The 57,671-nt window shown below is 64.8% G+C and carries 47 protein-coding genes (1 of these 47 only partly in view); 13 read left to right on the forward strand and 34 right to left on the reverse strand.

Annotated elements, in window-relative coordinates; genetic code table 11:
• Positions 1-965: the 5' portion of a 3-isopropylmalate dehydrogenase gene (gene leuB, locus G453_RS0115310; RefSeq protein WP_027191754.1), read on the reverse strand. It extends 109 nt beyond the left edge of the window; only the first 965 of its 1,074 coding nucleotides appear in the window; its start codon is at positions 963-965; its stop codon lies off the left edge, out of view.
• A gap of 181 nt (positions 966-1,146) precedes the next feature.
• Positions 1,147-2,343: an EAL and HDOD domain-containing protein gene (locus tag G453_RS0115315; protein ID WP_156920961.1), complete on the reverse strand. Its 1,197-nt coding sequence runs from the start codon at positions 2,341-2,343 to the stop codon at positions 1,147-1,149.
• A 312-nt stretch (positions 2,344-2,655) separates the two neighbouring features.
• On the opposite strand from G453_RS0115315, the gene gpt reads away from it, so the two are divergent.
• Positions 2,656-3,150 (forward strand): xanthine phosphoribosyltransferase, encoded by a 495-nt coding sequence (gene gpt, locus G453_RS0115320; protein ID WP_027191756.1) that lies wholly within the window; start codon positions 2,656-2,658, stop codon positions 3,148-3,150.
• Between the two features lie 78 nt (positions 3,151-3,228).
• On the opposite strand, the gene G453_RS0115325 is transcribed toward gpt, so the two are convergent.
• The gene (locus G453_RS0115325; RefSeq protein ID WP_027191757.1) at positions 3,229-3,834 is read right to left on the reverse strand and encodes a LysE family translocator; all 606 of its coding nucleotides are present in this window, start codon (positions 3,832-3,834) and stop codon (positions 3,229-3,231) included.
• Positions 3,835-3,843: 9 nt separating this feature from the next.
• The gene (locus tag G453_RS0115330; protein ID WP_027191758.1) at positions 3,844-4,671 is read right to left on the reverse strand and encodes an AraC family transcriptional regulator; all 828 of its coding nucleotides are present in this window, start codon (positions 4,669-4,671) and stop codon (positions 3,844-3,846) included.
• 197 nt (positions 4,672-4,868) lie between these two features.
• Here G453_RS0115330 and G453_RS0115335 point away from each other — a divergent pair, with 197 nt between their 5' ends.
• From G453_RS0115335 to G453_RS0115345, 3 genes are all read left to right on the forward strand, one after another.
• Positions 4,869-5,366, forward strand: coding sequence for a DinB family protein (locus G453_RS0115335; protein ID WP_027191759.1), 498 nt, complete (start codon positions 4,869-4,871; stop codon positions 5,364-5,366).
• A 111-nt stretch (positions 5,367-5,477) separates the two neighbouring features.
• A complete protein-coding gene (locus tag G453_RS27350; RefSeq protein ID WP_084502409.1) occupies positions 5,478-5,660 on the forward strand; it encodes a type II toxin-antitoxin system HicA family toxin in 183 nt (60 codons plus the stop codon).
• 9 nt (positions 5,661-5,669) lie between these two features.
• Positions 5,670-6,056, forward strand: a complete 387-nt coding sequence (locus G453_RS0115345) for a type II toxin-antitoxin system HicB family antitoxin (protein WP_027191761.1) — start codon at positions 5,670-5,672, stop codon at positions 6,054-6,056.
• Positions 6,057-6,291: 235 nt separating this feature from the next.
• On the opposite strand, the gene G453_RS0115350 is transcribed toward G453_RS0115345, so the two are convergent.
• The 3 genes from G453_RS0115350 to upp all read right to left on the reverse strand — a co-directional run bounded on the left by G453_RS0115350 (position 6,292) and on the right by upp (position 9,249).
• Positions 6,292-7,056 (reverse strand): DsbA family protein, encoded by a 765-nt coding sequence (locus G453_RS0115350; RefSeq protein ID WP_027191762.1) that lies wholly within the window; start codon positions 7,054-7,056, stop codon positions 6,292-6,294.
• Positions 7,057-7,356: 300 nt separating this feature from the next.
• Positions 7,357-8,610: a uracil-xanthine permease family protein gene (locus G453_RS0115355; RefSeq protein WP_027191763.1), complete on the reverse strand. Its 1,254-nt coding sequence runs from the start codon at positions 8,608-8,610 to the stop codon at positions 7,357-7,359.
• Between the two features lie 12 nt (positions 8,611-8,622).
• Positions 8,623-9,249, reverse strand: a complete 627-nt coding sequence (gene upp / locus G453_RS0115360; RefSeq protein ID WP_027191764.1) for a uracil phosphoribosyltransferase — start codon at positions 9,247-9,249, stop codon at positions 8,623-8,625.
• A 362-nt stretch (positions 9,250-9,611) separates the two neighbouring features.
• Here upp and G453_RS24465 point away from each other — a divergent pair, with 362 nt between their 5' ends.
• Positions 9,612-11,450: a DEAD/DEAH box helicase gene (locus G453_RS24465; RefSeq protein ID WP_156920962.1), complete on the forward strand. Its 1,839-nt coding sequence runs from the start codon at positions 9,612-9,614 to the stop codon at positions 11,448-11,450.
• Positions 11,451-11,622: 172 nt separating this feature from the next.
• Here G453_RS24465 and G453_RS0115370 read toward each other — a convergent pair whose 3' ends face one another.
• The 8 genes from G453_RS0115370 to G453_RS0115405 all read right to left on the reverse strand — a co-directional run bounded on the left by G453_RS0115370 (position 11,623) and on the right by G453_RS0115405 (position 22,253).
• Positions 11,623-12,882, reverse strand: a complete 1,260-nt coding sequence (locus G453_RS0115370; RefSeq protein WP_027191765.1) for a hypothetical protein — start codon at positions 12,880-12,882, stop codon at positions 11,623-11,625.
• A 284-nt stretch (positions 12,883-13,166) separates the two neighbouring features.
• Positions 13,167-14,174, reverse strand: a complete 1,008-nt coding sequence (locus tag G453_RS0115375; protein ID WP_027191766.1) for an ABC transporter ATP-binding protein — start codon at positions 14,172-14,174, stop codon at positions 13,167-13,169.
• Positions 14,171-15,151, reverse strand: a complete 981-nt coding sequence (locus G453_RS0115380) for an ABC transporter ATP-binding protein (RefSeq protein ID WP_027191767.1) — start codon at positions 15,149-15,151, stop codon at positions 14,171-14,173. The genes G453_RS0115375 and G453_RS0115380 overlap by 4 nt, the downstream gene beginning before the upstream one ends.
• Positions 15,152-15,155: 4 nt before the next feature.
• Positions 15,156-16,088, reverse strand: coding sequence for an ABC transporter permease (locus G453_RS0115385; protein WP_027191768.1), 933 nt, complete (start codon positions 16,086-16,088; stop codon positions 15,156-15,158).
• A gap of 1 nt (position 16,089) precedes the next feature.
• Positions 16,090-17,067: an ABC transporter permease gene (locus G453_RS0115390; protein WP_027191769.1), complete on the reverse strand. Its 978-nt coding sequence runs from the start codon at positions 17,065-17,067 to the stop codon at positions 16,090-16,092.
• A 480-nt stretch (positions 17,068-17,547) separates the two neighbouring features.
• The gene (locus G453_RS0115395) at positions 17,548-19,098 is read right to left on the reverse strand and encodes an ABC transporter substrate-binding protein (protein WP_027191770.1); all 1,551 of its coding nucleotides are present in this window, start codon (positions 19,096-19,098) and stop codon (positions 17,548-17,550) included.
• Positions 19,099-19,323: 225 nt separating this feature from the next.
• On the reverse strand, positions 19,324-20,715 hold the full coding sequence (locus G453_RS0115400; RefSeq protein ID WP_027191771.1) for a PLP-dependent cysteine synthase family protein: 1,392 nt from the start codon (positions 20,713-20,715) through the stop codon (positions 19,324-19,326).
• Positions 20,716-20,732: 17 nt separating this feature from the next.
• Positions 20,733-22,253, reverse strand: a complete 1,521-nt coding sequence (locus tag G453_RS0115405; protein WP_027191772.1) for a pyridoxal-phosphate dependent enzyme — start codon at positions 22,251-22,253, stop codon at positions 20,733-20,735.
• Between the two features lie 96 nt (positions 22,254-22,349).
• Here G453_RS0115405 and G453_RS0115410 point away from each other — a divergent pair, with 96 nt between their 5' ends.
• Complete coding sequence (locus tag G453_RS0115410) at positions 22,350-24,155, forward strand: sigma-54-dependent Fis family transcriptional regulator (protein WP_043646017.1); 1,806 nt, start codon at positions 22,350-22,352, stop codon at positions 24,153-24,155.
• Between the two features lie 223 nt (positions 24,156-24,378).
• On the forward strand, positions 24,379-25,470 hold the full coding sequence (locus tag G453_RS0115415; RefSeq protein ID WP_027191774.1) for a DUF362 domain-containing protein: 1,092 nt from the start codon (positions 24,379-24,381) through the stop codon (positions 25,468-25,470).
• Between the two features lie 70 nt (positions 25,471-25,540).
• Here the strand turns inward: G453_RS0115415 and phoU are convergent, their stop codons facing one another.
• Positions 25,541-26,209, reverse strand: coding sequence for a phosphate signaling complex protein PhoU (phoU, locus tag G453_RS0115420; protein ID WP_027191775.1), 669 nt, complete (start codon positions 26,207-26,209; stop codon positions 25,541-25,543).
• A 137-nt stretch (positions 26,210-26,346) separates the two neighbouring features.
• Here phoU and G453_RS0115425 point away from each other — a divergent pair, with 137 nt between their 5' ends.
• On the forward strand, positions 26,347-26,937 hold the full coding sequence (locus G453_RS0115425; protein ID WP_051272491.1) for a nucleotidyltransferase family protein: 591 nt from the start codon (positions 26,347-26,349) through the stop codon (positions 26,935-26,937).
• Here G453_RS0115425 and yqeC read toward each other — a convergent pair.
• The 16 genes from yqeC to G453_RS0115505 form a co-directional block, all read right to left on the reverse strand.
• Positions 26,910-27,581, reverse strand: coding sequence for a selenium cofactor biosynthesis protein YqeC (gene yqeC / locus G453_RS24470; RefSeq protein WP_169725348.1), 672 nt, complete (start codon positions 27,579-27,581; stop codon positions 26,910-26,912). The two genes, G453_RS0115425 and yqeC, sit on opposite strands and share 28 nt — an antisense overlap.
• 34 nt (positions 27,582-27,615) lie before the next feature.
• The gene (locus G453_RS0115435; protein WP_027191777.1) at positions 27,616-28,377 is read right to left on the reverse strand and encodes an ABC transporter permease; all 762 of its coding nucleotides are present in this window, start codon (positions 28,375-28,377) and stop codon (positions 27,616-27,618) included.
• Positions 28,368-29,198: an ABC transporter ATP-binding protein gene (locus G453_RS24475; RefSeq protein ID WP_235731775.1), complete on the reverse strand. Its 831-nt coding sequence runs from the start codon at positions 29,196-29,198 to the stop codon at positions 28,368-28,370. Before G453_RS24475 ends, G453_RS0115435 begins: the two co-directional genes overlap by 10 nt.
• Before the next feature lie 395 nt (positions 29,199-29,593).
• A complete protein-coding gene (locus tag G453_RS0115445; protein ID WP_027191778.1) occupies positions 29,594-30,607 on the reverse strand; it encodes an ABC transporter substrate-binding protein in 1,014 nt (337 codons plus the stop codon).
• A gap of 82 nt (positions 30,608-30,689) precedes the next feature.
• Entirely contained in the window at positions 30,690-31,154 is a 465-nt protein-coding gene (gene xdhC, locus G453_RS0115450) for a xanthine dehydrogenase iron sulfur-binding subunit XdhC (RefSeq protein ID WP_027191779.1), read from the reverse strand.
• Positions 31,151-32,038 (reverse strand): xanthine dehydrogenase subunit XdhB, encoded by an 888-nt coding sequence (gene xdhB / locus G453_RS0115455; protein ID WP_027191780.1) that lies wholly within the window; start codon positions 32,036-32,038, stop codon positions 31,151-31,153. Before xdhB ends, xdhC begins: the two co-directional genes overlap by 4 nt.
• 24 nt (positions 32,039-32,062) lie before the next feature.
• Positions 32,063-34,363 (reverse strand): xanthine dehydrogenase subunit XdhA, encoded by a 2,301-nt coding sequence (gene xdhA, locus G453_RS0115460; protein WP_027191781.1) that lies wholly within the window; start codon positions 34,361-34,363, stop codon positions 32,063-32,065.
• Complete coding sequence (gene yqeB / locus G453_RS24480; protein ID WP_051272494.1) at positions 34,342-35,196, reverse strand: selenium-dependent molybdenum cofactor biosynthesis protein YqeB; 855 nt, start codon at positions 35,194-35,196, stop codon at positions 34,342-34,344. The genes xdhA and yqeB overlap by 22 nt, the downstream gene beginning before the upstream one ends.
• A complete protein-coding gene (locus G453_RS24485; RefSeq protein WP_051272495.1) occupies positions 35,190-37,946 on the reverse strand; it encodes a hypothetical protein in 2,757 nt (918 codons plus the stop codon). Before G453_RS24485 ends, yqeB begins: the two co-directional genes overlap by 7 nt.
• Complete coding sequence (hydA, locus tag G453_RS0115475; protein WP_027191782.1) at positions 37,943-39,310, reverse strand: dihydropyrimidinase; 1,368 nt, start codon at positions 39,308-39,310, stop codon at positions 37,943-37,945. The genes G453_RS24485 and hydA overlap by 4 nt, the downstream gene beginning before the upstream one ends.
• Before the next feature lie 194 nt (positions 39,311-39,504).
• On the reverse strand, positions 39,505-40,773 hold the full coding sequence (locus tag G453_RS0115480; protein WP_027191783.1) for an amidohydrolase family protein: 1,269 nt from the start codon (positions 40,771-40,773) through the stop codon (positions 39,505-39,507).
• Positions 40,770-43,337, reverse strand: coding sequence for a selenium-dependent xanthine dehydrogenase (xdh, locus tag G453_RS0115485; RefSeq protein ID WP_027191784.1), 2,568 nt, complete (start codon positions 43,335-43,337; stop codon positions 40,770-40,772). Before xdh ends, G453_RS0115480 begins: the two co-directional genes overlap by 4 nt.
• A gap of 19 nt (positions 43,338-43,356) precedes the next feature.
• Positions 43,357-44,394: a PIN domain-containing protein gene (locus G453_RS28090; RefSeq protein ID WP_169725349.1), complete on the reverse strand. Its 1,038-nt coding sequence runs from the start codon at positions 44,392-44,394 to the stop codon at positions 43,357-43,359.
• A gap of 81 nt (positions 44,395-44,475) precedes the next feature.
• Entirely contained in the window at positions 44,476-45,672 is a 1,197-nt protein-coding gene (gene ygeW / locus G453_RS0115495) for a knotted carbamoyltransferase YgeW (protein WP_027191786.1), read from the reverse strand.
• 9 nt (positions 45,673-45,681) lie between these two features.
• Positions 45,682-46,632, reverse strand: coding sequence for a carbamate kinase (locus tag G453_RS0115500; RefSeq protein ID WP_027191787.1), 951 nt, complete (start codon positions 46,630-46,632; stop codon positions 45,682-45,684).
• 6 nt (positions 46,633-46,638) lie between these two features.
• Positions 46,639-47,853 (reverse strand): YgeY family selenium metabolism-linked hydrolase, encoded by a 1,215-nt coding sequence (locus tag G453_RS0115505; RefSeq protein ID WP_027191788.1) that lies wholly within the window; start codon positions 47,851-47,853, stop codon positions 46,639-46,641.
• A gap of 348 nt (positions 47,854-48,201) precedes the next feature.
• Between G453_RS0115505 and G453_RS29195 the strand changes: the two genes are divergently transcribed.
• The 3 genes from G453_RS29195 to G453_RS0115520 all read left to right on the forward strand — a co-directional run bounded on the left by G453_RS29195 (position 48,202) and on the right by G453_RS0115520 (position 52,591).
• Positions 48,202-49,686, forward strand: coding sequence for a methyl-accepting chemotaxis protein (locus G453_RS29195; protein ID WP_051272496.1), 1,485 nt, complete (start codon positions 48,202-48,204; stop codon positions 49,684-49,686).
• A gap of 159 nt (positions 49,687-49,845) precedes the next feature.
• Positions 49,846-52,194 (forward strand): ATP-binding protein, encoded by a 2,349-nt coding sequence (locus G453_RS26540; RefSeq protein ID WP_156920965.1) that lies wholly within the window; start codon positions 49,846-49,848, stop codon positions 52,192-52,194.
• On the forward strand, positions 52,187-52,591 hold the full coding sequence (locus G453_RS0115520; protein WP_027191790.1) for a response regulator: 405 nt from the start codon (positions 52,187-52,189) through the stop codon (positions 52,589-52,591). The genes G453_RS26540 and G453_RS0115520 overlap by 8 nt, the downstream gene beginning before the upstream one ends.
• An 86-nt stretch (positions 52,592-52,677) precedes the next feature.
• Here G453_RS0115520 and G453_RS0115525 read toward each other — a convergent pair whose 3' ends face one another.
• Both G453_RS0115525 and G453_RS0115530 read right to left on the reverse strand, forming a co-directional pair.
• Complete coding sequence (locus G453_RS0115525) at positions 52,678-53,175, reverse strand: 4Fe-4S dicluster domain-containing protein (RefSeq protein ID WP_027191791.1); 498 nt, start codon at positions 53,173-53,175, stop codon at positions 52,678-52,680.
• Positions 53,172-54,239 (reverse strand): FAD-dependent oxidoreductase, encoded by a 1,068-nt coding sequence (locus G453_RS0115530; RefSeq protein WP_027191792.1) that lies wholly within the window; start codon positions 54,237-54,239, stop codon positions 53,172-53,174. Before G453_RS0115530 ends, G453_RS0115525 begins: the two co-directional genes overlap by 4 nt.
• Before the next feature lie 228 nt (positions 54,240-54,467).
• On the opposite strand from G453_RS0115530, the gene G453_RS0115535 reads away from it, so the two are divergent.
• Positions 54,468-55,238: an IclR family transcriptional regulator gene (locus tag G453_RS0115535; protein WP_051272497.1), complete on the forward strand. Its 771-nt coding sequence runs from the start codon at positions 54,468-54,470 to the stop codon at positions 55,236-55,238.
• A gap of 60 nt (positions 55,239-55,298) precedes the next feature.
• Positions 55,299-57,470, forward strand: a complete 2,172-nt coding sequence (locus G453_RS0115540; RefSeq protein ID WP_027191794.1) for a malate synthase G — start codon at positions 55,299-55,301, stop codon at positions 57,468-57,470.
• The last annotated feature ends 201 nt before the right edge of the window (positions 57,471-57,671 follow it).

The raw sequence follows: 57,671 nt of genomic DNA on the forward strand, positions 1-57,671 counted from the left end.
GCGTTCTCGATGGCGTCGGCCTCGGCGGACATGGAGAACTGATAGCGCAGCATCATGGCCACGGACAGGATGGTGGCCAGCGGGTTGGCCTTGTCCTGGCCCGCGATGTCCGGGGCGGAGCCGTGGATCGGCTCGTACAGGCCGGGGCCGGACGCGCCGAGCGAGGCCGAAGGCAGCATGCCGATGGACCCGGTGATGACGGCGGCCTCGTCGGAGAGGATGTCGCCGAACAGGTTCTCGGTGACGATGGTGTCGAACTGGGCGGGGTTGCGCACCAACTGCATGGCGGCGTTGTCCACGTACATGTGGGACAGCTCCACGTCGGGGTAATCCTTGGCGACTTCCAGCACCACCTCGCGCCACAGCTGGGACACGTCCAGCACGTTGGCCTTGTCCACGGAGCAGAGCTTCTTGCCGCGCTTGCGGGCGGTCTCGAAGCCGACCTTGGCGATGCGGCGGATCTCGGATTCGGAATAGATCATGTTGTTGTAGGCCACGCGTTCGCCGTCGCGGACTTCCTGGCCCTTGGGCGTGCCGAAGTACGCGCCGCCGGTCAGCTCGCGGATGACCATGACGTCCAGGCCCTGGCCGATGATGTCGGCGCGCAGGCAGCAGGCGCTTTTGAGCTCCTCGAACAGCTTGGCGGGGCGCAGGTTGGCGAACAGGCCCAGTTCCTTGCGGATGCCGAGCAGCCCGCGCTCGGGGCGGATGGACTTCTCGATGTTGTCCCACTTGGGGCCGCCCACCGCGCCGAGCAGGATTGCGTCGGCGGCCTTGCAGGCGTCGATGGTCTTCTGGGGAAGGGGATTGTTCTCGGCGTCGATGGCCGCGCCGCCGATCAGCTCGTAGCTGATCTTGAATTCGTGCCCGAATTTTTCGCCGATCTTCTTCAGGGTCTTCTCGGCCTGGGTCATGATCTCGGGACCGATGCCGTCTCCGGGCAGAATGACTATATTCTTGATCATCTCCGTAATAGCTCCTTCACATCGCGGGGTGGTTGTTTTTCTCGAAATTTTCAGCCCGGCCAGGGATGGCGAGGTCTCGTGCGTCGTTCTCAAAACAGGTTCACGCAGTTCATGAACCTGAACAAAGAGAACCATTTATTTTGATATTGAAAAACATGGTCATGTTTTTCAATAACGCGGCCTAGTCCGCGACCGCCTGAACGACGCCTTCCTTGCCCGCCTTGAAACAGACCCTGGCCCAGCGCGAGGCGGCCAGATAATCCCTGGCGGCGGCGAAGTGGCTGATCTTCTTGCCGGAGAGCAGCACACCCACGTCGCACCAGCGGTTCTGGTCCATGCAACTCAGGAGCTCCAGCCACGGGCTCAGGGCGTTCTTGTCGCCGCACAGGGCCGCCTTGATGCGCGGGTCCATGGGCATGGTGGGCGTGAGCTCGCTCATGGGCTGGCCCATCATGGCGTCGAGCAGTGAAAACAGGCCCAAGAGGAACATGGACTTGGGCGGCAGCGGGGAGGAAGGGGTGCGCTGCGAAAGCTTCTCCAGGAAGCTGCCGCGCTGAAGCGAAAGATAGGCCAGCTCCTCGCCCTTGGGGCTGGCGTCCAGGCTGGCCACCAGGGCCATCATGGCCCAGCGCTTGAAGGCCGTGTCGCCCATGATGGCCACGGCGTGCTCGATGGAGTCCACCGTGCGCCCAAGGCCCATGCCCGGCGCGTTCACATAGCGCAGCAGCCGGTAGCTGAGCAGCACGTCCTTGGCCAGGGTGGCGGCCATGTCCTTGTAGGTGGTCTCTTCTTCCAGGAGCTTGCCCATGAGCTCCACGCGCGTGAGCTGGTTGGCTTCGAGCTTGCGCCCCTTAACGATCTCCGGGCGGCCGAAAAAGCTGCCCTGGAAGGCGTCGAACCCGAGCGCGCGGCATCCGGCGAAAGCCTCCCAGGAGTTCACGTTGTCCACCATGCAGGAGACGTTCAAATTTTTCAGGAACTTGCGATCCTTGGCCAACTCCATGGGCTTTAAGCGCTCCAAGTCCAGGATGACCGTATCGGCGAAGCGCATCAGGGGGGCGTAGCCCTGGCAGGACTCGTCAAACCGCAGGGCGATGCGGTAGCCGAACTCGTTCAGAAAAGAGAGGACCTCCTCCAGGTTTTCGCGTTCGGTCTGCTCCGGGCTCACCACCAGATGGCAGAAGTCCATGGGGAGCAGGTGCACCTCGGGCGCGTCCAGCATGACGTCCGGCACACTGATCAGGAGCCGGTCGGACTCCTCCAGCAATATCTGGAGTTCCGAGGCTCCGTCGCTGACCATCCAGGAGAAAGCGTCCACATCCACATGGGCGGAGTTCGATGACGTCAGGCAGGAACGGGCCGCAACTTCGTACGCCACCACCTTTTTGGATTTGTCAAAAACGGGATGGCGAGACAGAAAACAGGAAGAGGATTCATCAGAAGCGGAACCGTTAATTTCCACGTTTCATTTCTCGCACTTGGAGTGTTACGCCTTGGCTGGACAGGAAAATCTGCAGTATTATCAACTAATTGTTACTCTACATTTTTTTGTGCGCGATGGCAAGCCTGAAGCTTCGCAGCCCGCATGAATACAGGGCCGCCACCTCTCGGGGCAGCCGCCGGGGCTTGCCCGGCGCGAAGAAATACCCTACTGAGCCAAGCACTTTCCACCCCACACAGGAGCCTTAGCATGTCCGACTCCGAACGTTATCACCGCATGTATCCCGTCAGCTGGGATCATCTGCACCGCGACTGCAAAGCCCTCTCCTGGCGGCTGATGGAGCTCGGCCCCTGGAAGGGAATCTACGCCATCACCAAGGGCGGGCTCATCCCGGCGGCCATCCTTGCGCGCGAACTGGACGTGCGGGTCATCGACACCATCTGCGTGGCCAGCTACGACTGGCAGAGCCAGGGCGACAAGGTAACCGTCCTCAAGGGCGTGGTGGGGGACGGCGAAGGCTGGCTGCTGGTGGACGACCTGGTGGACACCGGCAAGACCGCCAAGGCCGTGCGCGAGATGGTCCCCAAGGCCTACTTCGCCACCGTGTACGCCAAGCCCGAGGGGCGTCCCCTGGTGGACGCCTACATCACCGAAGTGAGCCAGGACACCTGGATCCTCTTCCCCTGGGACTCCGAGCCGCAGTTCATCCAGCCTATCGCCAAGAGCGCCAAGACCGGCGAGTAGACGACTCTCCCCGAATACGGCGAACAGACGAACGCCCGGCCCCGCAATGCGGAGCCGGGCGTTCGTCTGTTCGCCGGACTACCTGCCGAGCGGGAGAACGACGTGGTGGTAGGCGATGTCGAAGGCCACGAACACCAGCAAAAGGCCCATGAGCAGGTTGAACATCCTGAAGACGGCGGGCCGTGCGACCCTCCGCCCCACGGCCATGCCCGCCACGGCGTAGGCCATGGGCGCGCCGAAGCCCAGCAGGGAGAGCAGCGCCGACCACACCGCGATCTGAACGCCCGTGATGTCCGCCGCCGGGAACTGCACCGTGGCCACCGGCAGCACCACCATGAAGGATTTGGGGTTCAGAAGCTGCATGAGCAGGCCGTCCCTGTAGGTCAGGCTGGCGGACGGCCTGTCCGGGCCGTCCAGGTTCACGCGGGAGGTGAACACCTTCCAGGCCAGATACAGGATGAATCCGCACCCGAGCACACCCAGGTACGGCTGCATGGCCTGGTCCGCCAGGGAGCTCCCGGCGTAGCCCACCAGGATGAACCACGCGCACAGGGCGCTGGACACCCCCAGCGAGAACGGAATCTGCGCGGTCAGCCTGCTGCGCAACCCGCTGTTGAAGCTGAGCAGGTTCACCGGCCCCGGCGTGTACATGATCCCTATCGAGAACATGATAATGTTGAGCATGGCATTCTCCTAACGCAGCAGCTGGACCTGGTACTGTTTCGGGGTGACGCCATAGGCCCGCTTGAAGCGCCTGTTCAGGTGGCTCACGTCGGAAAATCCAAGCAGCTGCGCCGTTTGCGTGGGCGAAGTCCCTTCCGAGAGGACGGCCTTGGCCCTGTTGATCCGGCAGTTGAGCACGTACTGGTGCGGCGTGCTCCCGAAGTGGCCGTGGAACATGCGGATGAAGTGGTACTTGGAGAGGTTGGCCACCGCGCTCAGTTCTTCGATGGAGATGTCGCGCTCCAGATTGGCGTGGATGTAGTCGCGCGCCTGGACCATCCTGGCCTCCTTCCTGTGCGGCCAGTCGCCGGGGGCGGGCGCGCCGGACTTGCGGGAAAGTATCCTGGCGATCTCGTACAGTCGCATCTCCTGCTCCAGCACGGAGCCGCGCCGGGACGTCACCAGGCTGGAGAGCGCGAGCACGTGCGAGCCGAGCGCGCGGTCACGGCAGACCGTCACCGGGACCCGCAAGGATGCGTCCCCGTGGCGTTGCGTGTCTCGCGCAAGCTCGGCGATCCGGTCCGGGCGGATGTAGAGCATGGTGTACCTGAGCGTGGACCCGTCGCCGGGGTGGCCGTCGTGGACGTCGCCAGGATTGAACAGGATGACGTTGCCGGGCATGCTCCTGTAGCCGACGCCCCCGCAGGAGAAGTCCTGGCGGCCCTCGAGGGTGACGCCCACGGCGATCTCCTCGTGCGCGTGCTTCTCATAGGAGAAGTCGCACATCACGGCGTCGAGCACCGTGACCCCAGGCAGGCGCCTGCTGTGCGTGAAGTTGAATTGGTTGTCCCTGTTCATGGCTGATCCCCGGCCTCGTTGTCGTGGGTCGAGTTCTACACTTTCGCCCGGCGGGCGACTTGAACAAAATTGCTCATTTCATCAATACGGCGAGAAAGACGGATGTGGCCGCTCACGCGAATATTGCCTTATTCGCCGGGAGTGGAGTATTTTGACTTAAATTGGAACCCGCGTGCGGGTTTACGGAGGTATCAAACATGGCTGACATGACTGGAGCGCAACTGGCGCAGGTGGTCCGGGAAAAGATGTCGGAGCTCGCCACGGCCTGCCAGGGCGTGGACGAGGCCGACGCATCCCGGTCTCCCGAGGGCCGCTGGTCGCCCAAGGAAATCCTCTCGCACCTGATCGGGCCGGGCAAGGACGCCCACGTCAAGGTGATGCGCCGGTTCCTGGAAGAAAACACCCCCACCCTTGATCTAATCCCCGAAAACACCCACTTCAGCCCTGAGCGGGCCGGAACGCCCTTTGCCAAGCTCTGCCGCGAAGCCCTGGAGGAATACGGACGGATTGCCGATTTCGCCGCGTCGCTCACACAGGAGCAGCTTTCGCGCAAGGCGCGCATCCCCATGCTCAAGGAATCGCCGCTGGGTGAATACCCGACATTGGGGAAACTGATCTTCGGGCTGGGGGATTTCCACGTGCAGTTCCACATCAAGCACATGCAGGAGGTGCTCAAGGAGCTTTCGGGTTCGTAAAGACGCCGCCCACCCTCAACGAGATTCGTACACTGACAAGAAATGGCTCCGGAACCGGAGCCTTTTCTTTGCCCCCTCGACAATACACATCACAGTGTGTATCGTCATCGCATGAACAGCGCGGAACTCGCCAAGATTCTTGTCCAAGCCGGTTTCAAGCTGGTGAGTATCCGAGGCAGCCATCACAAATACCGCCACCCCGACGGTCGAGTCGCAATCGTCCCGCATCCCAGGAAAGATCTCGGCGTGGGGCTGGTCAACAAAATCCTGCGCAAGGATGCCAGGATCGAATAGGAGGGGAAAATGTTCTTTCCCGCCGCGATTTTCATTGAAGAAGGCAAGGCGTACGGCGTGACGCTTCCCGACATACCGGGGTGCAACACGGCTGGAGACACCCTGGAAGAGGCGCTGGGAAACGTCCAGGAGGCCGTCGAACTCCTGCTGGAGGACGCCTCCCGGAAGCCCGCGTCGGCTGGCCTGGAAGCCTACAAAGACGACCCGCTCTACAAGGACGCGGTGTGGGCCATGGTCAATGTGGACCTCGGCTTTCTGGACGAACGCACGGTCCGCGTGAACGTGTCCTTTCCTGCCGGAACACTCGAAGAGATCGACAAGGCGGCCAAGGGGCGCGGACTGACCCGCTCCGCATTCCTCACGCGCGCCGCGCGCCACGAAATGGCCTCGATGTAGCCCCGGCTGCCCCGCCCCCCCCAAACACGCCCGCGCACGATGCGAAGCAAATCGCCGGGTCCAGGGGAGGCTTTTCCCCTGGCGGGTGCAGGGCAGCGCCCTGCCGGGTCTGGGCGGAGCCCAGCTCGTGTTGCGTCCTCAAAATCCGTCCATACGGATTATCAAGGCAACCAGCCAAAACCACTTATTTACAGCTTGAATAACATATTCATGTCTCTCAAACTCCGACACCAGGCTACTTCTTCCCGGCAGTCAGACTGATGACCTCCTCGAACTCCGCCAGCGGCTGCGCGCCCCGGATGGACACGCCGTTGACCACGTAGGCGGGCGTGCCCTGAATCTCGTACTGGCGGGACTCCTTGTCGTCCGCGTTCAGCCGCGCCATGAGCTCCTTGCCGTTCACGTCGGCGGCCAAGCGCGACATGTCGGCCTTGACCTCTTTGGCGAACTTTTTCAGCGTGTCTTCCTTGCCCTTGATGACCTCTTCCTGCGCCGCGAAGACCAGATCATGGAACTTTTTGGCCTTGGCCCGGTCCTGGAGCAGGATGGCCTCGTAGTACAGAGCCGCCTTCATGGACGTATCCTCGCCGGGCATGTGCTTGAACACCACGCGGATCGTGTCCGGATGCGCGACCACGAGCGCGTCCAGGGTCTTGGCCCCCTTGGCGCAGTAGGAGCACAGGAAATCCGAATATTCCACGATGGTCACGGGGGCGTCAGGGTTTCCCACGACCACGCGGGCCGCATCCACCACCGGAGCCAGGGGCTTGGCCAGCTCGGCGTCGCGGCGCTTCTTCACGTCGGCGGCGCGCTTGGCCTTGACGCCCGAGTCCACTATTTCAAACAACTCGATGTTGTGTTCGCGCAAAACATCCAGAAGGACATCCGGATTCTCCTTCAGGGCTTTGCGCAAGTCTTCCTTGGTGACGGCGGAGAAGGCGGTCATGGACACGCCCAGACTCAGGGCGATAACAATTGCGATGAGAGCAAATTTACGCATGAGTGGTCCTTTGCGATTCGGGTTACGGCCAGAGTCTGGCCGACGCTGGCGCTCAGTATGACGCGTTCAGGTCGGCAAATCCAGCAGAAACAAAAATAGAATCAATCGGGTATCGAAATACCGCACGCAACTCCCCAAAAAAAGCCGGACCAGGATCGATCAATCCTGGTCCGGTCGTGCGCACATTACGCGAAGCCAACTGAGGGTCCAGGGGGATCATCCCCCTGGCGGATGCAGGGCAGCGCCCTGCCGGGTCTGGGCGGAGCCCAGCAGGACTCGGCCACAGCCCGAAATTCCTGCTTAACTCTCCGTCTCGACTCTGTCGCGCGGCAGAAGCGCGTTCAGCAACACGCCCGCCACACCGGCCAGTCCGATGCCTTCCAGGTGGATGCCCCAGAAGGAGAAGCTCATCTTGCCCATGCCGAGCACCACGATGAGCGCCACGATGACCATGTTGCGCGGCTTCATCAGGTCCTGCCCGTCCTGCACCAGGGAGTTGAGCCCCACCACCATGATGGCGCCGAACAGCAGCAGCATGATGCCGCCCATGACGGGCGCGGGGATGGTCTGGAGCAGCGCGCCCAGCTTGCCGATGAAGGCAAGGCCGATGGCGGTGATGGAGGCCCAGGTCATGAGCGCCGGGTTGTAGATCTTGATGAGCGAGACAGCGCCGGTGACTTCGGCGTAGGTGGTCAGGGGCGGTCCGCCCAGGCAACCGGCCAGGGTGGTGGCCACGCCGTCGCCCATGAGGGAGCGGTGCACGCCGGGCTTGTCGATGTAGTTCTTGCCGGTGACCGAGCCGATGGCCAGGATGGAGCCGATGTGCTCGATGATGGGGGCGATGGCCACGGGCATGATGATGAGAATGGCCTCGAGGCTGAAGGTGGGGGTGACGAAGTTCGGCAGCTTGAACCAGGGGGCGGCGGCCACGGGGGCGAAGTCCACGATGCCCATGGCGAGGCTCACGGCGTAGCCCGCGATGATGCCGCACAGGATGGGGATGAGCTTCAGGATGCCCTTGCCCTTGATGGCCACCAGCACGGTGACGGCCAGGGAGATCATGGAGATGATCATGGCCTGGTTCTCGGGATAGAGCACCTTGGCGCCGTCGCCGGTCTTGCCCATGGCCATGTACACGCCGACAGGGGCGAGGATCAGGCCGATGACCATGATCACCGGGCCAGTGACGATGTGGGGCAGGTAGCGCTTCAGGAACGCGGTGCCCTTGGCTTTGATGATGAAGGCGAACAGCATGTACATGACGCCCACGGAAGCGAGCCCGCCCAGGGTGGCCGCCATGCCGTAGCGCTGCATGCTGAGCATCACCGGGGCGATGAATGCGAAGGAGGAGCCCAGGAAGATGGGGATCTGGAACTTGGTGAGCACCTGATAGATGAGCGTGCCGACGCCTGCGGTGAAGAGCGCCACGTTGGGGTCCAGGCCCGTGAGCAGGGGCACCAGCACCAGCGCGCCGAAGGCAACGAAGAGCATCTGCGCGCCGACGGGGAAGTCGCGGGCACGCAGCTTGTAATCAGTGGGAAGTGACTGCGCCATGTGACGGACTCCTTATTTGGTGCCGAAGATTTTGTCGCCCGCGTCGCCAAGGCCGGGGATGATGTAGCCCACGTCGTTCAGGCGCTCATCGATGGCGGCCACGTAGACGTGCACGTCGGGGTGGGCGGCCTCCAGCCTGGCCAGGCCTTCGGGGGCGGCCACCAGGAACAGGCCCTTGATCTTCTTGCATCCGGCCTCCTTGAGGAGGTCGATGGTGGCGATGAGCGTTCCGCCGGTGGCCAGCATGGGGTCGAGGATCAGCGCGGTGCGCTTCTCGATGGCCTTGGCCAGCTTCACGTAGTAGCGCACCGGCTCCAGGGTCTCTTCGTTGCGGTACATGCCCACCACGCTGACCTTCGCGCCGGGGATCATGTCCAGCACGCCGTCCATCATGCCCAGGCCCGCGCGCAACACCGGCACCACGGTGATCTTCTTGCCCTTGATCTGCTCCACTTCCACGTCGCCCGCCCAGCCCTTGATGACCTTCTTCTCGGTCTTCAGGTCCTTGGTGGCCTCGTAGGTAAGAAGCCTGGCCACTTCGTTGGCCAGATCGCGGAAGTTGTTGGTGCTCACGCCGTTTTCGCGCAAAATGCCCAGCTTATGTCTGACCAGCGGATGATCGACCACGGTTACCGGCATGCCCCGCTCCTTGTTGTCTTATGGTTGACGAAAAATCGGAAAAACCTCCGGTTTTTTGCAGAAGAGCAGGCCTGGGTCAAGGCCGTTTCATCCGGTTCAAACCCGGAAGTGAAATAATACGAATACGGTCGTGAAAGAAGTTGACACCATCCAGGAAAGGCTTAGAAGGAGTGCTTGGCGGTTATCCGCCCCGGCATGCCTGCCTGCGAGGCGAGGACCAGCTGCAAGTCCCGCCCCATCCCAATCAGACTGTATTTGCCGCACCGGCATTTTCCCCGATGAAGCCTCCTTGACCGTGTTTGCAGCTAAAAAGCGTGTCATATCTGCGTCATCGCTCTGCAACACGAACCCAAGGATCTCCTTTGCAATTCGCAGACTTCGATTTTCATTCCGCTATTTCCACCAACATCAAGGCTCTCGGCTACGAAACCCCCACCCCCATTCAGGCTGAGGCCATGCCTCATGTCGTTGCGGGGCGTGACGTCATGGGTCTGGCCCAGACCGGCACCGGCAAGACCGCCGCGTTCCTGCTGCCCATAATCGACAGGTTCCTGAAGAATCCCAAGCCGCTTCGCGGCTCGTGCCGTTGCCTGATCATCGCCCCCACCCGCGAGCTGGCCGAACAGATTCACGAGAGCGCCCGCGAATACACCAAGGGACTGCGCTTCCGCACCGTCACCGTGTACGGCGGCGTGGGCCTCGGCCCCCAGGCCAACAACCTGCGTCGCGGCGCGGACATCGTGGTTGCCTGCCCCGGCCGCCTGCTGGACCACCTGAACCAGGGCAACGCCAACCTCTCCGGCGTTGACGTGCTGGTCCTGGACGAAGCCGACCACATGTTCGACATGGGCTTTCTGCCCGACATCAAGAAAATCCTGTCCAGGCTGCCCGCCGAGCGCCAGACCCTGCTCTTCTCGGCCACCATGCCCGATTCCATTCGCGGCCTGGCCAACGAGACCCTGAAGGACCCGGCCCTGGTGCGCATCGGCCGCACGGCCCCGGCCTGCACCATCGAGCAGTGCCTGTACCCCGTGCCCCAGCACCTGAAGACCAAGCTTCTGCTTACCCTGCTGGACGACAACAAGGAAGGCTCCGTGCTGGTGTTCACCCGCACCAAGCACCGCGCCAAGCGCCTGGCCGAGCAGCTGGACCGCAGCGGCTATTCCAGCTCCTGCCTCCAGGGCAACCTGAGCCAGGCCCAGCGCCAGAAGGCCATGGAAGGCTTCCGGGCGGGACGCTTCCGCATCCTGGTGGCCACCGACATCGCCGCGCGCGGCATCGACGTGTCCCGCGTGTCCCACGTGGTCAACTATGACCTGCCCGACACCCCCGAGACCTACACGCACCGCGTGGGCCGCACCGGCCGCGCCGAGCGCGAGGGTCAGGCCCACTCGCTGGTGACCAGCGATGACGTGTCCATGGTCAGGGCCATCGAGCGCCTGCTGGGCAAGGCCATCGACCGCCGCAAGCTGCCCGGCTTCGACTACGCGGCCACCAACACCGAACGCAACACCGAGTTCGACCGTCCGCCCCTTCGCAACGAGCGCTCCGGCCACGGCCAGCGCGGCCAGTACGGCCGCTCCGGCTCCGCCTACAGCGCAGCCAATGGCGGCGCAGGCGATTCCAGCAGGTCCGCCTACGGCGACCGTGGCCACGGGCATCACGCTTCGGGCGCTCCTTCCAGGGGCAACGCCGGTTCCTACGGTTCCGACCAGCCCCGCAGCAACGCCCCCGACCGTGAAGGCAACTCCTGGCAGGCCCCGCGCGGCCAGTACCAGGGCCGCCCCGCACGCGCCGAAGGCCAGGGCGGTTACGCCCGCACCGGCTCCCAGGCCCCCGCTGGCCGCTACGCCGATAACGGCGGCAGGCCTGCCGCTCCCCGCACCGACCGTCAGGACGGCGGCAACTGGCGCGGCCAGGACAACCGCCGCACCGAAGGCTATCAGGGCCAGCCCCGCCGCCAGGAAGGCGAACGCACCGACACCCGCCGCACCTACGGCGAGCCGGGCCAGAGCCGTCCTTATGCCGGAGCCGGACGCGAGGACACCCCCCGCGCCGCCCGCCCCTACAACAACCGTGGCGGCAACCAGGGCTTCTACGGTCGTCCCACTGAAGGCGACGCCTCCGGCAACCGCGAGACCACCCGCCGCGAGCAGGACGAACGTCCCGCCGCCAAGCGCGAGGATGGACAGGCCGCCTAAGCGCCTGACCTAGCTGATACATCAAGGGGGCCTCACGGCCCCCTTTTTATTTCCTGCGCAACACGGTCCGCTTCCAGCTTTTCATCCCCCAGGCGGCCTGCATCCCCTGGCCGCGACACTCCTTCCGCCATCCGGGCACGTTTCCGGCCACGCTCCAATGCCCCGCCCCGCGTCACATGGTCTCGCCCATCAGCTCCTTGCCCGCTTTCTCCCGGATGGTCCACTTGCGGGCGGTCAGCGCCTTTCTGGCCGCAGGGCTGACCGTGCCGGTCAGCCACAGCTCCACGCCGGTTACGTTGTGCCGCTCCAACGCGGCCTCCACGCTTTTGGTCAGGTCGGACAGGTTTTTGGTCCAGCACAGGTGGTCCAGCGGGAAGCACAGCACCAGCCTGCGGTCACTACTCACCGCGCCCGGCAGCGCCCCAACGGGCGTGAACCCGCGCAGCGCAGACACGACGCGATGATATCCGGCGTACATCCTGGCCATGCGCACGGTGAAGTTGGCCTGATCCTGATCGGCCACTTTTGCGGCCAGACGCAAGAATTCCGACTTGCTCCCGGCGCGGCGCATGTCGTTTAAGTACTTCACCAGAAGAGTCTGCTGGGTGGGCGTGAACTCAGCGTTGTCCATGAAGGCAGTGAGGGACTTTTCCTGGATTCCCATGGACTGGAGCAGCTGACGGTTCTGCATGCGCAGCTCCGCAGGAGGCAGGGCCAGATCGACTTCCTTGAGCCAGCTCACGCCGCCAACGGACGAGACCGCGATGCCCACCCCGCCGGGGATCAGCACCTTGAGGCCGGTGGCGGTGAGCCCCCCGGCGTAGCCAGCCCCGGCCACAGAGCGCAGGCGCTCCTGCATGGGCTGGTTGGCGGAGTACGGGTCCACGCCGTAGGCTACGGCGTATTCCCGGCGTGATGATGCGAACCCGGTAAGCTTGGCCCCGGTGGAATCCTCGTATTTGCTGGCAGGGCTGCCGTTCATGGACTCGTCGGCGCGCGAAAAGAGCTTGCCCACGCCGGAAGCCGCGTCGCCAAGAGTCTTCACCGGTTCCGTGACCAGGTTCTTGACGCCCATCACCACGCTCACGCCGCCGTCCCATACGCCCTTGCCGAACTCCTGCGCGCCGCTGGCCTTGTCCATGGCGGCCATGGCCGCGAACTCGTCCACGCGCTGAGCCAGCAGCGCGGTTGAGGTGACCTTGTACTGCCCGTAGCGGGAGCGAACGGTGTAGAAGTTCATGTAGCCGTCGTTCTGCACAGCTTCTTCCACGCGGTGATGCGGCCCTGAAAGCAGGGCCGGGGGAAGGATGCGCGAGGCGACCAGATTGTAGGGGTGCTCGAAGGGCTCAGGCTTGGGCGAAACGAACGGCAGGGCCTGGACGCTGCCGGGAACGGCAAACAGCGCGAGAAAGAGGCAGGCGGCTAACGCCATGAACGCGCACGGTCTGGGCAATCGCGGGACGTCCTGGGCTTGGATTGGATTCCGTCAGGAAACGCACGTACTTGGTAAGGCACGCGAAGAAGACAGTGCCCGCTTCCGCCAGGGTTCGCAAGCCCCGAGCGCCGAGCAGCTCCGTCCAGGCTCGCAAAAGCACGACAGGCCCCATAAGGGATTCCACAAGGGCGGAGCCCTTTGGCCGCCGGAGGCTTTCCCCCGCGACCATCTCCCCGCTCCAGCCAGCCGATCTCTCCCCTACCCGCTTAACCTTGGCGAGACTAAATACGCCCCTCCTGCACGCCGTGGCAGGCGACCATGTGCCCCGGCTCGGCCTCGAAGACCACGGGAACCTCCACGCGGCAGCGTTCCTCTGCGTGCTTGCAGCGGCCGTGGAACACGCAGCCGGGCGGCAGGTTGATGGGCGAGGGGATCTCGCCGATCAGGCGCACGCGCTTGGCCGGGTCCGCGCCCAGCCTGGGAATGGCCGAGAGCAGCGCCTGGGTGTAGGGGTGCAGCGGCCTGTCGAACAGGGTGTCCGCGTCGGTCAGCTCGCACAGGGAGCCCAGGTACATGACCGCCACGCGGGTGGAGATGTGGCGCACCACGCCCAGGTCGTGGCTGATGAACAGATAGGTCAGGCCGCGCTGCTCCTGGGCGTCCATGAGCAGGTTCAGGATCTGGGCCTGGATGGATACGTCCAGCGCGGAGATGGGCTCGTCGGCCACGATGAACTCCGGGTCCACGGTGAGCGCGCGGGCGATGGACACACGCTGGCGCTGGCCGCCGGAGAACTCGTGCGGGTAGTTGCCGGCCCAGGCCGGGTCCAGGCCCACCTGGCACATAACCTCGGCCACGCGCTCCGTGACCTGCGCCGGGGAAAGCTCCGGGAAGTGCATGCGCACCGGCTCCTCCAGGATGGAACGCACGGTCAGGCGCGGGTTCAGCGAGGCGTACGGGTCCTGGAAGACCATCTGCATGCGCTTGCGGAAGGGGCGCATATCCTTGGGGGAGAGGTTGTCGGTGCGCTGGCCGTCGAACCAGACCTCGCCCGCCGTGGGGGCGTGCAGGCCGATGACCGCGCGGGCCAGGGTGGACTTGCCGCACCCGGACTCGCCCACTACGGCCAGGGTCTCGCCCTGGGCGATGGACAGGGTCACGCCGTTGACCGCGTTGACCACGGTGCGGCGGCGCACGAGGCGACCGGACTCCAGCTTCAGCTGATCCAGGAAGCCCCCGGAAATGTCGAAGCGTTTCTCGACGTTCTTGATCTCGACCAGGGCGCTCATGAGCGGGCCTCCTGCGTGACGGCGTGGCAGGCCACGCGAACGGCCCCGTGGTCGCACAGGGCGGGAATTTTTTCGGAACACACGGGCATCACGTACTGGCAGCGCGGATGGAACGGACAGCCAGGCGGGATGCTGGTGAGGCCGGGCATCACCCCGGGAATCTGATTCAACCGGCCCCGGCGCTTCTGAAGGCCCGGCAACGCGGCCAGGAGCCCCTGGGTGTAGGGGTGGCTCGGGTTGGTGATGATCTCGGCCGTGGGGCCGACCTCCACGATGTAGCCCGCGTACATGATGGCCATGCGCTGGGTGACCTGGCTGACCACGCCCAGGTCGTGGCTGATGAGGATGAGCCCCATGCGCTCGGACTCGCACAGCTCAAGCAGAAGCTCCATGATCTCGGCCTGGATGGTCACGTCCAGGGCGGTGGAGGGCTCGTCGGCGATGATGAGGGCCGGATCGGACAAGAGCGAGATGGCGATGACGATGCGCTGGCGCATGCCGCCGGAGAATTCGTGCGGGTACTGCTTCAGGCGGCGCTCGGGCGAGGAGATGTGCACCTTGGCCAGCTTGTCCATGGCGATGGCGCGGGCCTCGTCCTCGCTGACGTTGCGGTGGGCGCGCACGGTCTCGAGCATCTGCTGGCCGATGGTGAGCACCGGGTTCAGCGTCATCATGGGGTCCTGGAAGATCATGGCCACGCGGTCGCCCCGGATGGAGCGCATTTCCTCGGGGGAGAGCTTGCTCAGGTCGCGGCCCTCGAAGAGCACCTGCCCGCCGCTGATGTAGCCGGGCTGGCTGATGAGGTTGATGATGGAGAACCCGGTGATGGACTTGCCCGCACCGGATTCGCCCACAAGGCCCAGGCGCTCGCCCTTGGCCACGTCGAAGGTGACGCCCTTGACGGCCTGGTATTTCCCGGAACGAAGCGCGAAAGTGACCTCCAGGTCTTTCACCTGGAGAAGGGTTTCTGGCGTCATGGGGCTACCCCTTCTTGTAGAGCTTGGGGTTCAGGAAATCGCGCAGCCAGTCGCCCAGCAGGTTGATCACCAGGATGAGCACAACCAGCGTGATGCCCGGAAAGGCCGTGATCCACCACGCGCCGCTGAAGATGTACTCGAAGCCGGTCTTGATGAGAGACCCCAGCGACGGGCGCGTGACGGGCATGCCAAGGCCGAGAAACGACAGGGCGGCCTCGCTCATGATGGCTCCGGCCACCTGCACCGTGGCGATGACCAGCACCGGGGAGAGGGTGTTGGGCATGATGTGCTTGAACATGATGCGTAACGGCGGCAGGCCGATGACCCGGGCCGCCTCCACGTATTCCTTCTTCTTCTCGCCCAACACCGAGGCGCGCACCGTGCGCGCCACCTGCGGCCACTCGGCCAAGCCGATGACCAGCACCAGGATGGGCACGGCCATCTGTTCGCGTAGCGCCAGGGCGTGCCTGCCCAGCAGTACGTCCACCAGCACGCTTATGATGATGGCCACCATCAGCGTGGAAAAGGAGAGCTGCACGTCGGCCATGCGCATCAGGAAGGCGTCGGTCTTGCCCCCGGCGTAGCCCGCCGTGAGCCCCAGCACCACGCCGATCAGGCATTGGAGGATGGTGGCTCCCAGGCCGATGATGATGGAGGTGCGCATGCCGTAGAGCATGGCGGAGAGGAGGTCGCGCCCCTGCTGGTCCGTACCCAGGATGAAGTTGGACGAGCCGCCCTCCAGCCACATGGGCGCGGTGCGCGCGTCCAGGATGTCGGTGTTGGAGGCGTCGTACACGTCATGAGGCGCGATGACCGGCGCGAGGAAGGCCGCCGCGACCATCACGAAGAGGACCACGGTGCAGGAGACGGCCACGGGGTCGCGCAGGAAGCGGTACAGGAACCAGGAATCCTTGAAGGCAGTCCATTTGGCAAGCACGTTATTTCCTCCCCGTAACCCGGACCATGGGGTTCACCAGCCCGTAGACAAGGTCCACGACGGTGTTCACGCCCACGAAGATGAGACCGACGACCACCAGATAGGCCACCAGGAGCGAGGTGTCGGCGCGCTCCACGGCCTGCAGGAAGATGAAACCCATGCCCTGCCACTGGAACACCGTCTCGGTGAGGATGGTGAAGGCCAGCATGGTGCCGATGCGCACGCCGCCCACGGTGATCACCGGCAGGAGCGTGTTCTTGAAGGCGTGCACCAGATAGATGCGCCACAGGGGCAGGCCCTTGGCATAGGCGAACTTCACGAACTCGCTCTGGAGCACCTCCATCATCTCGGAGCGGATCAGGCGCACGAACAGCGGCAGCGTGAGCGAGGCCAGCGAGATGGAGGGCAGGATCATGTGGCGGATGCCGTCCCAGGTGGCAAGGCCGGTGGTCCAGCCGCCGGGCAGCACGATGGTGTCGCCGCGACCGAAGGAGGGCAGCCAGCCCAGGTACACCGAGAATATCCAGATGAGGATGATGGCTATGAGGAACACCGGGATGGACACGCCCACGATGGATACGCCCATGATGATGCGCGACAGGACGGACTTGGGCCGTATGGCCGCATAGATGCCCATGGGCAGAGACAGCACCAGCACCCAGATGACCGCGCAGAACACCAGCTCCGCCGTGGCCGGAAACTTCTGGAGGATGACGTCCAGGGCGGGCTTGCCGAACATGTAGGAGATGCCCAGGTCGCCGCGCGCGGCGTTGGTGACGAAGCGGATGTACTGCTTGGGCAGCGGATCGGCCAGGCCCAGCTTCTCGCGCAGGAGCTGTCGCTCCGCCTCGGAGACGGACTCGCCCGCCAGATCGCGGATGGGGTCGCCGATCTTGTGCTGCACGGCGAAGCAGACCAGGCTGATGACGACCATGACCAGCGCGGCCTGGCCTGCCCGTCTGATGAAAAAGGCGAACATTGGTTGACCTCCCTACCGGTGGGGCGTGCCCCGTAATCCCTCCTAGCCGCATGATGGCCGCATGGCGTGAAGCGCCCCGCGCGGGAGAATCGGCGAAAAGCCGAAGCGCAAGGCGTGCCGTGCGGGTCTGAATACGCCCGGAGTCAGAAATAACTGCCTCGCATAGCCGATTTAGGGCCGTTGGTCCAGAGCACGCGGACTTGCGCGGTCCCGGGCACGCTGCCGCCCTGGGGAAACCAACCCGTGGAAATGACGGCTGTTTCGCAAGCATACCGGGCAAGAAAACCGGAACTGTTTTGGTTCGTTTTGTTTCAGGGTGTCGGCTTGCTCCGACGCGCTCCCCCGCAAACGCAAAAAGCCGGAGGGGCATGGCCCCTCCGGCTTGTTCAATCAGTGCGCAGCGTTTTCGCACCGGCTCGCATCGCAAGCGTTTCACCGCCTGCTGGCTCTGGTCCGCCGGCCTGCGCGTTCAGGCGTTTGCTACTCGATGACCAGATCGCCCAGGTACAGGAAGTTCTGCTGGTTGATGCAGGTTTCGAGCTTCACGTTCTTCTTGGCGGCCCAGGACAGGGGCTCGTAGTGCAGGGGGATGAAGGCGGCTTCGTCGTAAGCCATCTTCTCGGCGTTCTGAAGAATCTTGTCGCGCTTCTTCAGGTCGGTCTCGGTGTTGGCGGACTTGACCAGTTCGTCCAGCTTGGGATCGCAGAAACCGGAGCTGTACGCGCCGAATCCCTTGTCCTTGTCGACGCAGAAGACCAGGAATTCGAACAGGTTGGCGGAGTCCTCGGTGTCGGGGTGCCAACCGACCATCTGGAGGCTGGCCTGGCGCTTCTGGAACTCGGGCCAGTACTGGGCGATGGGCATGGTCTTCAGGTCGACCTTGATGTTGATCTTGGCCAGCATGCCTGCAACAGCCTCGGCGATCTTCTCGTCGTTGGTGTAGCGGTTGTTGGGGGCGATCATGGTGATGGTGAAGCCCTTCTCGTAACCGGCTTCCTTCATGAGCTTCTTGGCCTTCTCCACGTCGAAGCGGCCCTTCAGGGTGTCATTGTAGCCGGACATGCCCTTGGCCGAGAACTGGTTGGCGGGCACGGTCAGCTTGTTCATGATCTTGTCAACGATGCCCGCGTTGTTCACGGCGGCGATGACGGCCTGGCGAACGCGCAGGTCCTTGAACTCGGGCTGCACGGCGGGGTTGAAGCCGAAGGTGATCACGCGCCCGGAGGGCATGTTCACCAGGGACAGGCCCTTCTCTTTCTTGATGAGGTCCTGGTCCTGGGGGTTGACGGGGTTGATGAAGTCCACGTCGCCGGACAGCAGGGCCGCGGTGCGGGTGCCGGGGTTCTTGATGGGGGTCAGCACGATCTGGGTGACGTTACCCTTGGACTTCTTGTCCCAGTAGGCGGGGAAGCGGTCCAGCATCATCTTCACCTGGGGCTCGTAGGAGGTGACCTTGAAGGGTCCGGTGCCCGAGGCGTTGGAGTTGGCGAACACGGGGTCGGTCTTGGAGACCAGGTCCTTGTCCTTGCCCGCAGCGTCCTTGCCCGAATAGAACTTGGAGTCCATGGGGAAGATGTAGGTCATCAGGTTGAGCGTCAGGGGCTCGGGGCGGTTGAAGACGAAGTCCACGGTGTGGTCGTCCACGATCACCACGTCCTTGAAAGCGTCGTACAGGGCCTTCCAGTCGGGGGCCTTGCGGATGCGGTCGAAGGTCCACTTCACGTCGGCGGCGGTGAAGGGGTTGCCGGAGTGGAAGGTGACGCCCTTCTTCAGGTAGACGCGCATGGTCAGGGGGTCTTTCTGTTCCCACTTCTCGGCCAGGCGCGCTTCGATCTTCATGTCCTTGGTCCAGCGGACCAGGGGGTCGAAGACCCACTCGGCGTAGGACAGCAGGTTGCCCGACAGCTGGCTCATGTAGTCCAGGCGCGGGGGGTCGGCGTCGAGCGCGAGTTTCAGGGTCTTGGCCTGGGCGTTCACCGCCAGGACCGCCGCCAAGGCCAGCGCGGCCACGACTGCAAGGGGTTTCTTCATACCGTTCTCTCCTGTCTGCGTTGTAGGTCCCTGCGGCAGGATGCCGCCCATTGAGCGCTTGTGTTACAATTCCGACACATTAGCCTGAAAAAAACCTCTTGTGAAGAGCCCGCCGGACGGGCGGCAGTCCCTTCCCAGGCACAGGGTCCGGCAAATGCTTGGCCGGACAGGGAAAAGACTCCGCCCTCCCCTGCCCGGCCCGGAAAACATGTTTTCGACAGGCTGCTAGCCCTTCCGATACTCCTCGATCAGCCGGTCGGTCTCGCGCACGTACTCGCGCTCCCTGGCCCAGAACTCCTGGGATTTCAGCGCGTCAAGCTCGGCCACGCTCTTGCCCTGCTGCTCCACCCAGGTGAAATACTTCAGGTTGTGCCAGCGTCTGCGCACCTCCTGGGTGCCCTCCTGAATCCAATCCGTCTTCTGGCCGTGGAAGATGCCCTCCAGGCGGTGGTCGGCCTCGGAGCGGTCCATGACACCGTGGGACTCAGTGAGGTTCTTCATCACCGAGTGATAACGGGCTATGTTGTCCGTGCACACGGTCACCACCACGTCGTCCTTGCCGAAGCCGTAGTGGCGCGCGGTCTTGATGGCTCCCAGGATGTTGCACACCCCGGAGATGCCCACGATGGAGGCCAGCTTCTGCACCGCGTCGGAGCTGACGCCCGCAGCCATCAGGGCCTCATGTCCGGGAGCTTCCACCAGCATCTGCAGGCCCAGCTTGCACTCCATGTCATCGATGCACATCATGGCGTCCATGTTCATGACGTTGTGGATCCAGGTGACGTGCTTGTCGCCGATGCCCTGGATGTCGTGCCCGCCGTAGCCGTTCATGTACAGCGTGGGGCACTGGATGGGCTCCAGGCCCACGATTTTGTGGTCCGGCCAGAGGAGCTTCAGGGCGTCGCCCGCGCCGATCGTCCCCGAGGAGCCCATGGCGGACACGAAGGCCGAGGCCTTGCCCTTGCCCACGCCCTTCTCGCCAAGCTCCTTCACCAATGCGGCCACGCTGGGGCCGGTGACGGTGGAATGGAAGCGGTAGTTCCCGAAGCGCTCGAACTGGTTCATGATGCGCACGGTCTCGGGGCCAGCGCCGGAGAGCTCGTGGCACTTGTCGTAGATCTCCTTCACGTTGGACTCGCAGCCCGGCGTGGCGATGATGCTCGACCCGAAGGATTTGATCATCTCGAAGCGCTCGGCGCTCATCTCCTCGGGCAGCACCACCACGGAATCAAAGCCCATGCGCCCGCCCACCCAGGCTCCGCCGATGCCGTAGTTGCCCGTGGAGGGCCACACCACCGTGTGTTTGCCCGCCTCCACCTGTCCGCGCACCAGCTGCTCGATCAGCACCGAGTAGGTGGCCCCAACCTTGTGGCTGCCGGTGGGGAACTCCTTGCCGTAGATCACCACGATCTCGGCGTCCACGCCGGTCAGCTCCTTGGGCAGCACCATGTGGGTCACCTGCCCCTGGGCGTCGCGCCAGGTGATGTTGAACAGGTTGATGGGGTCCAGGGGGTCGGAGGATTTCGCAGCCAGGGCCTTGCGGCGGATTTCGGGAGCGATGCGCGAGGGATCGAGCATCTCGGCGAACGTGGGGACGGCTATGGGAGTGCGGGGCATGGGATGTCCTTGCGTGATTAGCGGTTTAATCCGGTGAAAAAGAGGCCCACGCGGGCGTTATCAGGCACGATGCCCGCCTGCCGCAGGGCCAGAAGTCCTGCCAGACCGGCGCTGCCCGTGGCGGAGACGCTCACGGGGGTGTGCGCGAGGGCCAGATCGTGGGCCTGTGCAACCAGCGCCTCGGGCGTGACAACGGCCTGGCCTCCGGTGCGCAGGAGCGCCTGGGCCAGGAAATACCAGTCGTAGGTTTCATCATCCAGGATGCCATGGGCCAGACTGTGCGGGGGAGCGCCGTCCCAGGCCCACATGAAGCTGTCGGGGCTCGCGGCTGCTGCGCGCAGCGCGCCCTGCACCGGAGAGGACCGGAACGCGGTGCGGGTGAATTGCACCACGGTGGCGATGGCGTCCTGCTCTTCGCTCAGCACCTGCCGCACTCCCGCGAGCGTCGCGTACCCGGAAGCAGGCGGAAAGGCACACCCGGCGTTGCGGGCGATCTCAGCCAGCAGCAGAAGCCAGGCGCGGGCGAAGGGGAAGGCTCCCTCGGTCTGGCAGGCGTGGATGCGCGGCAGTTCCCGCACCACGCCAAGAGCCTCGAGATTGCTCCAGGCCCCGGCCACGGACCGGGCCAGGGCGCCGCCGCCGATCTGGAGCACGATGTGCCCTGGAGTCTGGGCCAAAGCCTGCCACTGCAAGGCAGCCTCGTACCCAAGGCTCTGCCCGCCCTCGATGTTGGACCAGTTGTCGCGCCCGGAGCAGCAGAATGGCACGGCTCCGCGCCGCACAGCGTCGCGGAAGGCCAGGTAGCAGGGGTCGCCGCCTCCTGTGGACAGGCGCGCCACCACCTCCGGGTTCACGCCGCGCTCGCGCAAGAGGCGCAGAACATCCGGGTGCACGTCCTCGGGAACGAAGGCCGTGAGCGAATACCCGGCGGCGCGGGCCACGCAGGCGGCGGCCAGGGCCGCGTTGCCGCAGCTGGATATGGCCAGGGGCCGCCTGGGGCCGCCTGCGCGCAGGGCTTCAAGGTAGAGCATGGTCCCGGCCAGATGGCGCACCTTGTGCGATCCGCCCGGCTGGCCGGTCTCGTCCTTCACGGCCAGCGTGCCGGTCATGCCCAGAGCCTTGGCCAGCTTGGGCGTCTGCACCAGCGGCGTCACGCCAAGAGGTGCGCCCTCCAGACGGTCCAGGCCTTCCTGCAAACGTCCGGCTGCGTCGCGGAACGCGGGTCTGCCCGCCACACCCTGGGCAGCGCCCAGACAGGCGAAGGCGCGCAGCGGGTCATGAGGATGCTCGCGCCAGGACTCCGTGAATTCCTCGGCCAGTTCCGCCGAAGCCTCGATGCGTGCATCCAGGATGTGTTCGCGTCCGTCGCCCGCTTTGGGACAGGCGAAGTGTCCGTCGGCGGGGTCGTATTCGCTCTGGCAGGCCGGGCAGAAGAGTGTGGTTCTGGTCATGAAGCCGTCGGCAGCAAGGCCCGTGCCGCGCTTCGCACCAACCTGGGCAACGACTCTTTCAGGGCCTTTGTCCGCGCTGATAGTCATGGACAAACGCTCCCCGGTTTCTTATTTTGAGAAGCAAGGAACGATGCGGGCGGCGCGTCTTTCTTATTCTGAAAAAAATCTCAATCTGAGAACATCATGCTGGCCCAGATCAAGGACGCCCTCACCCGCCACGCCCAGGTCATCGCCACAGTCACCGGCATCGACGTGGAGATCGTGGACGTCGGCTTCATCCGCATCGCCGGGACCGGGCATTACGCCCAGGGCGTCGGCAAGAGCATCATCGAGGAGGGCGAGGTCTACCGCCATGTGCTGCGCACCCGCCAGACCACACTCCTTGAAAACCCGCGCGAGCATCCCCTCTGCCGCCGCTGCCGCAAGCGCGAACAGTGCCGCGAGACGCTCTCCCTGTGCACCCCCATCGTGGACGGCGAGGACGTCGTCGGGGTCATCGGCCTGGTCTGCTTCACCCAGGCCGAGCGCGAGCGCGTGCTGCTCAACCGCGACACCTACCTGGACTTCGTGGCCCAGATGGCCGAAGCCATCGGCCAGAAGCTCTCAGAGCATCGGCGCATGACCAAGGCCTCGGAATTTCTCGACTTAATGCTCCAGATCGTGGACGCTGACAACCGGGGCGTGATCGTCTTCAACGCCAAGGGCGGGGCCAGCTACGCCAACGCCCTGGCCCGGCGCGAGCTGGGCCTTGCCGTGGACGCCCCCCTTACCGGCATCGAGGTGCGCCGCACCCGCGACGGCCTCTCCGATCTGGACGCCTTCGAGCTTACCCTGGAAGGGCGCAGGCTCTCCCTGGTGGGGCACATGGCCGCCCTCGGCGGGCGCGATCCGCACTTCGCCAAAGTGCTGGTGTTCGAATCCCTGCCAAAGGTCACCCAGCGCATGTCCTCCCTGGCCGGAACCGGAAAGACCTTCGGCCTGGACGCCATCATGGGCCGCTCCCCGCGCATAAAACGGCTCAAGGAGCAGATTTCCCAGGTGGCCCAGTCCACCTCCACGGTTCTCATCACCGGCGAATCCGGCACCGGCAAGGAACTCGTGGCCCGCGCCATCCACCAGCTCTCGCCGCGCCAGGCCAAGCCCTTCATCGCCATCAACTGCGGGGCCATCCCCGACACCCTGCTGGAGAGCGAGCTGTTCGGGTACACCGGCGGGGCCTTCACCGGGGCCAGCTCCAAGGGCCGCATGGGCAAGTTCGAGCTGGCCAACACGGGAGTTCTCTTCCTGGACGAGATCGGCGCGCTGCCGCTGTATCTTCAGGTGAAGATGCTGCGCGTGCTCCAGGAGCGCACCTTCACCCGCCTGGGCTCCAACCGCCTGCTGGAGCTGGACATCCGGGTGATCGCCGCCACCAACGAGGACCTGCCCACGCTCATCTCCCAGGGCCGCTTCCGCGAGGATCTCTTCTACCGGCTGAACGTCGTTCCCCTGGAGACGCCTCCCCTGCGCGACCGCCCCGAGGACATCGAGGTGCTGGCGCGCCACTTCCTGGCCAGATACGCCGCCCTCTTCAACAAGCCCGTGCCCGAGCCCGACGCCGGGTTCCTGGCCTCGCTCAAGGCCTACTCCTGGCCCGGAAACGTCCGGGAGTTCGAGAACGCCATGGAGTTCCTGGTGAACATGCTCACGCCCGGAGCCGCCCCGCATGAGGGCCTGCTGCCGCCCAAGCCCAGAGAGGCGCTGGCTTCCGGTTCCGGGGACGGGCTTTCCCGGTCGGACGGCCCGGGCGGTCTTGAGTTTTCCGGCCCTGAGGGGGCACAGGCCCATCTGCCGCTGCTGCCCCTGGCCGAACTGGAGCGCCGCGCCATCGAAACCGGTCTCGCCCGCTTCGGCAACGGTCTGAAAGGCAAGCGCGCCACCGCCGAGGCCTTGGGCATCAGTCTGGCCACGCTGTACCGCAAGGTGAAGGAGTTCGGGCTGGAAGGTTAGTCTCGCAATTTTGAAAACATGAAAATGATTTCAAAATTAAAACAAATGGTTTTATCTTGTTACGCATTGCATCAGTATCAACGAATATCGCGGACGCAACACAGGGTGAAGAGAGAAGAGTACGATGCCTCCGGCGGCCAGGGGGAGAAGCCTCCCCCTGGACCCGGCTTTCCGCTTCGCGTCGGCTTCAGGCGCGCGTGGTCATGGATGAGAAGGAGAGCGTATGCATACAGTCATGATTCTGCCCGCCGACTATCAGGATTGCCTGGACGCGGTAGAGAAGATTTTCCAGGCGTTTGCGTTGGAGATAGAGGGGAAGAAAGTACTCATAAAGCCAAACGTGCTGCGTCCTGCCCGCCCCGAAGAGGCCGTCACCACCCATCCGGCCATTCTTGAGGCCGTGGTGCGATGCGTCGAGGCCCGGAACCCAGCCAGCATCGTGGTGGGCGACAACCCCGGCCTCATGGGCTACGGGGCCAACGAGCAGAGCTTCGAGCGCTGCGGCCTGCTTAACGCCTCGCGCGGGCATTACCGCAACATCGGCCTGGACGCGCGCGAAGTCCCCTTCGATCCGGCCTACGGCGGCTCCTTAAGCGTCTCCACCGACGTGCTGGACGCGGACGTGGTCATCTCCGTGCCCAAGTTCAAGACCCACGGCCTCACCGGCATCACCGGGGCCATAAAAAACAGCTACGGCATCCTGCCCGGCGCGCAGAAAGCCACCTTGCACAAGCTCTCCGGCGGGCAGGCCCGCTTCCACGACGTGGTGGTGGACGTTTTCCGCCTGCGCGTGCCGGACCTCTTCATCATGGACGCCGTGCTCGGCATGCAGGGCAACGGCCCGGCCTCCACCGAGCTTCGCTGGATAGGCCGGGTGCTGGCCGCCGACAACGCCGTGGCCATGGACTCGGTCATGGCTCGCATGATGGGCGCAGACCCGGAAAAACTTCGGTTCCTGACCCGCGCCGCGCAACTCGGCCTGGGGAGCCACGCCCTTAAAGACCTGGACATCCAGGGCGAACTCATCCCCATCCCGGACTTCAAGGTTCCGCCCCTGGGCGAGGACGCCCTGAAGCACCTCTCCCACATCCAAAAACTCCTGGAGGACCGCTCCGCCAGCCGCCCAGTGGTGGACCCGGCCCGCTGCACCGGCTGCGGAACCTGCGTGGAGCAATGCCCGGCAGACGCCCTGACCCTGGACGCCAACCTCCCCGTGGTGGACCCCGCCGCCTGTATCGCCTGCTTCTGTTGTCAGGAAATGTGCCCGGAAAAGGCCATCAGCCTGAAGCAGCCCTGCTGCCCAGGCAGCGCATAACGCTAGCACAAAATACGCGCCTGCCATCGCATTGCGACGGCAGGCGCGTGAAATCCGGCGGCCGGGCTGCTTATTCGCCGGTGCGGCAGCTCCGGTGCTTCACATCCAGCCCTTTGACGATGAAGATGACGCTCTCGGCGATGTTGAAGCTGCGTTCGCAGATGCGCTTCAGGCTGTAGGCCACGAAGGACAGCTGCACGGCTCGATCCACGGTGCGGGCTTCGCGGATCATGATCTCGGTCAGGTCGCGGAAGGCCTTCATGTGCTTGATCGCGGTCTGCTCGTGGGCGTTCAGCACGGCCTGGGCCTGGTCGAAGGAGTTGTCCGCGAAGGCGCGCGCGGACTTGTCGAAGAGTTCCAGGCACAACTCGCCCAGGCTCCACACCGAGGGAACGTCCTGGAACTCGCCGCTCTCGAGCATCAGCAGGTTGCGCCCGACGATGTTCACCGCCTCGTCGCCGATGCGCTCCAGGTTGGAGGCTATGCGCATGCTGCCCATGATGGTGCGCAGATCGCGCGCCACGGGCTGTTTCAGGGCCAGGAGGCGCAGCCCCAGATGCTCGGTCAGGCATTCCATGGCGTCGACGGCCTCATCGCCGTCCATGACTTCCTGGGAAAGGGCGCTGTCACGCAGGCGGGTGGCCCGCACGGCCTTGTCCACTGCCTCCCTCACCATGTAGAACATACGCAGGGAGTCAATGCGCAGCCGGTCGAGTTCCTGGTCGAATTCGTGGGTCATGTTTTATCCTTGATGCTCGGACGCGCCGCAATGCTTCGCGCTTCTATTCGGAAGTGAGGATATTACGGCCAATTGTCAACAGTACAGCAGCCCTGGAGCGTTGTTGACAACAAAACGTAACAAACGGACGCCCATCCATGCACGCAATCGTAACAAACAGCCACATCGCAGCCGTGGTCCTGGCTGCCGGGCGCTCGACCCGCATGGGCGCGGACAAGCTCATTCTGCCCTGGCGCGGGCGCACGATTCTGGAATGGGCGCTGGACGCAGCCTGCGCGCTCCGGCACGTGATTCTTGTGGGTGGTCCTCCGGGCCTTGACGCACTTCCTGCACAGGTGACGCGCGTATCATGCCCTTTCCAAAAGCGTCTGCCCGGTCAGGCAGACTCCCTCAAGGCGGGCATACGCGCCCTGCCCCCAGGCCTGGACGGAGCCATGATCCTTCTGGGCGACATGCCGCTCATAACGTCGGAGCTGGTGGGGAAACTGGCGAGCGCCTTCAGGCCGGGGCGATTTCTGGTGCCGCGCAGTGATGGACGGCGCGGCAATCCGGTGATCATCCCCTCTGACTGGTTCGCGCGCGTGCTGGAGCTGGAAGGCGACACCGGGGCGCGGCCCCTGCTAGCCAGCCCGAACGCTCCCGTGGATTACCTTGATGTGGACGACCCGGCCATCCTGACCGACGTGGACACCCCGGACGACTACGCCAGGCTCAAGAACCAGCCCTGACGCGCCGAGCCGAACACCCGCCCGGCCACCTCGCCCAGGTCCGCCTTGTTGTGGAAGGCCACCCGCCGCGCGGACTCCGGGGCTCCCTTGAACAAGCCTTCCTGGTGAGCGGCCAGTGCTGCCAGCGCTTTTGGCCCGATCAGCTCCCCCTCGCTCAAGCCGGTAACGCGCAGAAACGCCTCCAGCCTGTGCACAGTCGTGGCGTCCGCCGGTTTTCCCAGCGCGTCCAGCCCGATCACGCCCACCACCAGGTCAGAGCACTCCGGAATCACCGGCTCATGCGCTTCCGGGGCTTTTATGGGCCGCCCGGCTGCGCCGTCGGCCTCCACCAGCACGTAATCCGCCCGGAAACGCTCCCGCAGGCCGGGGATTTCATCAGGTCCAACGCCCAGGAGCTTGCCCGTTTCCGGGTCCAGGGCGCGGCCCACGGTCAGGTGTTTGTAATGGGGAGTGCGCGAGCCGGGAGTGAGCAGCATGAAGTTGCGCGCCGGAGGCATCATCTTCGTGGTGGTGGTCACCAGCACCCGCTGCCCCCATCCGGAGAGCTGGCGGGCCAGGGAGTAGATCAGGCTGGTCTTGCCGCCAGCGCCCACGAAGGCCACGACCCGCTCGTCAGGCAGAAGCATCTCGCGAACCGGGTTCACGACGCGGACCTTCCAGAACCCCTGCGCACCGCGATCATCCCCGGTGCGCCCAGGCCGTGAAACGCCGCTCCAGCATGGCGAAGAACTCGTACATGCCAACGCCCATGGCGGCGATGACCATGAGCCCGGCGAACACCAGGGGCACATTGAACTTGGAGCTGGCCGACATCATCAGGTAGCCGATGCCCGAGTTGGAGGCCACGGTCTCGGAGATGACCGAGCCCACAAAAGCCAGCGTGACGGCAATCTTCAGCGAGGCGAAAAAGAACGGCAGCGAGCGCGGGATGCCCACCTTCATGAGCACGTCCACCTTGGTCGCGCCGAGCACCCGCAGCACATCCTCAAGCTCCGGCTCCAGCGTGGCAAGGCCCGTGGCCACGTTCACCACCACCGGGAAGAACGAGATGAGAAACGCCGTGATGATGGCCGGGACCGAGCCGATGCCGAACCAGATCACCAGGATGGGCACCAGGGCCACCTTGGGCACCGAGTTGAAGCCCACCAGCACGGGATAGAGCGCCTTGTAGACCACCTTGGACGACCCGACCAGCACCCCAAGCAGCATCCCGAACACCACGGCCAGGGCGAAGCCCGCCGAGGTGGTGTACAGGGTCTGCAGGGCGTGCTGCATGATGGGGCCTTTGTACTCCCAGCCCTCGATGATGGACTGGCTGGGCGTGGGCAGGATGTAGCTGGGGATCTTGCCCACGCGGGCGATCAGCTCCCACAGGATGAACAGGCCGAGCGTCACCAGCCAGGGGGACAGGGCCTCCATTTGTTTGCGGCTTAACGGCACAGCTGTTCCTCCTGGAGATCGGTCTGTACTCCGGGAACGCAGCGCACCGCCTCGATCTGGTCGCGCAGCTCGTGCACGATGTCCACGAAATGCTTGTCGTAGCAGGCTTCCAGGCTGCGCGGCCTTGGGATGTCCACTTTGCGGGTGTGCACAATGCGCCCGGGCCTGCGGCTCATCACGTGCACCGTGTCCGCCAGGAACACCGACTCGCGCAGGTCGTGCGTCACCAGCACCACGGTGAAGGGCTTGGCCTCCCACAGGTCGCGCAGCACGCACCAGAGTTCCTCGCGGGTGAAGGCGTCCAACGCGCCGAAGGGCTCGTCCAGCATCAGGAGCTTGGGTTCGTGGATCAGCGCCCGGCACAGGCTGGCGCGCTGCTGCATGCCGCCGGAGAGCTGCCACGGGTACTTGTCCTCGTGGTTTTGCAGGCCGACCGTGCGCAGAAGCTCGCGGGCGCGCTCCACATAGCGCTCGCGCTCTTTGCGCAGCTGCGACCTGTGAGGCTGCACGATCTCCAGGGGCAGCATGATGTTGTCCAGGAGCTTTCGCCAGGGGAGCAGCGTGGCGTTCTGGAAGGCCATGCCCACGAAGGACAGCGGCCCGGTCACCTCGCGGCCGTTCACCACCACCGCGCCCTTGCTGGGGGGGCGAAGGCCCGTGACCAGCTTGAGAAGCGTGGACTTGCCGCAGCCCGAAGGCCCGACGACCGCGATGAACTCGCCCTCGTCCATGTTGAGGGACAGGTTCTGCACGGCCAGGGCGTCTGAGTCCTCGGTGTAGGCGAGGTCGACGTTGGTCAGTTCTACGAATCGGTTGCTCACCGGATAGGCTCCCAATGAAATGCTGCGTGCCGGAGGCATAGGCGGTAAGAGCCTCCGGCGGGCAAAGAGGGCTCCGCCCTCTCTGCACTCTCCCGCCAGGGGGATGATCCCCCTGGACCCTCAGTGGGCTTCGCGTTACGCGCCGCCACAATGCAGAAATCTTGTTCAATAAGCCTGAAGCGCGCCGAGCCGCGCTTCAGGCTATATTCTTGAAATCGCCGTCCTCGGCGATGGCTGGCCGCCGGGAAAAGCCGCTTTGGGCGTTCCCGGCGGTATCCCCGCGCGCCAACACGGCTCCCGGCACATCCCGCGAAGCGAATAGCCGGGTCCAGGGGGAGGCTTCTCCCCCTGGCGGGTCAAGGGCAGAGCCCTTGCGGGTCTGGGCGGAGCCCAGTTTAGAAGACCTTGCGGGCGTCCTTGTCAGGCATGAAGGACGAGTCAAACACCTGCTCGGGCTTGGGGGTGGTCTTCAGGCCAAAGGAGATCGAAGCCTCCTCGATGGCCTTGGCGAGGCGCGCGGGGTCCACTCCGCCCATGCCGTTTTCCTTCACGTAGGGGGTGGCGATGCACATATCCACGCAGAGTTTCAGGCGTTTTTCTTCCAGGGCGGCGTCGATGAGGCCGTCCTTCTCCTTGACGAAGGCGATGGCGGCCTTGGGGTCGGCGATGGCTTCCTTCCAGCCCTTGGCCACGGCGGCAAGGAATCCCTTCACCAGTTCGGGCTTCTTGGCCATCTCGGGGCTTACGATGATGGCGTTGCCGTAGAGCTTCACGCCGAAATCAGGGTACTTGAAGATGTTCAGGTCCTCGGCCTTGACCCCGGCCTTCTCGAGATTGAGCAGGCTCGTGAAGTAGAAGCCGGAGATGGCGTTCACGTCGCCGCGGATCAGCATGGGCTCGCGCAGCGGCGGGTCCATGGTCTGCCAGGTGACGGAGGCGGGGTCGAGGTTAACGGCCTTGGCGAAGGCGGAGAAGGTCTTGCGGGGGGCGTCGAAGATGGGCGCACCCAGCGTCTTGCCTGCCAGATCGGCGGGCTTGGTGATGTTGGCCTTCTTCAGGGAGAAGATGGCGAAGGGCGGGTAGTCGTAGACCATGAACACGGCCTTGAGGGCCTTGTCCGGATTCTGGGCATTGAACTCGATGAGCGAGTTGATGTCCGCGAAACCGATGTCGTAGGCCCCGGTGGCCACGCGGTTCACGGCCCCGGAGGAGCCGTTGCCCGAGTCGATGGTCACGTCCAGCCCGGCCTGTTTGAAGTAGCCCTTGGCGGCGGCGATGAAGTACGGGGCGGCGGGGCCTTCGAACTTCCAGTCCAGGGTGAACTTGACGGGGGTCTGGGCCAGGGCCGGGAGGGCCAGGCACAAAACGGCGGCGGCAGCGGCCAGCGTGCGGAGTGTCTTGCCTATCATCGGTTCGTTGCTCCTTTTGAACGGGTGTCGATTCTCGCGCCTAGCACAAATTCACAAAACCGAAAAGAGCGGACAACCCGCCTCATTTTTTGAGGCAGCTCTCCACGGCGTTGACGATGGTGGTGTAGCCGGTGCAGCGGCACAGGTTCCCGGCGTGCCCGCGCCGGATGTCCTCGCGGCTGACGGGCTTTCCGGCGTGCTTCTCCACGAAGGCGGTGGTGGTCATCACAAGACCCGGCGTGCAGTAGCCGCACTGCACAGCCCCGGCCTCCAGATAGGCCTCCTGCACGGGGGAGAGTTCGTGGCCGCGCGCCTCGCCCTCGATGGTGCGCACGGCCTTGCCGTCGGCCCACACCGCCAGGAACAGGCAGGAGTCCACGGGCGTGCCGTCCACAAGAACGGTGCAGGCTCCGCACTCGCCAACCCCGCAGCCCTGCTTGGTTCCGGTGAGGCCCTGCGCGCGCAGGAAATCCAGAAGCGACATGCCCGGCTCGACCTGGGCGGACTCGAGCTTGCCGTTTATCGTGACTGTTATGGTGTGGCTCACGCGGTGCTCCTTCCGGGTTGGGCTGAACGGGCAGCGGCCTTGTCGATGGCGCGCGCGGCCAACTCCCTGATGATGTGCAGGCGAAAGTCTGCCGGAGCGCGCCAGGAGGTGCGCGGCGACACGTCGGCCGCCACGGCGGCCTGGACGGCAGCGATGGTGGCGGCGTCAAGCGGCTGGCCGAACGCGGCGGCCTCGGCTGCCGGACAGCGCACGGGCGTTGGCGCGGCCACGGAAAAGGCCAGCTTCAGCCACTGGATGCGGTCGTTTTCCAGCAGGATCGAGGCGGCGCAGCCGATGGTGGTGATGTCCATGGCCTGGCGCATGGCGTACTTGATGCTGGCAGCGCCGAAGGAGCCGGTTGGCGCAGGTGGAACGATGATGCGGGTGAGCACTTCGGCGTGGCCGCGCGCCACTTTGCCGGGTCCGGTGTGGAAGCCGCGTAGCGGGATGCGACGCGAGCCGTCCGGCCCCTGGAGTTCAAGCTCGGCGTCCAGCACCAGAAGCGGCGGCACGGAGTCCGCGCACACGGAGCCGTTGCAGATGTTGCCGCCGACGGTGCCGACGTTCCTGATCTGCGGCCCGGCCACCCAGGACGCGCCCTCGGCCAGCACCGGGCTGTGGCGCTGCACCAGCTCGGACTCGATCACCTGGGTGAAGGTGGCCCCAGCGCCCACGGCCAGGGAGCCGTCCGGCTCCAGGGTGATGGGCGTGAGTTCGGGCATGGCGTGGATGTCCACCAGATTGGCGTACTCCCGGTGGCCTTCGCGCAGCTTCACCAGGATGTCCGTGCCGCCAGCGATGGGAACGGCGAAGGGGTCGGCGGCCAAGAGCCGCACGGCCTCGGCCACGCTGTGGGCCTTGTGGTATTTTTCAACCGCGAACATGGCGTCCGCTCCTTGCTTTGAGAATCATAACAGCCCCGCCGCCTTGAAGTGCTTGAACAGCACCTTGGGGGTCATGGGGATTTCGTCCACGCGCACGCCCGTGGCGTCCCACACGGCGTTCCTGATGGCGGGCGCGGGCGAGAGAAGCGGCGGCTCGCCCAGGGACTTGCTGCCGAAGGCGGAACTCGGCTCCTGGGTCTGGACGAACAGGGCGCTGAGCTCGGGCATGTCCAGGCAGGTGGGGACCTTGTAGTCCAGCAGGTTGTTGTTCAGGACCTTGCCGGACCGCTGGTCCACCAGGATCTCCTCGCTGAGCGCCCAGCCCACGCCCATGGCCAGCCCGCCGTGCACCTGCCCTTCGGCCAGCTTGGGGTTCATGAGAACGCCCGCGTCGTGCACGTTCAGGATGTCCACCACGCGCGCCCGGCACAAGGGCACGTCCACCTCGACCTCCACAAAGGTGCAGCCAAAGGACGGCGGGTTGGCCGTGACCTTGTGGGAGCACTCGCCGAAGAGCTGGGCTCCCCGGTCCTTGTGGTAGAAGGCGTCCATGGACACCTCCTCCAGGCTGGCCAGGGCCTCGTCGCCGCAGACCACAACGGCGTCGCGGACGTCCAGCGTGGCCGCGTCGCGCCCGGTCATGGCTGCGGCGTGCGCCAGGATGCGCTCGCGCAGCTGCTCTGCCGCGCCCTTGACCGCCGGGGCGCAAGTGAAGGTCTGACGGGAGGCGTAAGCCCCCGGATCGAACGGGGTCAGGTCGGTGTCCTGGGTGGAGACCACGTTCACGTGGCTCATGGGGATGCCCAGCACGTGCGCGGCCATCTGGGCGAACACCGTGTCCGACCCCTGGCCGATCTCCGTGGCCCCGACCATCAGCTGAACCGTGCCGTCCTGGTTCATGATGAGGCGCGCCCCGCCAAGCTCCGTGGACACGGGATACACGCCGGTGTTGAAGCTGAAGTTGGCCACGCCCAGGCCCCGGCGAAGCGGCCCGCCAGCGGCGTTATGGGCATCGATGGCGGCGCGGCGGCGCTCCCAGCCGAAGGCGTCGCGCCCGGTGCGCAGGCACTCCGAGATGCCGTGGGTGGTGATGACCCGCTTGTTCAGGGGGTTGGTCTCGCCGGGCAGGCCGACGTTTGCGAGCCGCAATTCCACCGGGTCCATGCCGAGCTCGCGGGCTGCCTGCTCCACCAGACAGTCCAGGGCGAAGTGCACCTGGGGCGAGCCGTAGCCGCGCATGGCTCCGGCCACCGGCAGGTTGGTGTACACGGTGGAGGCCGCGAACTCGAAGGCTGCGCGCGGGTAGAGCGAGGGGCACTTCGCGCCCCCGGCGGAGGCGATGGAGTGGCCGTGGGAGGCGTAGGCTCCGCTGTTGGAAAAGGCTTCCAGGCTGATGGCCGTGATGCGGCCCTCGCGCGTGACGCCGAGCTTGCCGGTGATGTCGAAGGCGTGGCGGGTGCGCGTGGCCAGCATGCACTCCTCGCGGGTGAGCTCCAGCTTCACGGGCAGGCCGCCCAGCTTCCAGGTGAGAAAGGCCACCATGGGCTCCAGCACCACGTCCTGCTTGGCCCCGAACCCGCCGCCCACGCAGGGCTTCACCACGCGCACGCGGCTCCAGGGGATGGAGAGGGCCTGGCCCACCACGCGGCGGCAGATGTGCGGAATCTGGGTGGAGGACACGATGGTGATGCGCTTGTCGTCCTCCATGTAGGCGTAGGCCACGTGGTTTTCCAGGTGGCAGTGCTGCACGATGGGGGTGTGGTAGCTGCCCGACACCGTGACGTCCGCCTGGGCCAGCAGTTCCTGGGGATCGGAAACAGATGCGCCTGGAGGAGCGCAGGCGAAGCGGTGGCTTTTCAGCAGGTTGCCGCCGGGGTGCAGTTTGGGCGCGCCCTCGGCCAGGGCTGCCTGGGGCGTGGTGACCACAGGGAGTTCCTCGTAGTCCACCTCCACCAGCCGCACGGCCTGTTCGGCGGTGAGCTCGTCTCGGGCCACCACCACGGCCACCTCGTCGCCGTGGTAGCGCACGTGCCCGGTAAGGAGCACCCGGTCGGCCACGTCGCGGTGGCCGGGGTCCAGGTGCCAGGGGTGCCCCGCCGTGGGGAACAGCACGTCCGGCACGTCCTGAAAGGTGAAGACCGCGTCCACGCCGGGCAGGGCCAGGGCCTTGGACGTGTCGATGCGCGTGACGCGCCCGTGGGCGATGGGCGAGCGCACGTACTTGGCCCAGCGCATGCCGGGCAGGGTCAGGTCGCCGGTATAGCGGGCGCGCCCCGTCACTTTCGACGGGCCGTCCACGCGTCTTACGGAGTCGCCGATGGCCACGGGGCTCCCTCCTCCCGCCCGCACTCGCCGGGGCCGGTGTTGTATCGTTCCAGAATCGCCTCCAGCACGCCGCCGCCGATGGCCAGGGCCTTGTCGGAGACGCGTGCGCAGTCCACGGCGTGGCCGCGCGGGTCCACGTCGCCCAGCTTCATGCCCTTGGTCACCTTGACATTGTGGGGCAGAAGGCCGCGCAGCACGCCGGAAATCTGAGAAATAACGGGATCTTCACCCACCATGCCCACGGACTGCCCGGCGCTCACCATGTGGCCAATGTCCAGGCTGGTTGTGAATATGCCGTCCGCCGGAGCGCGCAGCACCCGCTCGGACGCGTAGCCCATCACGGATGCGGGAACCCCGGTGTTGGGCTGGGCCGCGCCCGAGGCGATCACCCGCCCAAGGCCCATGCCGCGATGGGTCTCCACCACGCGGTGGACGTCCTGCCCGGCGGTGAAGCCCGGCCCCAGGCCGATCACCAGCGGCGCGTCATGGATGGTCGTCCCCAGGTTGCGCTTGGCAATGACCGCGTCCACCAGCACGTCGGGCCTGAGCAACCCCAGCGCGCGGTTCTGCGGGTCCACCAGCACGGGGATGCGCCCCTTTGATTGGATCACTTCCACGTCGGCGGGAATTTCCGCCAGTTGGGCCGTGACGCCCTCCACCGTGTGTTCACGAAGACGCACGGCCTCGCAGAAGGAGGCACGGCGGCGCACGGCCACGGGGTTTTCGCGTTCAAGCATCGCAAGCCGGGTGAACCCGGAACGGTACAGGCGAAGGGCCACGCCCGTGGCCAGATCGCCCGCGCCCCGGATGACGATGCGCAGACTGCTTAACATGAAGGTTCCGATAAAATGGGATGGATCGTAAGCGCGAGAGCATACAACATGGCGGCCTGGGCCGCCAGTGCCAGTTCGGCCTGGGCGACGCCGGTCGCGAGCGCCACGGAGGCAGCTTCCAGGGTCTTGGCGTCCAGAAGCGCCGTGAATACCGGCGTTTTCACCTTCAGGACCGCGCGCCCGCCGAAAAACGTGGAGGTCACGGACATGGCCGAGCCCTGGATCACGGCCTCCATGCTCCAGGGCTCGCGAAACCAGGCCCCCTCCCCTGCGGCCTCGAAGCTCTCGCGGGAGAGGTGCAGGCGCGGCTTGTGGCGATAGGGCGCGCCGGAGGTGGGGCAGAACACGGCGCAGTTGCCGCACTCGTTGCAGAAGTCCGCCACGTTCACCACCTGGACGCGCTGGGCCACGGGGACGCTGCCCAGCGTCTCCACGGCGACGGCTTCGCCACGGCGCACCGCCCGCTGGACCGGGTAGGACAACGGCCAGGAGTCCTGCCGGCGCACGGCGATGTTGGCCCTGTTGGGGCAGACAGTGACGCAGATGGAGCAGACCTGGTCGCAACGCAGGCAGCGCGCGGCCTCGCGGCTGGCGTCCACGGGGGTGTCCACCTGCTGCGGTCCTGGACGGCGGGTGGCCTTCTCACGGGCCAGATCCTGGAAGTCCAGAGCATCCGGGAGCCCCGAGTGCTGCGCCTGAAAAACATCGACCGATGGGATTGAACCTGTCACCAGTGCGGCTTGCCCCGTCTGGGACATCTGGCCCATCTGGGACATCACGGGTTTGTGCGCCTTGAGGTACGCCAGGGCAACTGCCCTGCCCCGCCCCACGGCGGCGGCCAGCACGCCCGGACCTGTATCAGTCCCGCCGGTGCAATCCAGCGCGTCGCCAGGAATGTCACCAGGAGCATTGCCCTCCAGCTGCCGGACGCCAGAGGCCAGAATGGCCGCCACGTCGCGTTTGCCTGCCGGGGAATCCAGCAGCTTGGCCTGACTCTTCGGGCAGGGGCCGTACACATCCACGCCGGTGCCGGATCGGGCCAGAAAGTACGCGCAAGCAAGGCCCGCGAGGCCCGAGCCGCGCACGGTGACGCGCCCGAAACCATGCTCTATCTCTCCGGCTTGTCGGGCAGCAGCAACCGCCCTCTCCTCCGAAAGTGCCTGGGCCGTGGCAAGGCCCGGATCTGAAGCGTTTGGCGCGGGGGGAACCCCCGCCTGCGCAGCCACGCGCTTCACTTCCCGGATGCGCACCGGACGGTCCAAATGGATGCGGTTGCAGCGGGGCTGGCAGAGGCGGTCGCAGAACGCGCCCAGCAGATTCGGGAAGGGGTTCGTGGCCAGGATCACGGCCAGGGAGTCCTCGAAGCGCCCCTGCGCGGCCATCCGCAGATAGCCCGGAATATCCTGCCCTGCGCCGCAGGCTTCCATGCAGGGCGCTGCTGCGCAGTCGAAGGACGTCAGATCCCGTGCGCCCTTGATGGACGGGTACGGGTGGGCGTCCTTTCTGTAGCGCGGGTCGTCGGCGGCCTGTAACGCGTACTCGGAAACATCCAGCTTTGGCGCGCTGCGCATGGCCTCCACGCACTGGCGCAGGCGGCCGTAGCCTCCGGGTTTCAGCAGATCGGTGCATACCGTGACGGGGCTCAAGCCCGCACCAAGCACCGCGCCCGCGTTGAAAGCGTCCACGCCCGCGCAGAACGATATGTCCAGGCCGCCGCCAAACTGCTCGCGCAACTTCGCGGCCAGGGCGATGCTCACCGGATGCAGGGCGCGCCCGGACAGATAGAGCATCTTCTCGCCAGCGGGCAGATTCCCGGCGTTGACCACCTCCAGGGTGTTGGTGAGCTTCACTCCGAAATGCGCGCCGCTCTTTTTTGCCGCCTCCTGAAGCGAACTGACAAGCTCCACGGCCTCGGCGAACTTGAGGTCGTGCCCGAAGGCCTCGTCCGGGATGGTCACCGGGTAGCCGAGGCGAGAATGCACCAGGGCGCGCACCGCGTCAGACCCCAGCAGTGTGGGGTTGAGCTTCACGCAGGTGTGCATGCGCCGCTCTTCCAGGAAGTGCCGGGCGATGCGCTCTATCTCGTCCGGGGGGCAGCCGTGCATGGTGGACAGGGTGAGGTTGTCGGACACGAAATCCGGCAGCGTGAGCGTTTCCAGCCTGGGATAGAGGGGCATGAGACTCTGGCGCAGCGTTTCGACCTCTTCCGGGCAGGAGGCCATGCGGTCCAGGAAGCGGCGCATGGCGGGGCTTTTCAGGCCCTCCAGGTTGTAGCCCGCGCTCATGTTCAGGATGAAACCCGGTCCGGAGGCGGCATCATTGACCGCATGCCCCAGGGCGTCTCGCAGCACGCACAACAGGACCATGGCCGCCAGATACTGGCCGAAGGACTCCTCCAGTTTCAGCTCCTGGGACCACTCGCAGTTGTAGCCCTCGTCACGGGCCTCGATGCACGGCTTGGTGACGCTGAGTTCGTCCAGCACCTGCACGGTTTTCAGTTCGATGAAGCGCGCTCCGCACAGCCACGCGGCCACGATGTTCTGGGCCATCTGGGAGTGCGGCCCGGCGGCCACGCCAAGCGGCGTCTCCAGAAGCCTGCCGAAGCGGCTGGTGCGGAACGGATCGGCGGAGCTTGGCGTGAAAAACAGGCTGCGGGCGATGCCGAATATCTCGCCGCGCGAGAGGTCGTCCAGCATCCAGCCCAGGAGCGTTGCGGCTGATGCGGGAAAGAAGGCGTCGGATTTCTTCATGATGTCTCCACGATGCGATGCACGAACCGGCCCCAGCCCGGCTCTCCTGCGAACTCGCCGTCCTGAACCACGGCCCGCCCGCGAGACAGCACATGGCGCGGCCAGCCGCGAACGGCCATGCCCTCGAAGGGGGTGTAGTCCACGCGTTGATTAAGCGTGGCAGCGCTGATCACGCGCTCGGCCTGCGGGTCCAGCACGGTCATGTCGGCGTCGAACCCCGGTTCCAGGCGGCCCTTGCGCGTTAAGCCCATGACGTAAGCCGGGGCGGTGCAGCACACCTCCACGAAACGCTCAAGCGAGATGCGCCCGGCCAGGACGCCGTAGGTATAGAGCAGCGGCAAACGGGTCTGGACGCCGGGGATGCCGCCGGGGCAATCGAATACTGACGACGTACCCAGGCGGCGCTTGTCCGCCAGGGAGAAAGCGCAGTGGTCGGTTGCGGCCACGGATATCGAGCCGCCTTGCAGGCCGCGCCACAAGGCCTCCCGGTCCGCTTCGCGGCGAAGCGGCGGGGCCATGATATACGCCAGCCCGTCCGGTTCTTGATAGCGCGTTTCGTCCAGCAGCAGGTACTGCGGGCAGGTTTCGGCGATGACCTTCACACCCTCGGCCTGGGCTTCTTGCACGACGCTAAGGCCTGCCGCACTGGACAGGTGCACCACGTAGAGCGTGGCCCCTGCCGCACGGGCCAGGGCGACGGCTTGCCGCACAGCCAGGGCCTCGGCGTAGTCCGGGCGCGAGCGGGCGTGGCTCATGGGGTCATGAGGGGCACTGGCGCGATATCGGGCGGCCAGCCAACTGACCAGGGCGTGGTCCTCGCAATGCACGGCCACCAGCACAGGCAGCGGCGAGGACGCGGCCCCGTCCATGAGCGACAGCAGGGGCTCCTCGCCAAGGCGTCCGCCGTAGGTGGTGTAGGCCTTGATGGACGGACACCCGGCGCGGGCCAGTTCCTCCAAACCGTCGAAATGCCCGTCTCCCTGGGCCACGCCGTGCAGGCCGTAGTCCACGCAGCAGCGCCCGTCGGCCAGTTTCTTGAAGGCCTCTACCTGGTGCAGCAGGCCACACCCAGCCGGGCCGAAACCCGGATGCTCCACGATGCAAGTGACGCCGCCCATGGCAGCGGCTTTCGTGCCGTGATAAAAGTCATCGGCAACCTGCGCGAAACCAACATCCAGGCCGAAGTGCGTGTGGACGTCCACCCCGCCGGGGATCACCAGCAGGCCCGAGGCGTCCAGGACCTGCGCGCCATCGCGCGCCAGATTCTCGCCCACCTGAAGGATGACGCCGCCTTCGGCCAGCACGTCGGCCCGGAAGCTGCCGGTCGCCGTGGCCACCGTGCCTCCGGCCACAAGGATTCGCATTGAGTTGTCCGGCCTCATGATACTATCAAGTCTCTTTGTTTGGCGGGGAGTTCACCGAAAATACCGCCTCGCGAGCATATCCGAACAAGCCCCGGCGAACCAATAGGGGATTCCAAAGGGACTCGTCCCTTTGGCCGCCGGAGACTTCCCGCACGACCCACCCAACGCTCACCCCACACCCGTCGACAAATACTCTACCTCTTCTCCAACTCCGCCCACAGCCTGCGGGCCTGTTCGCGGGCCTGGGCCAGGATTTCGGCCTCGTCCACGCTGACCAGCCTGCCCTCCTCCACGATCACTTTCCCTTGCGCAATGACCGTTCGCACATGGCGCGAATCCAGGCCGTACACGAAGTGGCCGGGAAAGTTGGCCTGGGTCACGTCTGTCGGGCTGTCGTAGTCGAACACCACCAGGTTGTTGCCGGTGTCGCCCGGCGCGCCGGTCCCGGCGATCAGCGCGTGCACGGCCCGGAACCTGCGATAGGCCTGGAGCGGCGATATGCCCTCCAGCGCCTGCCCGGCCAGATAGGCCGCCTGGGCGGAGCGCAGCATGTCCGAGTGCATGCCGTCGGTGCCGAGCATCACCCGCATGCCAAATCCCGCATAGCCCGTGAGCCCCACTGCGTTATTCTGGTTGCTCTCGATGTTCTGGACCACCCAGGCCTGGGAATCCCGCACCAGTTCGCGCTCTGATTCGTCCAGGTGGACGCAGTGGGCCAGGATGGAACGCGGAAGATCAAGCGCCCCGGCGTCGTGCAGACGCTCAACCACGCGTTTGCCGTAGGTCTCCAGGCAGTGGCGCTGGTCCGCCGCATCCTCCGCCACGTGGATGTGGATGCCCGCCCCGTGCTTGCGGGCCAGATCCACGGCGCGGCCCAGCAGGTCGTCGTCCACGGTGAAGGAGGCGTGCAAGCCCACGTGCCCCTTGCGCCCGGCGGACAGATAGGCGTCGGTCTCGGCCAGCCCGGCTTCCTTCACTGCATCGCCGTCGCGGCAGCTCATCTCGTAGCAGAGCAGATGCCCGACACCCACGCGCTCGAAGGCGGCGGCGATGGTCTTGAGACTGCCTTCCACGAAGTTGGGCGAGGCGTGATGGTCGATGACGAAGGTCACGCCCGCTTTGGCGCAGGCCATGGCCGCTGCCAGGGCCGAGGCCTCCACCATGTCGCGGTCCAGGCACTTGTCGAGGCGCCACCAGATGTTTTCCAGTATCTCCACAAAGTTCGTGGGCGTCTTGGGCGCTGGCGGCATGCCGCGCGCCAGGGCCGAATAGATGTGGTGATGCCCGCAGGCGAAGGAGCGGGTCACCAGACGCCCGGCGCAGTCGAAGGTCGGTTTGTTCGGCGGGATGGCGGCCACGGGGGTGGCGTTGCCGAAGGGGCCCTGGTCCACGGCCAGATGGGTGGAGGTCAGGGCGAAGCTGGCGGGATCGAGCCAGGTGGCGTCTTTCAGGTACAGGGTCACGTCTTGTCTCCGGCTGGTTTTGAAAGCGGCAGGCAGCGCCTGGGTTTGGCATCGAATCGGTAGAACGCGTTGGCCACGGCGGCGGCGGTGGGGATGCAGCCGATCTCTCCCACGCCCTTGGCCCCGTAGGGGCCTTCCGGGTCCGACCCTTCCACCAGGATCACTTCGATCTCAGGCACGTCGGTGATCCTGGGGATGCCAAGCGAGCCGAACTTCTCCGCGGTCAGGCGCCCCTTCTCCACGGGCATCTTTTCCGTAAGTGCATACCCGAGGCCCATGACCACGCCGCCCTCCACCTGCCCCTCGCAGAGCATGGGGTTGACCACGCGCCCCGCGTCGTGGGCGGCGATTATCTTTTGGACCTTGCCAGATTCATCCAGAATAGCCAAATGCGTGGCGAAACTGTAGGATACGTGGCTGCGCACGTTGCCGGGCGGGCCGTCGGCCTGGGTGTCGTCGCTCACATAGCGGCCCGTGAACACGCGCCCCGCGAGCGCCTCCACACTTCCGGCTTCGGCAATACCCGCTGCCAGGGCGCGCCCGGCCTCGATGACCGCCCGCCCAAGCTGGAACGTCCCCCGACTGGCCGTGGTGGACCCGGCCAGCGCCTTGGATGACGTATCCGCCACCACGTCCACGCGCGAAATATCCGTCCATCCAAGCGTTTCGCACAGCACCTGCGCGGCAACGGTGTCGATGCCCTGCCCCATCTCGGTCCAGCCGTGGTCCAGGCGCACCCGCCCACCGTCCAGCACCGTGAGGCGCACCAGGCACTCCTCCACGATGCCGCCGCCGATGCCGGTGTTCTTGATGGCGCAGGCCAGCCCTGCGTGCCTGGCATTCTTCCAGGCCTCGCGCACGGCGTCGAGCGTTCGGCGAAGTCCGATGCCGCCGCCCAGACGCTGGCCGCTGGCGGTGATGCGGCCCTCGTCCAGGGCGTTGTCGTAGCGCATCTGCCAGGGGTCGAAGCCGCCCTTGGCGCAAAGCTCCTCCATCAGGCTCTCCATGGCGAAGGTTACCTGATTCACCCCGAAGCCGCGCATGGCCCCGGCCGGGATGTTGTTGGTGAACACCGCCACGGACTCGATGTCCACGCAGGGAACGGAGTAGGCTCCGGTGGCGTGGTTGGCGGCGCGGGCCATCACCGGGCCGCCTAGCGAGGCGTAGGCCCCGGTGTCGCCGACGATGCGCGCCCGGAGTGCGGTCAGGCGGCCCTCATGGTCGCAGCCAAGGGCGTACTCCATGCGCATGGCGTGGCGCTTGGGATGAAATCGCAGGGACTCAGGGCGCGAGAAGCGCACTTTGGCCGGGCGTCCGACAAGAAACGCCAGCAGGGCCGCGTGCCCCTGGGCCGAGAGGTCCTCCTTGCCGCCGAAAGCCCCGCCCGCGTCCACGCGAGTGACGCGCACGGCGTCCTCGGGCAGGCCCAGCATGCGGGCGATGTTCAGCTTGTCGTGCCAGATGCCCTGGCTCTGGCTGTACACGCGCAGGCCCTCACCTTCTGGCTGGGCCAGGCCGCACTCGGTCTCCAGGTAGCCGTGCTCCACGGCGGGCGTGGTGAACACGCCGCGCGCCACCGCAAACGACGCGGCCAGGGCGTCCTCCACCAGGCAGCCGCGCTTGATCACCTTGCGAGCCAGCACGTTGCCGCCCTCGTGCAGCAGCACCTCGCCCTTGAGAGCTTCGTCCACGTCCGTGACCGGCTCCAGGACATCATACTCCACCCTCACCAGCCTGGCCGCCGCGCGCGCCTGGGCTTCCGACTCTGCGGCCACCAGGGCCGGCGCGTCGCCGATGTAACGGGTGGTCTCGCCTTCGGCCACCAGGATGGGCCAGTCCTTGCGCAAGATTCCCGTGGTCCGCTCGCCCGGAACGTCCGTCGCCGTGACGATGCGCACCACACCCGGCGCGGTCAGCGCGTCGCTGACGTCAACGGACAGCACCCGCGCCCGTGGGTGCTCGGAGAACACCACCGCGCCGTGCACCATGCCGGGAAGGGTCATATCCGCCGTGAAGGGGGTCTGCCCAAGGGCGCGCTCCACTGCGCCGATCTTGGCCACGCGCCCGCCCATGCCGGGCTTGTCCGGCAGGACGGGGTCTACGCCGTCGCGAATGGCCCGCGCCGCTTCGAGAACTGCGTCCACGATCTTCACGTAGCCCGTGCAGCGGCACAGGTTGAAGCGAAGCGCCTTGGCGATGTCCTCGCGGGTGGGGTCGGGATTGGAAGCCAGAAGAATCTTGGTGCGGGTCAAAAATCCGGGAGTACAAAAGCCGCACTGGACCGCGCCCTTGGCGGCGAAGGCCGCGCCGAGAGTGCGCTTGAGCGCGTCGGGGAAGCCCTCGATGGTCACGACGCTTGCGCCCTCGAGCTTGGACATGGGGGTGGAGCAGGCCAGCGTGGCCTTGGCGTTTATCTCGACGAGGCACGCACCGCAGGCGGCCTGACCGGAGCAGCCGTCCTTGGGGGAGAGGATGCCCATGTGGTCGCGCAGCCAGGAGAGAAGCGGCAGCGACGGGTCGCCGGAGTATATTCGTTCTACGCCATTAAGTAGTAAAGAGAACATCCCGCCCCCATTATTAGTTTTACCCCGATATGATATTATCTATATGTTTCTTTAAAGTATAATTAACAACATCATCAAACAAATGTTCAGTATTCGCGGAAGCAACTTGAAGAGTCCTCTCAACACCTTCTTTATCAAGGCATTTAATTTTCACAGAACTTATAATATTATCAAAAAATTCACTCTCACTTAAGTCATATCTACACTCCCCAACCCCAAACATATTCCCAGAGCCAAACCCTTGTGGGTTACTACTAGAATCATGCTCAACTTCACACTCGACGTCATAAATTATCGCAATCACGTCCTTATCTTCAGTGATATACACATCAAACTTTCTAATCGCGACACTTAACGCAAAAAATCCCCACCCTCGCAGAGAATTATTTACATCGCTAACGATATAATCACTCAGCGCATCAACCTGGAATGATACAGAAATACTTTCTAGTTGATCCTTATTCTCTGCAACCAAGACACGCAGAGACTCGTAAATTTTACACTGATGCAGCTTTGCATCACTTTCTTCTTTCAATGGCATCGACAATCTGCCGTCCTTTGACATCCCATTATGATAAAAGGCCTTATCCTCAGTAACGAAGAAAACATCGTAGTCGCCAAGCAAACTCAATATTGCCTCCCACACAACAGAATCTTTATACTGCTGATTTTTTTCACCATTAGGAGGAGTCCCAGCTATCACCCTTTTCAGAGCAGACCGCGCGTGCTCCAATGTAAACTCTACATCTATTTTGCAACTTGACATATCCTCAAAGACTGCATCTATACTATCCTTAATTTCCCTCTCGTCAGGAATGTACACTTTAACCAACCTACCAATAACATGATGCAGCAATCCAAATGAATCTTTTATCTTCTTAACAGCATCCCTACAGTGCCGAACAGAAACAGCCTCCACTTCGCCTCTAACCACTTCAGGAACGGCCACCTTCCAACCATTAATCCTAACTAAATGCAAAAATGCAATGCCCAAAGGTGATTTTAGCAACTGTTCTCTGATCCAAACATTGGTATCAATAACGATGCATGTTGCCATTCTATCCCCCAACATCACACACCAAACGTATCATTATACAACAAATTTGGGCCAGCCCTCGAAAGGGCTGGCCCAAACACATTACTTCACTCGCTCTTTCCCCTCTTCCAGAAGCTTTTCCAGCGTCTGGGCGGGGTTCCTCTTCTTGGCCAGAAGCATCATGGCCGCGATGGTATACGGCTTGTAGCTGGCCTGCTGGTACAGCGGCACGCGGTAGCGGTCGAACACGCTGGCGGCCACTTCGCCCTGCTCGCAGGAGACGCCGGTGATGTCCGCCGGGAGGCAGTGGAGATACAGCCCCTGGCCGTTCTTGGTGGTGGCCATGAGCTTCTCGTCGCACTCCCACTTTTTGTGCTTGGCGTTCTCGGCCAGCAGCTTCTTCTCCAGGGCCTTAATGCCGTCCCAATCGTTCTTGGCGTAGAGGTCCGTGCGCTGCTCCATGGCGGAGAATGACGCCCAGCTCTTGGGGTAGACGATGTCCGCGTCCGCGAAGGCCTCCTGCATGGAGTTGGACGCGCTGAAGGTGCCGCCGGAGGCCTTGGCGTTCTTGGCGGCCACGTCCATTACTTCGGGCATCATCTCGTAGCCCTTGGGGTGCGCCAGGGCCACGTCCATGCCGAAGCGGGTCATGAGGCCTATGACGCCCTGGGGTACGGACAGGGGCTTGCCGTAGGAGGGCGAATAGGCCCAGGTCATGGCGATCTTCTTGCCCCGAAGGTTCTCGACGCCGCCGAAATGGTTGATAAGGTGCAGCATGTCGGCCATGGCCTGAGTGGGGTGGTCGATGTCGCACTGAAGGTTCACGAGCGTCGGGCGGGTGGGCAGCACGCCCTCCTGGAAGCCCTCGCGCACGGCCTTGGAGACCTCGCGCATGTAGGCGTTGCCCTTGCCGATGAACATGTCGTCGCGGATGCCGATGACCTCGGCCATGAAGGAGACCATGTTGGCGGTCTCGCGCACGGTCTCGCCGTGGGCGATCTGGGACTTGCCCTCGTCCAAGTCCTGGGGGGTCAGGCCCAGGAGGTTGGCGGCGGACACGAAGCTGAAGCGGGTGCGGGTGGAGTTGTCGCGGAAGATGGACACGGCCAGCCCCGAATCAAACACGCGGCAGGAGAAGCCCAGCTCCCGCAGGCCGCGCAGGATCTCCGCCACATGGAAGGTGGCCTGGATTTCGGCGTCGGATTTTTCCCAGGTGAGCAGGAAGTCCTGATCGTACATGCCCTTGAAGTTCAGGCGTCCGAGGGAGCGGATGAGTTCTTTCACGCGCACTGCGTCCATGGTGTCTCCTTATCGAATGATGTGGGTGCCTGCGTCCCCGGAGAGAGCGAGGCCCAGTGTTTCCGGTTTGGTTATGATCACTTCTTCGCCGCCCGCTTCCAAAAAATCAACGGCGGCCTGAATCTTGGGGGCCATGGAGCCGGGCGCGAAGTGCCCTTCGGCCAGGAAGGCCTTGATGGTGGGCAGGTCCACGCGCGAAAGCGGCGTCTGAAGCGGCGTGCCGAAGTTGAGCGCCACCCGCTCCACGGCGGTGGAGATCACCAGGAGCTTGGCTCCGAGCTGCCCGGCCAGCATGGCCGAGGCCAGATCCTTGTCCACAACGGCGTCGATGCCGGAGAGTCCCTCCGGGGCGCGCACCACGGGGATGCCCCCTCCTCCGGCGGCCACCACGTGAAAGCCCGCGTCCAGGAGCGTGCGCACCGCGTCCAGCTCCAGGATTTCCACAGGCTTGGGGGACGGCACCACGCGACGCCAGCCCCGCCCGGCGTCCTGCCTGAGGACCCAGTCCGGGTGCTGGCGGGTGAGGTCGTCAAGCTGGCTGTCGGAGTAGAACTCGCCCACGGGCTTGTCCGGGGTGGCAAAGCCGGGGTCGGCCGCGTCAACGAGCACCTGGGTGACCACGGTGACCGTGCGGCTTTCCAGGCCCCGCTTGGCCAAGGCGTTATCCATGGCCATCTGGATCTGCCAGCCGATGGCCCCCTGGGTGTCGGCCACGCAGCTGACCAGCGGCACCATGTGCAGCCCGGCCACCTCGCGGGCGATCTCCGAGCGCATCATTATGAAGCCCACCTGCGGCCCGTTGCCGTGGGTGACCACCACCTGCCAGCCGTGGGCCGCCACTTCGGCGATGTGCTCCACGGTCTCGCACAGGGCGCGGTACTGGTCCTCCACGGTGCGCAGGTCCTTGCGCTTTATGAGCGAGTTGCCCCCGATGGCCACCACGGCCAGCCTGGAGGACATGGCGCGCTACTCCTTCCCGGCGGCGTAGGCGTGGACCATGCCCACGTACATGGCGGCGCAGCGGGCCAGATCGGCCTTCCAGGTCTTCTCGTTGGGGGCGTGGGCCTGGTTCTCCTTGCCGGGGCCGAAGCCGACGACCGGGATGCCGAACATGCCCATGATGGACACGCCGTTGGTGGAGAAGGTCCACTTGTCCACGCGCGGGGCCTCGTCGAACAGGCATGTGTAGGCGGCCACGGCGGACTTGCACACGGCGTGGTCCTCGGGCAGCACCCAGGTGGGGAAGTAGCAGTCCGTGGGGTAGACGAGCCCCGTCCAGGAGGGGGCCTCGTAGGTGTACATGGACACCACGGCCTTGTCCCCGGCGGCCTTCACCGAGGGCAGCTCGCGGATTTGCGACAGGGCCAGTTCCTTGTCCTCGCCGTGGGTCAGGCGGCGGTCGATGGACACCGAGCAGCCGTCGGCCACGGCGCAGCGCGAGGGCGAGGTGAAGAAGATCTGCGACACCGTGAGCGAGCCCTTGCCCAGGAAGGGGTCGTTGGTGAGGCGCGGGTGCAGCTCTTCCAGCTCGCCCAGGATCTTGCCCATGCGGAAGATCGCGTTGTCGCCGCGCTCCGGGGCCGAGCCGTGGGACGAGACGCCCTTGACGTCCAGGCGGATCTCCATGCGCCCGCGCTGGCCGCGATAGATACCGCCGTCGGTGGGCTCGGTGCAGCAGACGAACTCCGGCTTCAGGCCGTGCTCCTTGATGAGGTACTGCCAGCACAGGCCGTCGCAGTCTTCCTCCTGCACGGTGCCCACCATGACCACGGTGAAGCCCTCGGGCACGCCGATTTCTTTCAGGATTTTGCCCGCGTAGACCATGGAAGCCATGCCGCCCTCCTGGTCGGACGCGCCACGACCGCCGATGGTCTCGTCGTCCTCGTAGCCGTCGTAGGGGTCGAACATCCAGTTGGAGCGGTTGCCCACGCCCACGGTGTCCACGTGGGCGTCGAAGGCGATGAGGCGCGGGCCGTTGCCCAGATACCCCAGGACGTTGCCCATGGGGTCCACCTCGACGCGGTCGAAGCCCACGGCCTCCATCTCGGTCTTGATGCGGCGGATGACGCCCTCCTCCTGGCAGGATTCGCTGGGTATGCGGATCATGTCGCGCAGGAAGCGGGTCATGTCGGGGAGAAAATCCTGGGCCATCTGGCGTATGCGAGTGCTCTCGGTGTTCATGCGGTGGGTTCTCCAGCAATGTGATCGCCTTGTCGGCGTGACTGCGGGGCAGCAAAAGAGGGACCATTTCACCCTGTTATTCCGAGTTTTTTTATTTTTGTATTTTAGCTGGTTGGACATCGCCAACCCCAAAGAGGCGGTGCCCGGCCCATTCTTATTCTGCAAACATTCTCACTTCGAGAAGAAACCCGAAAATATTCGACCAAGCCGATCTGAATTCGAAATTCCAGACACATATGCACAAAGCCGAACGAAACTCTTCCCACATACCGCAGGATTGCGTATCATGATCCCAATCCCCTGGCAGGACCTGAGACATCCCGCCAAGGCAAGCGCTGGAGGCCGGTGATGAAACATCTGACGCTCAAGCTGAAAATCCTTCTGCCCGTGGCTGCCTTGTTCGCCCTGGTCACGTTCATGTTCGGCGCAACGATCTTCGTATCCCAGGGGCAGCGCAACGACGGCATGGTCATAAACCTGGCCGGACGCGAACGAATGCTCAGCCAGAAGATGTCCAAGGAAGCCCTGCTGTACGCCCGCCTGCTGGCGCAGGGAAAGACCGACCAGAAACTGGACGCCAAGTTCAAGGCGTCCATGCAGGTCTTCGAGGCCACCCTCAAGGCCCTGGTCGAAGGTGGAGACGCCCCCACCACGCTCGACCCCGTCGGCCCGGCGGCCAGCCTGCCCAGACCCACCCCCCAGGTCCGCGACCAGCTGACTGCGGCCGTGGCGGCCTGGAACGCCTTCAAGCCGCTGCTCGCCACGGCCCAGGCCGGAGGGCAGGGAACGGACTTTGACGATTTCCTGGCCAGGAGCGAAGCGGTCAACATCGAGCTGGACAAGGCAGTCTCCATCATGCAGCGGGAATCCGAGGCCCGCGTGACGCAACTGCTCACCGCGCAAGGCGGCTTCGTGCTGGCGGCGCTCATTCTGGCCGCGCTCATCGTGGTGGCCACGTTCCTGACCATCCTGAGCCCGGTTGCGAAAGCGGTGGATTTTGCGCGGCGACTGGCCCAGGGCGACCTCACCGGCAGGCTGGACATTCCCCAGCGCGACGAGATCGGCACACTGGCCGGCACCATGCAGGAGATGGCCTCGCGCATGAGCGAGGCCGTGAGGGACATCGTGGAGAGCTCCCAGAGCGTGTCGACAGGCGCGAAAGAGCTGTCGGACGCATCCGAAAATCTGGCCCAGGGTGCAGCCCAGCAAGCGGCCAGCGTGGATCAGGTGTCGTCCTCTGTGGAAGAGATATCCGCCAACATCCAGCAGAACGCCTACAACTCGGTCCAGACCGAAACCATGGCCCGCAAGTCCGCCCACGACGCCCAGGAAGGCGGCGAGGCCGTGGCGCTCACCGTTGAGGCCATGAAGCTGATTGCGCAGAAGATCGGCATCATTGAGGAGATCGCCCGCCAGACCAACCTGCTGGCCCTGAATGCGGCCATCGAGGCAGCCAGGGCCGGTGAAAACGGCAAGGGCTTCGCCGTGGTGGCCTCCGAAGTGCGCAAGCTGGCCGAGCGCTCCGGGCGCGCGGCTTCAGAGATATCCGGGCTGTCCAGCGGGTCGGTGGCCCAGGCTGAGAAGGCGGGAGCCATGCTCAGTGAAATCGTTCCGGACATCACAAAGACGGCGGAACTGGTGAAGGGCATCTCCGCCGCCTCCCAGGAGCAGAACGCCGGGGCTGGCCAGATAAACTCCGCCATCCAGAGCCTGGACAGGGTCATCCAGCAGAACGCTGCGGCCTCCGAACAGGTTGCCTCAACCTCGGCTGAGCTCTCCGGGCAGGCGGAGCGGCTCATGCAGGCGGTGGGGTTCTTCAGGATCGCCTCCTGAAGCCAGGGCTCGCGCCCGCCTGGAATACGACCGCACATTCGTCGCGGACTGCGCCCCTGCTACGCAGCGGGAACAGAATGACTTGCCCATGATATGGCGTTCGGTTAGCGTGGCGAACGTATATCGTTCCACGTGAACTCTAACGAGGCCCCGGACACCGTGAAAAGGCTCTCTCCGCTCCATGTCGGACTGCTTGCCGGGCTGATTGTCGCCTTGGCGGCCTCCGCTTCATGGTGCGCCACCCTGCCGGAGTACTCCGACAGGGTTCTGGTTCTCCATTCCTATCATGCCGGTTTCCCCTGGACCGACGAGGTTCAAAGCGGCATCTTCTCCGAATTCAGGCGTCATGCGCCCAATTTCGAGCCATACGTCGAATATCTGGACTGGAAACGCTTCCCCGATGAAGACAACCGGGAAAGCGTCTACCAGTCTCTCCTGCGAAAGTACGCAGGCAAGAGTTTCGGGGTGGTCATCGTGTCGGACAACGCCGCCCTGGAGTTCGCCCTGAAGTACCGCCAGGACATGTTCATGGGCGCGACCATCGTGTTCTGCGGCATCAACGGATTCTCTGACTCCATGATCGCGGGCCAGGACGGTGTGACCGGGGTGCTGGAGGACGTGGACGTCGCCGGGACGCTGGACGTCGCCCTGACGGTTCTTCCCCAGACCAGGAAAGCGCTGATCCTGGTGGAGAACACCGAGACCGGCGCGGCCCAGAAGGCCGACATGGTGCGAGCCGCCCGGAAACATCAGGGTCGGCTTGAGCTGTCCGTGCTGGACAATGCCACCTTGGAGGAGGCTCTGGCGGCCTGTGGCGGCGACTCGGCCAAGGACACCATCCTGCTGCTGGGCTCCTTCGGGCGGGACCGCTCCGGCAGGATCTTCCCGGATTTCGCCATCGATCTGCTCTCCGCAGGGTGTGAAATCCCGGTATTCGTGATGTGGGACTTCCTGGTGGGCAAGGGCGCAGTGGGCGGGAGCGTCCTGTCCGGCAAGCTCCAGGGGCGCGAGGCTGCCCGCATGGCCATGCGCGTGCTGGACGGCGAACACTCCCCCCCCGTGCTCAAGACGCCGCCCACACAGCTGCTGTTCGACAACACCCAGTTGCAGCGTTTCGGCATCGACACGTCCCGGCTGCCCAAGGGGAGCCTGCTGCTGAACGAGCCGGTCACGATTTTCAGCCAGTACAAGGAGTTCATACCCTTCGTGCTGGGGAGCATGGTGGTCATGGCCGCTGCCATCGCCGCCCTCTCCGTGACCATCCTGGCCCGCAACCGCGCGGAGCGGGAGTTGGAGAAGACCAAGGCCTTCCTGAGCGCGGCCATCGAGCACAGCCCGACGGGCATCGGCGTGGCCGAGATGCCGGGCGTCACCCTCACCCTGGCCAACCCGGCTGCCCGGCGGATTCTGGGCATCCCGGACTTTCAGGCGGGGCAGATGAACTACCTGCTTGAGGAGGCCTTCCCCTGGACCTGCCACCGCCCGGACGGGACCCCGTACGCCATGGATGAACTCCCCCTGCCCCAGGCCGTGCTGCACGGGGTGTCCATCGAGAACCAGGAGATGCGCATCCGGCGGGCCGACGGCCAGGAATCCTGGGTGCTGCTGTCCTCAAGCCCCATCCGCGACAAGTCCGGCAGGATAATCGCGGGCATCGCCGTGTTCTCGGACATAACCGAGCGCAAACGCATGGAGGACCTGGTCGTCCAGTCCGAAAAGATGATGTCGCTTGGGGGATTGGCCGCTGGCATGGCCCATGAGATCAACAACCCGCTGGGCATCATCGTGCACGCCGCGCAAAACGCACAACGCAGGCTCTCCGCCGGGCTCGCGGCCAACGAGCAGGCCGCGATGGACGCCGGAATCACGCTGGAGGGCCTTAACCGCTACATCAGGGACCGCAGCATCGACGTCTACATCCAGGACATCATGGAAGCCGGACACCGCGCGGCGCGCATCGTGCGCAGCATGCTCAACTTCAGCCGCCCGCGCCAGGCCCAGCGCACGCTGGTGAGCATGGCCTCCATCCTGGACAAGGCCCTGGAGCTGGTCCAGGGTGATTTCGATCTCAAGACGGAATACGACCTGCGCAAGATCACCATCGAACGCCGCTACGACCCCACGAACCCCGGCGGCTATTTCGACGAAACCGAGATCGTCCAGGTGTTCCTGAACATCATCAAGAACGCGGCCCAGGCCATGGGCACGAAACAGTACGGCAAAGACGAGACGCCCCACATCCGCCTCACCACGGGCGTGGAGGACAGCCAGATCCGGGTGGACATCGAGGACAACGGCCCAGGCATGGACGAAAAGACCTGCAGGCGCATCATGGAACCGTTCTTCACCACCAAGCAGGTGGGGCAGGGAACGGGGCTGGGGCTTTCGGTGACCTACTTCATCGTGACCAACTCCTACGGCGGCTCGCTGCGGGTGGACTCCGAACCGGGACACGGGACGTGCTTCACGGTGCGGCTGCCCAGAGGGAGGACCGGCGACCATGTCTGATGCCCACAGCGAACCCGGAACCGGCATCACCATCCTCATCGTGGACGACGAGCTGCTGCTGCGCAACAGCCTGCGCGACTATTTCGAGGACACGGGCTTTGCCGTGATCGCCGCCAACAGCGGCGAGGAGGCCCTCCACCTGCTGCGCTCCGGCGCGCGCGTGGACCTCTGCACCGTGGACATCCGCCTGCCGGGCATGACCGGCAACCAGTTCATCGCCGAAGCGCACGCCTTCAACCCCGGCCTGAAATTCCTGGTGTACACCGGTTCCTGGAACTACGAGCTCCCCGCCGAACTGGCCAGACTGGATATCGGCCCGGAGCAGGTGTTCAACAAGCCCTGCATGGACCTCGACTGCATCCTGCAGGTCATCCTGAAGCTCCTGGGGCGCGTCTGACAGGAGCCGCCGGTTCCCAGGCTCCGCCTCCGCCCACGGCACGGGAAATCACCCCGGCTCCAGGCTGATCCGGGTGCGGGCCGCGATCAGCCTTTCGGCGGCCTTATGTGCCTGAGCACACGCTCTTCGGCCTCCCTCGCCTCCGGAGTGGCCAGCGAAGCATGGAGCGACGCGTCGACGCAGGCTATGGCCCCGCACGGACACATCTCGGCGCAAGCCGGTTCCATCCCCCGGGACCGCCGTTCAGCGCACAGGTCACACTTGGTCAGCATCACGCCCTTGTCCGTCTCGAACATGGCCGCGTAGGGGCAGGCCAGCATGCAGTTGCGCCCTTCGCAGCCCCGGCACAGCAGGGGTTTCAGGACCATCGCCCCGTCGCCGTCCCTGGTTATGGCTCCCCGCTTGCAAACCCTGGCGCAGTTGGGGTCCTCGCAGTGGCGGCAGTACAAGGGCATCATGACCCCTTCCGCTGTCCGGGTCATCATGATGCGCGGGGTGGTATGCACGAAACGGCAAACGAATTCGCAGGTTTCGCAGCCGATGCACTTCGAATAATCGATGTAGAGCGTCTTCATTGGGCTCATTTCCTGAAATTGCGCTCGTCGCGGGCGACGAGGTCGTCGTAGGCGTATTCTTCCAGGCGGTCCTGGGCTTTCAGGTCAAGCCAGTTGCCAAGCGACCGGGCGGCCCGCAGACCGGAATAGACGGCCTTGCCTATCTTGCTTGGCCCCGTAAGCGCGTCGCCCGCCACGAACACGTTCTCGATGGCCGTCATGTGGAGCCAATGGACCTCGCCCTTGCGCACCTCCTCCAGACCGAGCTCCTTCGCGAACGGAGGGGTGGCGATTTCGCCGATGGCCGCCACCACCAGATCGACGGGCACGCTGAGCGTCTCGCCATCCCGGAGGTATTCCAGCGCATCCACGCGATCCCCACCCAAAACCCTGGCAGGCGCGGCCTTCTCCAGCCACTCCACCCCCATTTCCTTGAGCCGGTCGATCTCGTAGCTGCCGCAGGGCGCTTCCTTCGCCGTGCGACGATACAGCATGACCACTTTGGACGCCCCCAGGTGAACCGCTCCGTGGGCCGCGTCGACTGCCGAATGGCCTGCCCCGATCACGGCCACGGTCTTGCCCTTCACGTCAGGGGTCCGCACCTTGGCGGACGCGTAGCGGGCAGCCCGGATCGGAAACAGAAACTCCAGCCCGGAGACCACTCCGGGGAGCTGTTCCCCCTCGATGCCCATTTTGCGGGATTTCCATGAACCCGTGCAGATCATGATGGCGTCGTGGCGCATGACCAGATCCTTGAGTCCGAGCACTTCCCTGCAAAAATGGTCGCCCTCTTCCTCGAACATGGGAGCGGAACAGCAAATCTTGGTCTGCGGATGAAAAATCACTCCGTGCTCGCGTTCCATGCGCCGGGTGGCCTCGGCGATGCGGCTTCGCGGGATGCGGTGGCCGGGGATGCCAAAGAGCATCAGCCCGCCGGGCTTGGGCAGCTTGTCATATACCTCGACCTGGTAGCCCAGGCAGGAAAGGTGTCCGGCGGCGGCCAGGCCCGACGGCCCGGCCCCGATAACGCCCACGCTCCGGCCAACGGGGGCCGCTTGACCGGAGCAGAGAAAATTGAAGTTCATGGGATGCATGCAAGGTTCCTCGAATGGCGGCAGGCCCGGAATATTGCGGTGAGATACGGGCATGCCGCCCGGAGGGCAAGGGGAGTGAAACAGTTCACGACCGGACCTGGCCAAGGCGATGCCGTCATGACCTTTCCGGGCAAACCTTGACGACCGCGCAGGTTCCACCGTATGATTCCAAATACAGCGCATCGGATTCCACATTATGGAATCACCGGCAATCAGGGAGCCGACGCCGTGACCTCACTCGACAAAGCCCTCGCCATCCTGGACACCCTCGGCGCACGAAGCCGGGCGGGCGTCAAGGAACTTGCCCAGCAAACGGGCATGCCTCCCTCCACCATCCACCGTATTCTGGCCACCCTGGCCCGGTGCGGCTACGTCCGGCAGGACCCAGCCACAAAACAATACCACCTGTCGCTCAAGCTCCTGGAACTGGGGGCCAAGGTCCGCATCGACCTGGATATCGTCATCGCAGCCCGTCCGCACATGCGCCGCCTCATGGAGAAAAGCGGTGAAACAGTGAACCTGGTCATGTTCGACGCAGGCGAAGTGGTCTATGTGGAGCAGGAAGCCAACACCAGGGCAATGCTGCGCATGTTCACCCGGGTAGGCGCTCGCGTGCCGCTCTACTGCTCGGGGGTGGGCAAGGCCTTCCTGGCCTGGCTTGGCGACGAGGCGGCCTTGGAGTATTTCGCCAAGGTAGACAAGAAGCGCCACACGCCGCGCACGATCATGGAGCCGGACGCGTTGTTGCGGGAACTGCGCACGATTCGCCAGACCGGATACGCCGTCGATGACGAAGAGATGGAAGCCGGGGTGCGCTGCGTGGCCGCTCTCATCCTTCAGGCCGGACCCGCCGTGGCAGGAGCCATGAGCATCTCAGGTCCAAGCGCCCGGCTCCCCTTGGACCGGCTGCCGGAGCTGGCCGCTCTTCTGCTCGACGCATCCCGGGCTGTCTCCGCCCAGCTCGGCCACGACGCAGGCCCCATTTTCGCCGATTACTGACCGCACCTCCCATGGCCATTGGACCACAGACGCAACCAACCTCTCGGCAAGGAGCATACAATGAATGAACGCTTGACCATCTTTGGGCTGGATGTCTCCAAACCCCTGGCGGACCTGATCGACAAGGCCGCCGCCGGAACCGGCATCACCCCGGAAAAATTCTGGAATTCACTCGCTGACGTCTTGTCCCGCCTCGCCCCCAAGAACCGTGAACTGCTGGCCAAGCGCGACGCCATCCAGGCCAGGATCGACGCCTGGCACACCGAGCGCAAGGGCCAGCCCCACGACGCGGCCAGCTATCAGGAATTTCTGAAAGAGATCGGCTATCTCGTGCCGGAAGGCCCGGCCTTCTCCATCGAGACCGCCGGGGTGGACCCGGAGATCGCCACGATCCCCGGCGCGCAGCTGGTGGTGCCCGTCACCAACGCCCGCTACGCCCTGAACGCGGCCAACTCCCGCTGGGGAAGCCTCTACGACGCGCTCTACGGCACGGACGTGATCCCCGAAGCGCCCGGCACCGAAAAAGGCATCGGCTACAACCCCGGACGCGGGGCTGCCGTGGTGGCCTACGCCGCCGGGTTCCTGGACAAGGCCTTCCCCCTGGCCAAGGGCTCCCACGCTGGCGCCAAGGCCTATGCCGTGTCCGGCGGCGCGCTGGCCGTGACCCTGGCTGACGGCAGCGCAACCACCCTTGCTGACCCCAAGCAGTTCGCCGGGTACGCAGGCGCGCCCGAGCCTAACGTGATCCTTTTGGCCAACCACGGCCTGCACTGCGAGATCCGCATCGACCGCGCCCACCCCATCGGCAAGGACCACCCCGCCGGGGTCAAGGACGTGGTGCTTGAAGCGGCCATGACCACCATCCTGGACTGCGAGGACTCCGTGGCCTGCGTGGACGGCACCGACAAGGCCCAGGCCTACGCCAACATCTGGGGGCTTTTCACGGGCGAACTGTCCGCCAGCTTCTCCAAGGCCGGAAAGACCGTTGAACGCCACCTGAACCCCGATCGGGCCTACTTCTCCCCAGGAGGCAAGACCTTCAGCCTGCCGGGCCGCAGCCTGCTGCTCATCCGAAACGTCGGCCACCTGATGACCACCGACGCCGTCACCATGGACGGGAAAGAAATCCCCGAGGGCATCCTGGACGCCATGGTCACGGGCTTTCTGGCCATCCATGACCTGAAGGGCCTGGGCAAGCTCAAAAACAGCCGGGCCGGGTCGGTGTACATCGTAAAGCCCAAGATGCACGGCCCCGAGGAAGTGGCCTTCACCTGTGAGCTGTTCGCCGCCGTGGAAGAGGCCCTGGGGCTGGCGAAGAATGCCATGAAAGTCGGCATCATGGACGAGGAACGGCGCACCACCGTGAACCTCAAGGAGTGCATCCGCGCGGCCAAAGAGCGCCTCATCTTCATCAACACGGGATTCCTGGACCGCACCGGCGACGAAATCCACACCAGCATGGCCGCCGGACCCATGGTCTCCAAGGACGCCATGCGCAAGGCCCGCTGGATCTCCGCCTACGAGGACTGGAACGTGGACAGCGGCCTGGCCTGCGGCATGCACGGCAAGGCCCAGATCGGCAAGGGCATGTGGGCCAAGCCGGACATGATGGCCGAAATGGTCGAGGTGAAGATCGGCCACCCCAAGAGCGGCGCGAACACCGCCTGGGTGCCCTCCCCCACTGCGGCCACGCTGCACGCCATGCATTACCACTTCGTGGACGTGATGGCCGTGCAGAAAGGCATGGTCGGGCAAAGCCGCGCCAAACTTGACGACCTGCTGACCATCCCGCTCATGCAGGCGGGGACGCTCACGCCTGAAGAAATCCAGCGCGAGCTGGACAACAACGCCCAGGGCATCCTGGGCTACGTGGTGCGCTGGGTGGAACAGGGGATAGGATGTTCCAAGGTGCCTGACATCCATGACGTGGGCCTGATGGAAGACCGGGCCACGCTGCGCATTTCCAGCCAGTATCTGGCCAACTGGATCGAGCACGGAGTCTGCTCCGAGGCGCAGGTGCTGGAGACGCTGAAACGCATGGCCGCCGTGGTGGACCGCCAGAACGCGGGAGACCCGGCGTACCACAACATGGCCCCCAACTTCGAAGACAGCGTAGCCTTCCAGGCCGCCTGCGACCTGGTGTTCAAGGGCAAGGCGCAGCCCAACGGCTACACCGAGCCCATCCTGCACGCCAGGAGACGCGAGGCGAAGAAGAAGCTGGGGCAGCTGTAGCATCTGCTGAAAAAACGAAATGAAGAAGGCCGCCGGACGTGAGTCCGGCGGCCTTCTATCGCCAACACTATTACCTACATACTAATCGCATACCCAAGCTTGACTTATCCGCACGCAACAGACATCATATTCAAAATATGACATTTTACACGAGAATCCACTATGACCAAAGACAAAAAAGCCAATACAAAATCGAGCAGA

It is taken from the genome of Fundidesulfovibrio putealis DSM 16056, from assembly GCF_000429325.1.
In the GTDB taxonomy this organism is placed as follows: Bacteria; Desulfobacterota; Desulfovibrionia; order Desulfovibrionales; family Desulfovibrionaceae; genus Fundidesulfovibrio; species Fundidesulfovibrio putealis.

Excerpts from the sequence above, each read along its gene's own strand:
- gpt (WP_027191756.1), top strand. The coding sequence starts at position 2,656 with ATGTCCGACTCCGAACGTTATCACCGCATGTATCCCGTCAGCTGGGAT.
- G453_RS0115325 (WP_027191757.1), bottom strand. The coding sequence starts at position 3,834 with ATGCTCAACATTATCATGTTCTCGATAGGGATCATGTACACGCCGGGG.
- G453_RS0115330 (WP_027191758.1), bottom strand. The coding sequence starts at position 4,671 with ATGAACAGGGACAACCAATTCAACTTCACGCACAGCAGGCGCCTGCCT.
- G453_RS0115335 (WP_027191759.1), top strand. The coding sequence starts at position 4,869 with ATGGCTGACATGACTGGAGCGCAACTGGCGCAGGTGGTCCGGGAAAAG.
- G453_RS27350 (WP_084502409.1), top strand. The coding sequence starts at position 5,478 with ATGAACAGCGCGGAACTCGCCAAGATTCTTGTCCAAGCCGGTTTCAAG.
- G453_RS0115345 (WP_027191761.1), top strand. The coding sequence starts at position 5,670 with ATGTTCTTTCCCGCCGCGATTTTCATTGAAGAAGGCAAGGCGTACGGC.
- G453_RS0115350 (WP_027191762.1), bottom strand. The coding sequence starts at position 7,056 with ATGCGTAAATTTGCTCTCATCGCAATTGTTATCGCCCTGAGTCTGGGC.
- G453_RS0115355 (WP_027191763.1), bottom strand. The coding sequence starts at position 8,610 with ATGGCGCAGTCACTTCCCACTGATTACAAGCTGCGTGCCCGCGACTTC.
- upp (WP_027191764.1), bottom strand. The coding sequence starts at position 9,249 with ATGCCGGTAACCGTGGTCGATCATCCGCTGGTCAGACATAAGCTGGGC.
- G453_RS0115370 (WP_027191765.1), bottom strand. The coding sequence starts at position 12,882 with ATGGCGTTAGCCGCCTGCCTCTTTCTCGCGCTGTTTGCCGTTCCCGGC.
- G453_RS0115375 (WP_027191766.1), bottom strand. The coding sequence starts at position 14,174 with ATGAGCGCCCTGGTCGAGATCAAGAACGTCGAGAAACGCTTCGACATT.
- G453_RS0115380 (WP_027191767.1), bottom strand. The coding sequence starts at position 15,151 with ATGACGCCAGAAACCCTTCTCCAGGTGAAAGACCTGGAGGTCACTTTC.
- G453_RS0115390 (WP_027191769.1), bottom strand. The coding sequence starts at position 17,067 with ATGTTCGCCTTTTTCATCAGACGGGCAGGCCAGGCCGCGCTGGTCATG.
- G453_RS0115395 (WP_027191770.1), bottom strand. The coding sequence starts at position 19,098 with ATGAAGAAACCCCTTGCAGTCGTGGCCGCGCTGGCCTTGGCGGCGGTC.
- G453_RS0115400 (WP_027191771.1), bottom strand. The coding sequence starts at position 20,715 with ATGCCCCGCACTCCCATAGCCGTCCCCACGTTCGCCGAGATGCTCGAT.
- G453_RS0115405 (WP_027191772.1), bottom strand. The coding sequence starts at position 22,253 with ATGACTATCAGCGCGGACAAAGGCCCTGAAAGAGTCGTTGCCCAGGTT.
- G453_RS0115410 (WP_043646017.1), top strand. The coding sequence starts at position 22,350 with ATGCTGGCCCAGATCAAGGACGCCCTCACCCGCCACGCCCAGGTCATC.
- G453_RS0115415 (WP_027191774.1), top strand. The coding sequence starts at position 24,379 with ATGCATACAGTCATGATTCTGCCCGCCGACTATCAGGATTGCCTGGAC.
- phoU (WP_027191775.1), bottom strand. The coding sequence starts at position 26,209 with ATGACCCACGAATTCGACCAGGAACTCGACCGGCTGCGCATTGACTCC.
- G453_RS0115425 (WP_051272491.1), top strand. The coding sequence starts at position 26,347 with ATGCACGCAATCGTAACAAACAGCCACATCGCAGCCGTGGTCCTGGCT.
- G453_RS0115445 (WP_027191778.1), bottom strand. The coding sequence starts at position 30,607 with ATGATAGGCAAGACACTCCGCACGCTGGCCGCTGCCGCCGCCGTTTTG.
- xdhB (WP_027191780.1), bottom strand. The coding sequence starts at position 32,038 with ATGTTCGCGGTTGAAAAATACCACAAGGCCCACAGCGTGGCCGAGGCC.
- yqeB (WP_051272494.1), bottom strand. The coding sequence starts at position 35,196 with ATGTTAAGCAGTCTGCGCATCGTCATCCGGGGCGCGGGCGATCTGGCC.
- G453_RS24485 (WP_051272495.1), bottom strand. The coding sequence starts at position 37,946 with ATGAAGAAATCCGACGCCTTCTTTCCCGCATCAGCCGCAACGCTCCTG.
- hydA (WP_027191782.1), bottom strand. The coding sequence starts at position 39,310 with ATGCGAATCCTTGTGGCCGGAGGCACGGTGGCCACGGCGACCGGCAGC.
- xdh (WP_027191784.1), bottom strand. The coding sequence starts at position 43,337 with ATGTTCTCTTTACTACTTAATGGCGTAGAACGAATATACTCCGGCGAC.
- G453_RS28090 (WP_169725349.1), bottom strand. The coding sequence starts at position 44,394 with ATGGCAACATGCATCGTTATTGATACCAATGTTTGGATCAGAGAACAG.
- ygeW (WP_027191786.1), bottom strand. The coding sequence starts at position 45,672 with ATGGACGCAGTGCGCGTGAAAGAACTCATCCGCTCCCTCGGACGCCTG.
- G453_RS0115500 (WP_027191787.1), bottom strand. The coding sequence starts at position 46,632 with ATGTCCTCCAGGCTGGCCGTGGTGGCCATCGGGGGCAACTCGCTCATA.
- G453_RS0115505 (WP_027191788.1), bottom strand. The coding sequence starts at position 47,853 with ATGAACACCGAGAGCACTCGCATACGCCAGATGGCCCAGGATTTTCTC.
- G453_RS29195 (WP_051272496.1), top strand. The coding sequence starts at position 48,202 with ATGAAACATCTGACGCTCAAGCTGAAAATCCTTCTGCCCGTGGCTGCC.
- G453_RS0115520 (WP_027191790.1), top strand. The coding sequence starts at position 52,187 with ATGTCTGATGCCCACAGCGAACCCGGAACCGGCATCACCATCCTCATC.
- G453_RS0115525 (WP_027191791.1), bottom strand. The coding sequence starts at position 53,175 with ATGAGCCCAATGAAGACGCTCTACATCGATTATTCGAAGTGCATCGGC.
- G453_RS0115530 (WP_027191792.1), bottom strand. The coding sequence starts at position 54,239 with ATGCATCCCATGAACTTCAATTTTCTCTGCTCCGGTCAAGCGGCCCCC.
- G453_RS0115540 (WP_027191794.1), top strand. The coding sequence starts at position 55,299 with ATGAATGAACGCTTGACCATCTTTGGGCTGGATGTCTCCAAACCCCTG.